At 63.3% G+C, this 56,751-nt stretch carries 56 protein-coding genes and 1 tRNA gene (1 of these 57 only partly in view); 23 read left to right on the forward strand and 34 right to left on the reverse strand.

The window, feature by feature from the left end:
* The 3 genes from AC5WEY_RS19150 to AC5WEY_RS19160 all read left to right on the forward strand — a co-directional run.
* Window positions 1–248: the 3' portion of a nitroreductase family deazaflavin-dependent oxidoreductase gene (locus AC5WEY_RS19150; RefSeq protein ID WP_495647092.1), read on the forward strand. Its footprint begins 1,441 nt before the window's first position; the window shows 248 of its 1,689 coding nt (coding positions 1,442–1,689); the start codon falls outside the window, past its left edge; it ends in the stop codon at window positions 246–248.
* A 41-nt stretch (window positions 249–289) separates the two neighbouring features.
* Window positions 290–1,243, forward strand: coding sequence for an ABC transporter substrate-binding protein (locus AC5WEY_RS19155; protein WP_495647093.1), 954 nt, complete (start codon window positions 290–292; stop codon window positions 1,241–1,243).
* 95 nt (window positions 1,244–1,338) lie between these two features.
* A complete protein-coding gene (locus AC5WEY_RS19160) occupies window positions 1,339–1,827 on the forward strand; it encodes an SRPBCC domain-containing protein (RefSeq protein WP_495647094.1) in 489 nt (162 codons plus the stop codon).
* A 1-nt stretch (window position 1,828) separates the two neighbouring features.
* Here the strand turns inward: AC5WEY_RS19160 and AC5WEY_RS19165 are convergent, their stop codons facing one another.
* On the reverse strand, window positions 1,829–2,110 hold the full coding sequence (locus AC5WEY_RS19165) for a DUF7218 family protein (protein WP_495647095.1): 282 nt from the start codon (window positions 2,108–2,110) through the stop codon (window positions 1,829–1,831).
* A gap of 144 nt (window positions 2,111–2,254) precedes the next feature.
* Here AC5WEY_RS19165 and AC5WEY_RS19170 point away from each other — a divergent pair, with 144 nt between their 5' ends.
* Together AC5WEY_RS19170 and AC5WEY_RS19175 are read left to right on the forward strand one after the other, a co-directional pair.
* The gene (locus tag AC5WEY_RS19170; RefSeq protein ID WP_495647096.1) at window positions 2,255–3,334 is read left to right on the forward strand and encodes a hypothetical protein; all 1,080 of its coding nucleotides are present in this window, start codon (window positions 2,255–2,257) and stop codon (window positions 3,332–3,334) included.
* A 49-nt stretch (window positions 3,335–3,383) separates the two neighbouring features.
* Window positions 3,384–4,091, forward strand: a complete 708-nt coding sequence (locus AC5WEY_RS19175) for an enoyl-CoA hydratase-related protein (protein ID WP_495647097.1) — start codon at window positions 3,384–3,386, stop codon at window positions 4,089–4,091.
* Between the two features lie 8 nt (window positions 4,092–4,099).
* On the opposite strand, the gene AC5WEY_RS19180 is transcribed toward AC5WEY_RS19175, so the two are convergent.
* From AC5WEY_RS19180 to AC5WEY_RS19195, 4 genes are all read right to left on the reverse strand, one after another.
* Window positions 4,100–5,128: an LLM class flavin-dependent oxidoreductase gene (locus AC5WEY_RS19180; RefSeq protein ID WP_495647098.1), complete on the reverse strand. Its 1,029-nt coding sequence runs from the start codon at window positions 5,126–5,128 to the stop codon at window positions 4,100–4,102.
* An 84-nt stretch (window positions 5,129–5,212) separates the two neighbouring features.
* Window positions 5,213–5,383: a hypothetical protein gene (locus tag AC5WEY_RS19185; protein WP_156399720.1), complete on the reverse strand. Its 171-nt coding sequence runs from the start codon at window positions 5,381–5,383 to the stop codon at window positions 5,213–5,215.
* Window positions 5,384–5,773: 390 nt separating this feature from the next.
* Window positions 5,774–6,955 (reverse strand): alpha/beta fold hydrolase, encoded by a 1,182-nt coding sequence (locus AC5WEY_RS19190; protein WP_495647099.1) that lies wholly within the window; start codon window positions 6,953–6,955, stop codon window positions 5,774–5,776.
* 81 nt (window positions 6,956–7,036) lie between these two features.
* Window positions 7,037–7,369: a putative quinol monooxygenase gene (locus tag AC5WEY_RS19195; RefSeq protein WP_495647100.1), complete on the reverse strand. Its 333-nt coding sequence runs from the start codon at window positions 7,367–7,369 to the stop codon at window positions 7,037–7,039.
* A 288-nt stretch (window positions 7,370–7,657) separates the two neighbouring features.
* On the opposite strand from AC5WEY_RS19195, the gene AC5WEY_RS19200 reads away from it, so the two are divergent.
* The 4 genes from AC5WEY_RS19200 to AC5WEY_RS19215 all read left to right on the forward strand — a co-directional run bounded on the left by AC5WEY_RS19200 (window position 7,658) and on the right by AC5WEY_RS19215 (window position 12,484).
* Entirely contained in the window at window positions 7,658–8,698 is a 1,041-nt protein-coding gene (locus AC5WEY_RS19200; RefSeq protein ID WP_057479941.1) for an ABC transporter substrate-binding protein, read from the forward strand.
* A 140-nt stretch (window positions 8,699–8,838) separates the two neighbouring features.
* Window positions 8,839–9,999: an ABC transporter ATP-binding protein gene (locus AC5WEY_RS19205; RefSeq protein ID WP_495647101.1), complete on the forward strand. Its 1,161-nt coding sequence runs from the start codon at window positions 8,839–8,841 to the stop codon at window positions 9,997–9,999.
* Complete coding sequence (locus AC5WEY_RS19210) at window positions 9,996–11,723, forward strand: ABC transporter permease (RefSeq protein WP_495647102.1); 1,728 nt, start codon at window positions 9,996–9,998, stop codon at window positions 11,721–11,723. Before AC5WEY_RS19205 ends, AC5WEY_RS19210 begins: the two co-directional genes overlap by 4 nt.
* Window positions 11,720–12,484 (forward strand): SDR family NAD(P)-dependent oxidoreductase, encoded by a 765-nt coding sequence (locus AC5WEY_RS19215; RefSeq protein WP_495647103.1) that lies wholly within the window; start codon window positions 11,720–11,722, stop codon window positions 12,482–12,484. Before AC5WEY_RS19210 ends, AC5WEY_RS19215 begins: the two co-directional genes overlap by 4 nt.
* A gap of 29 nt (window positions 12,485–12,513) precedes the next feature.
* Here the strand turns inward: AC5WEY_RS19215 and AC5WEY_RS19220 are convergent, their stop codons facing one another.
* The 14 genes from AC5WEY_RS19220 to AC5WEY_RS19285 all read right to left on the reverse strand — a co-directional run bounded on the left by AC5WEY_RS19220 (window position 12,514) and on the right by AC5WEY_RS19285 (window position 25,792).
* Complete coding sequence (locus tag AC5WEY_RS19220; protein WP_495647104.1) at window positions 12,514–13,530, reverse strand: MBL fold metallo-hydrolase; 1,017 nt, start codon at window positions 13,528–13,530, stop codon at window positions 12,514–12,516.
* Window positions 13,527–13,862, reverse strand: a complete 336-nt coding sequence (locus AC5WEY_RS19225; RefSeq protein WP_057479808.1) for an EthD domain-containing protein — start codon at window positions 13,860–13,862, stop codon at window positions 13,527–13,529. The genes AC5WEY_RS19220 and AC5WEY_RS19225 overlap by 4 nt, the downstream gene beginning before the upstream one ends.
* An 83-nt stretch (window positions 13,863–13,945) precedes the next feature.
* Complete coding sequence (locus AC5WEY_RS19230) at window positions 13,946–14,569, reverse strand: TetR/AcrR family transcriptional regulator (RefSeq protein ID WP_057479807.1); 624 nt, start codon at window positions 14,567–14,569, stop codon at window positions 13,946–13,948.
* Window positions 14,570–14,611: 42 nt separating this feature from the next.
* Window positions 14,612–16,129, reverse strand: a complete 1,518-nt coding sequence (locus AC5WEY_RS19235) for a class I adenylate-forming enzyme family protein (RefSeq protein ID WP_495647105.1) — start codon at window positions 16,127–16,129, stop codon at window positions 14,612–14,614.
* On the reverse strand, window positions 16,126–17,202 hold the full coding sequence (locus AC5WEY_RS19240; RefSeq protein WP_495647173.1) for an NAD(P)-dependent alcohol dehydrogenase: 1,077 nt from the start codon (window positions 17,200–17,202) through the stop codon (window positions 16,126–16,128). Before AC5WEY_RS19240 ends, AC5WEY_RS19235 begins: the two co-directional genes overlap by 4 nt.
* Window positions 17,202–17,960: an SDR family NAD(P)-dependent oxidoreductase gene (locus AC5WEY_RS19245; protein ID WP_495647106.1), complete on the reverse strand. Its 759-nt coding sequence runs from the start codon at window positions 17,958–17,960 to the stop codon at window positions 17,202–17,204. The genes AC5WEY_RS19240 and AC5WEY_RS19245 overlap by 1 nt, the downstream gene beginning before the upstream one ends.
* Window positions 17,961–18,003: 43 nt before the next feature.
* Window positions 18,004–18,762, reverse strand: a complete 759-nt coding sequence (locus AC5WEY_RS19250; protein WP_057479803.1) for an SDR family NAD(P)-dependent oxidoreductase — start codon at window positions 18,760–18,762, stop codon at window positions 18,004–18,006.
* The gene (locus tag AC5WEY_RS19255; protein WP_495647107.1) at window positions 18,759–19,961 is read right to left on the reverse strand and encodes an acyl-CoA dehydrogenase family protein; all 1,203 of its coding nucleotides are present in this window, start codon (window positions 19,959–19,961) and stop codon (window positions 18,759–18,761) included. Before AC5WEY_RS19255 ends, AC5WEY_RS19250 begins: the two co-directional genes overlap by 4 nt.
* Before the next feature lie 31 nt (window positions 19,962–19,992).
* Window positions 19,993–20,952 (reverse strand): phosphotransferase family protein, encoded by a 960-nt coding sequence (locus AC5WEY_RS19260; RefSeq protein ID WP_495647108.1) that lies wholly within the window; start codon window positions 20,950–20,952, stop codon window positions 19,993–19,995.
* On the reverse strand, window positions 20,949–22,157 hold the full coding sequence (locus AC5WEY_RS19265) for an acyl-CoA dehydrogenase family protein (RefSeq protein WP_495647109.1): 1,209 nt from the start codon (window positions 22,155–22,157) through the stop codon (window positions 20,949–20,951). The genes AC5WEY_RS19260 and AC5WEY_RS19265 overlap by 4 nt, the downstream gene beginning before the upstream one ends.
* 25 nt (window positions 22,158–22,182) lie before the next feature.
* On the reverse strand, window positions 22,183–23,334 hold the full coding sequence (locus tag AC5WEY_RS19270) for a thiolase family protein (protein WP_495647110.1): 1,152 nt from the start codon (window positions 23,332–23,334) through the stop codon (window positions 22,183–22,185).
* Window positions 23,331–23,720, reverse strand: coding sequence for a Zn-ribbon domain-containing OB-fold protein (locus tag AC5WEY_RS19275; protein WP_495647111.1), 390 nt, complete (start codon window positions 23,718–23,720; stop codon window positions 23,331–23,333). Before AC5WEY_RS19275 ends, AC5WEY_RS19270 begins: the two co-directional genes overlap by 4 nt.
* Window positions 23,721–23,767: 47 nt before the next feature.
* On the reverse strand, window positions 23,768–24,556 hold the full coding sequence (locus tag AC5WEY_RS19280; protein WP_057479798.1) for an enoyl-CoA hydratase/isomerase family protein: 789 nt from the start codon (window positions 24,554–24,556) through the stop codon (window positions 23,768–23,770).
* Window positions 24,557–24,658: 102 nt separating this feature from the next.
* Complete coding sequence (locus AC5WEY_RS19285) at window positions 24,659–25,792, reverse strand: acyl-CoA dehydrogenase family protein (protein ID WP_495647112.1); 1,134 nt, start codon at window positions 25,790–25,792, stop codon at window positions 24,659–24,661.
* A gap of 91 nt (window positions 25,793–25,883) precedes the next feature.
* On the opposite strand from AC5WEY_RS19285, the gene AC5WEY_RS19290 reads away from it, so the two are divergent.
* From AC5WEY_RS19290 to AC5WEY_RS19315, 6 genes are read left to right on the forward strand one after another with little or no spacing between them, the layout of a single operon-like run.
* Window positions 25,884–26,255 carry a nuclear transport factor 2 family protein gene (locus AC5WEY_RS19290; protein WP_495647113.1) on the forward strand — a complete coding sequence of 124 codons (372 nt, stop codon included), beginning with the start codon at window positions 25,884–25,886 and terminating at the stop codon, window positions 26,253–26,255.
* Window positions 26,252–26,632, forward strand: a complete 381-nt coding sequence (locus tag AC5WEY_RS19295) for a hypothetical protein (RefSeq protein WP_495647114.1) — start codon at window positions 26,252–26,254, stop codon at window positions 26,630–26,632. The genes AC5WEY_RS19290 and AC5WEY_RS19295 overlap by 4 nt, the downstream gene beginning before the upstream one ends.
* A gap of 37 nt (window positions 26,633–26,669) precedes the next feature.
* The gene (locus AC5WEY_RS19300) at window positions 26,670–27,881 is read left to right on the forward strand and encodes an acetyl-CoA C-acetyltransferase (RefSeq protein ID WP_495647115.1); all 1,212 of its coding nucleotides are present in this window, start codon (window positions 26,670–26,672) and stop codon (window positions 27,879–27,881) included.
* A 35-nt stretch (window positions 27,882–27,916) separates the two neighbouring features.
* Window positions 27,917–30,109: a 3-hydroxyacyl-CoA dehydrogenase NAD-binding domain-containing protein gene (locus AC5WEY_RS19305; protein WP_495647116.1), complete on the forward strand. Its 2,193-nt coding sequence runs from the start codon at window positions 27,917–27,919 to the stop codon at window positions 30,107–30,109.
* 37 nt (window positions 30,110–30,146) lie between these two features.
* Complete coding sequence (locus tag AC5WEY_RS19310; RefSeq protein WP_495647174.1) at window positions 30,147–31,169, forward strand: ABC transporter substrate-binding protein; 1,023 nt, start codon at window positions 30,147–30,149, stop codon at window positions 31,167–31,169.
* Between the two features lie 30 nt (window positions 31,170–31,199).
* Window positions 31,200–32,219 (forward strand): zinc-binding dehydrogenase, encoded by a 1,020-nt coding sequence (locus AC5WEY_RS19315; protein ID WP_495647117.1) that lies wholly within the window; start codon window positions 31,200–31,202, stop codon window positions 32,217–32,219.
* Between the two features lie 34 nt (window positions 32,220–32,253).
* Here AC5WEY_RS19315 and AC5WEY_RS19320 read toward each other — a convergent pair whose 3' ends face one another.
* Window positions 32,254–33,618, reverse strand: a complete 1,365-nt coding sequence (locus tag AC5WEY_RS19320) for a DUF1254 domain-containing protein (protein ID WP_495647118.1) — start codon at window positions 33,616–33,618, stop codon at window positions 32,254–32,256.
* 168 nt (window positions 33,619–33,786) lie between these two features.
* Between AC5WEY_RS19320 and AC5WEY_RS19325 the strand changes: the two genes are divergently transcribed.
* A complete protein-coding gene (locus tag AC5WEY_RS19325) occupies window positions 33,787–34,830 on the forward strand; it encodes an ABC transporter substrate-binding protein (protein ID WP_495647119.1) in 1,044 nt (347 codons plus the stop codon).
* A 72-nt stretch (window positions 34,831–34,902) separates the two neighbouring features.
* Here the strand turns inward: AC5WEY_RS19325 and AC5WEY_RS19330 are convergent, their stop codons facing one another.
* Together AC5WEY_RS19330 and AC5WEY_RS19335 are read right to left on the reverse strand one after the other, a co-directional pair.
* Window positions 34,903–35,274 carry a DUF202 domain-containing protein gene (locus AC5WEY_RS19330; RefSeq protein ID WP_495647120.1) on the reverse strand — a complete coding sequence of 124 codons (372 nt, stop codon included), beginning with the start codon at window positions 35,272–35,274 and terminating at the stop codon, window positions 34,903–34,905.
* Window positions 35,271–35,600, reverse strand: coding sequence for a YidH family protein (locus AC5WEY_RS19335; protein ID WP_495647121.1), 330 nt, complete (start codon window positions 35,598–35,600; stop codon window positions 35,271–35,273). The genes AC5WEY_RS19330 and AC5WEY_RS19335 overlap by 4 nt, the downstream gene beginning before the upstream one ends.
* Before the next feature lie 158 nt (window positions 35,601–35,758).
* On the opposite strand from AC5WEY_RS19335, the gene AC5WEY_RS19340 reads away from it, so the two are divergent.
* Complete coding sequence (locus AC5WEY_RS19340) at window positions 35,759–37,069, forward strand: DUF1214 domain-containing protein (RefSeq protein ID WP_495647122.1); 1,311 nt, start codon at window positions 35,759–35,761, stop codon at window positions 37,067–37,069.
* A 106-nt stretch (window positions 37,070–37,175) separates the two neighbouring features.
* On the opposite strand, the gene AC5WEY_RS19345 is transcribed toward AC5WEY_RS19340, so the two are convergent.
* Window positions 37,176–37,973 (reverse strand): SDR family NAD(P)-dependent oxidoreductase, encoded by a 798-nt coding sequence (locus tag AC5WEY_RS19345; protein ID WP_495647123.1) that lies wholly within the window; start codon window positions 37,971–37,973, stop codon window positions 37,176–37,178.
* A 274-nt stretch (window positions 37,974–38,247) separates the two neighbouring features.
* Between AC5WEY_RS19345 and AC5WEY_RS19350 the strand changes: the two genes are divergently transcribed.
* The 3 genes from AC5WEY_RS19350 (at window position 38,248) to AC5WEY_RS19360 (ending at window position 40,757) form a co-directional block, all read left to right on the forward strand.
* A complete protein-coding gene (locus AC5WEY_RS19350; protein ID WP_495647124.1) occupies window positions 38,248–39,474 on the forward strand; it encodes a PucR family transcriptional regulator in 1,227 nt (408 codons plus the stop codon).
* A 218-nt stretch (window positions 39,475–39,692) separates the two neighbouring features.
* On the forward strand, window positions 39,693–40,580 hold the full coding sequence (locus AC5WEY_RS19355; protein WP_495647125.1) for an alpha/beta fold hydrolase: 888 nt from the start codon (window positions 39,693–39,695) through the stop codon (window positions 40,578–40,580).
* Window positions 40,581–40,619: 39 nt separating this feature from the next.
* On the forward strand, window positions 40,620–40,757 hold the full coding sequence (locus AC5WEY_RS19360) for a hypothetical protein (RefSeq protein WP_495647126.1): 138 nt from the start codon (window positions 40,620–40,622) through the stop codon (window positions 40,755–40,757).
* 135 nt (window positions 40,758–40,892) lie between these two features.
* Here AC5WEY_RS19360 and AC5WEY_RS19365 read toward each other — a convergent pair whose 3' ends face one another.
* From AC5WEY_RS19365 to AC5WEY_RS19380, 4 genes are all read right to left on the reverse strand, one after another.
* The gene (locus tag AC5WEY_RS19365; RefSeq protein ID WP_495647127.1) at window positions 40,893–42,752 is read right to left on the reverse strand and encodes a sugar phosphate isomerase/epimerase and 4-hydroxyphenylpyruvate domain-containing protein; all 1,860 of its coding nucleotides are present in this window, start codon (window positions 42,750–42,752) and stop codon (window positions 40,893–40,895) included.
* Window positions 42,753–42,862: 110 nt separating this feature from the next.
* Window positions 42,863–43,852 carry a zinc-dependent alcohol dehydrogenase gene (locus tag AC5WEY_RS19370; RefSeq protein ID WP_495647128.1) on the reverse strand — a complete coding sequence of 330 codons (990 nt, stop codon included), beginning with the start codon at window positions 43,850–43,852 and terminating at the stop codon, window positions 42,863–42,865.
* Window positions 43,849–44,835, reverse strand: a complete 987-nt coding sequence (locus AC5WEY_RS19375; protein WP_495647129.1) for a Gfo/Idh/MocA family protein — start codon at window positions 44,833–44,835, stop codon at window positions 43,849–43,851. Before AC5WEY_RS19375 ends, AC5WEY_RS19370 begins: the two co-directional genes overlap by 4 nt.
* 10 nt (window positions 44,836–44,845) lie before the next feature.
* Window positions 44,846–46,243 carry an MFS transporter gene (locus AC5WEY_RS19380; RefSeq protein ID WP_495647130.1) on the reverse strand — a complete coding sequence of 466 codons (1,398 nt, stop codon included), beginning with the start codon at window positions 46,241–46,243 and terminating at the stop codon, window positions 44,846–44,848.
* Between the two features lie 190 nt (window positions 46,244–46,433).
* Between AC5WEY_RS19380 and AC5WEY_RS19385 the strand changes: the two genes are divergently transcribed.
* Entirely contained in the window at window positions 46,434–47,315 is an 882-nt protein-coding gene (locus AC5WEY_RS19385; RefSeq protein WP_495647131.1) for a LysR family transcriptional regulator, read from the forward strand.
* Between the two features lie 82 nt (window positions 47,316–47,397).
* Here AC5WEY_RS19385 and AC5WEY_RS19390 read toward each other — a convergent pair whose 3' ends face one another.
* From AC5WEY_RS19390 to AC5WEY_RS19400, 3 genes are all read right to left on the reverse strand, one after another.
* Window positions 47,398–48,900: a carboxyl transferase domain-containing protein gene (locus AC5WEY_RS19390; protein ID WP_495647132.1), complete on the reverse strand. Its 1,503-nt coding sequence runs from the start codon at window positions 48,898–48,900 to the stop codon at window positions 47,398–47,400.
* On the reverse strand, window positions 48,897–50,096 hold the full coding sequence (locus AC5WEY_RS19395; RefSeq protein WP_495647133.1) for a CaiB/BaiF CoA transferase family protein: 1,200 nt from the start codon (window positions 50,094–50,096) through the stop codon (window positions 48,897–48,899). Before AC5WEY_RS19395 ends, AC5WEY_RS19390 begins: the two co-directional genes overlap by 4 nt.
* A gap of 208 nt (window positions 50,097–50,304) precedes the next feature.
* Entirely contained in the window at window positions 50,305–51,675 is a 1,371-nt protein-coding gene (locus AC5WEY_RS19400; RefSeq protein WP_495647134.1) for an SLC13 family permease, read from the reverse strand.
* 193 nt (window positions 51,676–51,868) lie between these two features.
* On the opposite strand from AC5WEY_RS19400, the gene AC5WEY_RS19405 reads away from it, so the two are divergent.
* Entirely contained in the window at window positions 51,869–52,567 is a 699-nt protein-coding gene (locus AC5WEY_RS19405) for a FadR/GntR family transcriptional regulator (RefSeq protein WP_495647135.1), read from the forward strand.
* Window positions 52,568–53,017: 450 nt separating this feature from the next.
* On the opposite strand, the gene AC5WEY_RS19410 is transcribed toward AC5WEY_RS19405, so the two are convergent.
* Together AC5WEY_RS19410 and AC5WEY_RS19415 are read right to left on the reverse strand one after the other, a co-directional pair.
* A tRNA-Lys gene (locus AC5WEY_RS19410) sits at window positions 53,018–53,091 on the reverse strand.
* 92 nt (window positions 53,092–53,183) lie between these two features.
* On the reverse strand, window positions 53,184–53,405 hold the full coding sequence (locus AC5WEY_RS19415) for a DUF3618 domain-containing protein (protein ID WP_057478111.1): 222 nt from the start codon (window positions 53,403–53,405) through the stop codon (window positions 53,184–53,186).
* Window positions 53,406–53,482: 77 nt separating this feature from the next.
* Between AC5WEY_RS19415 and bcp the strand changes: the two genes are divergently transcribed.
* Entirely contained in the window at window positions 53,483–53,956 is a 474-nt protein-coding gene (bcp, locus tag AC5WEY_RS19420) for a thioredoxin-dependent thiol peroxidase (RefSeq protein ID WP_495647136.1), read from the forward strand.
* Here the strand turns inward: bcp and AC5WEY_RS19425 are convergent.
* Together AC5WEY_RS19425 and AC5WEY_RS19430 are read right to left on the reverse strand one after the other, a co-directional pair.
* Window positions 53,945–55,309, reverse strand: coding sequence for a dipeptidase (locus AC5WEY_RS19425; protein WP_495647137.1), 1,365 nt, complete (start codon window positions 55,307–55,309; stop codon window positions 53,945–53,947). The genes bcp and AC5WEY_RS19425 overlap by 12 nt on opposite strands.
* Window positions 55,310–55,383: 74 nt before the next feature.
* Window positions 55,384–56,715 carry a hypothetical protein gene (locus AC5WEY_RS19430; RefSeq protein WP_495647138.1) on the reverse strand — a complete coding sequence of 444 codons (1,332 nt, stop codon included), beginning with the start codon at window positions 56,713–56,715 and terminating at the stop codon, window positions 55,384–55,386.
* Window positions 56,716–56,751: the final 36 nt, after the last annotated feature.

Here is a 56,751-nt window from a genome sequence, read left to right on the forward strand (position 1 = left end):
GTGCGTGGTTGATCTCCCAACACGGAACCAGATCCGGCTGGGGGGCCAACATCACCGACGAGGCGAGAATCCGAATTCGCGTGGGCAGCCGATGGCGCACCGGCACAGCAACATTCGTACCCGACGACGACGTGGCCCTGCGTGCGCGATCCTTCTCGCACAACCCGGTACTCGGACGCGTCATCGGAGCAGGCTTCCGTGCGTTGCAGACCGATCCCATTTCGGTGCGAGTCGAGTACGACGTGTGACCAGTTCTTCACAAAGTACTTAGGTTTGGTTTACTTAAGTTGTGAAGACTCTCCCCCGCCTTTCCGTCGCCCTCGGCGCGGTCCTCGTTGCTTCCCTGGTCGCTTCCTGTGGTTCGGGCACCGAACCGGCGACAACAGACTCGGCAGCTCGTTCGGTCACCACGCAGTTCGGCACCGTCTACGTTCCGGAACGGATCGAGTCGGTCGTCGTGATCGACGGCCGACGCGACCTCGATATCGCCCTGGCTTTCGACCTACCCATCGTCGGGATGCCGGTGGAGACCGAGGCTCCGCCTGAAATTCCAGGTCCCCTGACCGAGCCCACGAGGATGCTTCTGGCAGACGGAGTGCCCGAGCTCTACCCGCGAAACACGGTCGATCTCGAAGCCGTTGCACGCGTCGAGCCAGATCTGATCATCGGCCGCGACGAAGTGGTCGAGGAGATCTACGACCAGTTGAGTGCGATCGCTCCGGTGTTGCCGGTCGGCTCCACCGGCACCGGAGTCAGCTGGCAGCAGGACGTGACAACGATCGGCAACGCGCTCGGTCTTCAGGACGACGCCCGAACGATTATCGACGAATACAGTACTCGCGTAGAGGAACTCACGACGCAGTATGCCGACGCGATCGCTGATACCGTCGTCCTGCCGATCAGCACATCGGAGGAAGGCGGCATCTCGATAGGACGCGACCGGGTGACGTCCATCGCGCTCGAGGATGTGGGAGCCCGCTTTGCGTCCGCGTGGAACAACGCCAGTCCGGAGATCGAATACGGACCCGAGAACGTCACCGCTGCATCCGACGCCGTGGCGATGATCGCCGCAATCACCTCCGAAGAGGATCTACGTGCGATGAACGCCAACCCTCTGTGGACCGGATTGCCGGCAGTGCAGAGCGGCCGGATCGTGCGTACGGACAAATTCACCAACGACGGCGGTCCCCTCACCGCACTGTGGACCCTCGGCTTGGTCGAGAAGCTCTACGACCCGAGCTGATCAGCTGCTCGGTCGGTTCCACCGATCACCGCGCTCGCACGCGTCGATGATGTCGACGCTCGACGGCAGTGGCACCGGGGTCGCATAATCACTCGATGGCACCGACACCTACGGGAACGCTGAGATCCACCGACACCGGCTTCGCTCTCGAATTGAACAGAACGATCGCTGCACCGCGCGAAGATGTGTGGGCATGGCTCACGGAATCGTCCCGCACTGCGCTGTGGTTCGGGCCATGGGAACGGCTTTCGCACGACACCATCAGGGTCACCATGAGTTTCGAGGAAGGTTCGCCCGCGTCGGACATGTCTGTCGAAGCGTGCGAACCGCCGCGACGGCTGGCCGTACGGACGATCGGCGAGATGCAGTGGCCACTCGACGTCAGCCTCGAGGACAAGGATGGTTCGACGGTCCTCGTTCTCGTACACAGCTGCGAAACGATGGACGGTGTGGGCGACATCGGGCCCGGCTGGGAGTACTACCTGGACATGTTCGTCGCGGCCGGACACGGCGACCCGCTGCCGACCTTCGACGACTACTACCCGTCACAACGGGAGTACTACTCGTCGTTGCGCCCCCAGTGAGTCAGTGGTTGCGCAGGGCGTCGATAAGCTCCTGCTTCTTCAATTTCGAGTACCCCTCGACGCCCAATTCTTTGGCCCGCTCGGTCAATTCGTCCACAGTCCAATCCTCGTAGGACCCGGACTTTCCACCTTTCGCACCGACCTTGTCTCGGCCTTCCTTCGCAGCCGCGTTGGAGATACGAGCAGCCTTCTCTTTCGAGTTTCCTTCTTCGCGAAGCTTCTCGTACAGGCCCTGATCCTTCAGTTGCGGCTGGTCCTCGGTGTCATTTTTCTTCGCCGGCATCGGACACTTCCTCTCGCTGGACTACATCGAAGGAGCGCTACCCGGTCTGCACGACGACAAACCTCGTTCCGGCACACGCAGGCTCGGTGTACGTCGAGCATCATCGGGTAACCGAATTGGATGCATTCTGATGGATCACACGAAGTGACCGACAACCAGGACAGCAGAGAAGCACAGGCCCCGCTCTCGGTGGGCGTCGTCAGTGATGACGGCTTCGCGTCGACCGTCGCGTCGGCCATCATCGCGAACTTGCCTGACCACGCGATGATCGACGGGCAGCGCCGGGAACTACGAGTGTCCGGAGCATCGGTGCCGCTTCCACCCACCGCGACCGGTGCTGCCCCGCTCGGACAGTGGCTGGCGGCGGTGAAAGCCAGCGACGATTACGACATCGTGCTGTGTGTGTCGGAGGTTCCTCGCCGGCTGGGGTCACGGCCGGTAATCGCCGAGCTTCGCGACGGCACGACAGCTGCGCTGTACGTGCCCTCCTTCGGAACCCTGGCGGTGCGCCGTCGGGCCGTCTCGGCTGCACTGGCGGTGTTGCACGAGTTGATCGAAGCCGACGATCCATATCGACGACCACGAAGATATTCGCGGACTCGCTGGGCCGAGAGCGACTCCGGGGAGGGTGACGAAGTGCTGGTGACGTCCAGCTTCTTCGGGCGAATCAGGTTGGTGTCGGGCATGATTCGATGCAATCGGCCGTGGCGGTTGGTTCCCACACTGTCGGGCGCTCTCGCAGCCGCGAGCGCGGCATCCGCTTTCGGCGTGTTCTACGCAAGCATCTGGCAGATGGCTGCGTCGATGAGTGTGTCCCGGCTGTCGATGATCGGGATAACCGCGGTCATGGCGATGACGGTGTGGGTCATCTTTCCCAATGGACTGTGGGAGAGACGATCGTTCCGTAGCTCCACGATCGACCGCTGGATGTACAACGCGGCCACCGTCGGAACAGTACTGACCGGCGCTCTCTGTATGTACGCCCTGTTGTTTGCGGTCGTACTGCTCTCCGCGGCCGTGGTGATCTCACCTGCGTTCCTGGCCGAGCAGATCGGTCGCACCGCAACACTGGGCGATTACTTTTCACTGGCGTGGCTCGCCGCTTCCCTGGGTACCGTTGCAGGCGCAGTCGGCTCCTCGGTCGCAGATCGCGAGGACATCCTCGATGCCACCTATGGTCACCGCGAGTTGATCAGAAGGCAGTCGGCGACGTCCTCGTCCTGACTGATCCGCGTTGTGAGTGGGAACAATGAAATGTGGGTAGGTTCGGGAAATGCCATACCTCGAACGTGTTGCCGATGTCTTCGTTCTCAATCTCGGACGCCGCGGGGTCGACGACTCGGAGAACCGCATCAGTCCTGACTGGGTGGCCGAGATCAACACCCTGCTCGACGAGGTCCAGGCCAGTTCAGGTCCTGCTGCGCTCGTCACGACGGCGACGGGCAAGTACTTCTCCACCGGAGTCGACCTGTCGTGGGGTGCCGAGAACCTCGACCAGATCAACCGGTTCATCGGCACCGTGCAAGAGATGTTGGTGCGCTTCCTGACGCTTCCGATGCAGACGGTCGCGGCCATGCAGGGACACACATTCGGTGGTGCCGCATTCTTCGTAATGGCACACGACTACCGGATCATGCGGTCGGATCGAGGCTTTCTCTGCTTCCCCGGTGTCAACATCGGCGCGACTTACAGTCCGGGGACCGTCGATATGGTGCGGGCGCGGCTGGCACCGCACAGCTTCCACGAGGCGCTCACCACCGGACGCCGGTACGGCGGAGGCGACGCCATGGCATTGGGACTGGTCGATGGCGTAACGGACGCGGATTCGCTGATGGACGCTGCCGTCGCCCGCGCCGGCGAACTGGCCGGGACGCGAGGAGACGTGCTGGGCGAGATCAAGCGAACCATGTATGCCGGCGAGATTCGTTCACTGTTGACCCCGGTTGCAGGCGTCGACGAAATGGAATGGGCCTCGAACTGAGCTGAGACCTATCTTCCGGTCACCAGAGGCGCAACGTCGGTACCGAGCAATTCGATGCCGCGAAGCAAATCGCTGTGCGCCAGACGTGGGTTCGTCATCTGCAGCGACAGTCGATCCACACCGCCCAGTTGCTCACCCACTCGCAGAATCTTGTCCGCCACCGTCTGTGGATCGCCCATGAAGAACGCACCATTCGGGCCGGAGGTGGCGTCGAACTGCTGCCTGCTCGGGCGTGCGAATCCGCGCTCTCGGGAGATCTTGGTGAACATCTCGTTCCAGCCGGGGTAGATCGTGTCCGCTGCAGCCTGCGTGGTCTCGGCGACGAAGCCGAACACGTGCAGACCCACCTTCAATTGCTCCGGCGGGTGGCCTGCCTGGGCTCCGGCTCGCCGGTACAGGTCGACGAGCGGCGCGAATTGGCGCGGTTCTCCCCCGATGATGGCAATCATCAGCGGAAGCCCCAGAAGCCCTGCACGAGCAAAGGATTCGGGTGTTCCGCCCACACCCACCCAAATAGGCAACGGATCTTGCAGTGGACGCGGATAGATTCCCTGCCGGTTGAGCGCCGGACGGTGACGTCCGGACCACGTCACCTCCTCGTTGTCGCGGATCTGCAACAGAAGGTCCAACTTCTCGGCGAAAAGCGAGTCGTAATCGGCGAGATCGAGGCCGAACAGAGGGAACGACTCGGTGAAAGATCCGCGGCCCACCACCAGATCGATCCGGCCCTTCGAGATGAGGTCGAGGGTGGCGAACTCCTGGAAGACCCGGACCGGATCGTCGGCACTGAGCACCTTGACCGCGCTACCGAGCCGAATGTTCTCGGTTCGGGCAGCAGCGGCCGCAAGGATGATCGACGGTGCCGAATCGTAGTACTCACTGCGATGATGTTCGCCGATGCCGAACGAGTAGAGACCGACCCGATCTGCGAGTGTGATCTCCTCGAGCAGATGACTCATCCGCTCTTCTGGAGCGATCACCCGGCCGTCAGTCGGGTCGGTCACGGAAGAAACGAAACTGTCGACGCCCAGATGCACGATGGGACCTTTCGATCGGTGATGGACGTATTCGTCAGCGTAGGTGAAACTTCAATTATTCCGCGCGAGACGAGTAGTCGACGCCTACTCTCCCCAGCGTTTCAATTCTTCCCCCGCGAAGTACATCTGCTGACTTGCGCCGAAGCGCACCAGGAGCTGCTTCTTCTCCTCGTAGAACCAGACCACGGTTCCGTAGACACCAGTCATGGGCCCACTGCGCGGCGTGACTCCGTCGCCGATCTCGAATCCGTCCATGCCTGCACCGTACCGATCAGGTGTCGAGGCATACGTTGGCGAGGATTGCGGTGTCGCACCGCAGCCCTCGCTCGTCGTCCGTGCCTATTGCCGTCCGCGCCTATTGCCGTCCGCGCTTGCGTGCGCGCCGTTCGTCCAGCTTTCGCTTGCCGTAGCCCCAGGTGATGCGGCCCAGACCCTCGAAGAGTCGGCTGGAGAGACTCCTGCGGCCGCTCATACCGTGGCCTCGCGTGTGGTGACAGTCATGTCGATTCGGTCCCTTCCTCGAAGCAGCCGGTGTTGTCGGTACGCCGTGTACCTGGACTGCGCCGAATAAGTCGAATCGGAAACGAGTAAGCACACACCGATGACGAGTGATCTACGTCACGCACTTCGCGACGGAAGGCCGAGTTACGCCACCGCGACGAGTCGCTCGATCCACCCGATCACCTCGGGGTAGGCAACGGCGTTTGCGGCTGGGTGGTCGAATTCCGGAACGAGCCGAGTTCCGAAGTCGAACTCCCGAACTGTGACTTCCGTGAGACCAGCGGCGCGCCAGCGCTGCGCCAGGAGCCGGCTCTGCTCGATGTCGACGGAACGGTCGTTGATTCCCTGCACGATCATCACAGGCAAGTCGGGCGAGGTGAAACCGATGGTGTTCGCCGATGTCAGCGGCCCCAGCACGGGGCCCTTCATGAGTGAGCCCAGCGATGCGCCGTCGGCAGTCAAATCCTCGGACCGCAGTGATCCGTACGCGAGCGCATCGGTATTGCAGAAATTCGATGCCGCATCCAGAGCCGCCCGTCCGCGTTCGTTGAAGAGGGCTCGTATCTCGCCGGCGCGGTCGGGGTGCGCTCCGATAAGACCGTCGATCGTGTACAGCATTGTTGCGGCCCACTCGGTTCCATCCTGGCCTTCGACGCGCAGCACAGGATCGGTCGGTGCGGCACCGACGAAGGCACCGACCACGGACAGGTCGGGCGCGTACCTGGAGGCGAGCTCCGCGGCGGCGGCCGACGCAACTCCCCCCGCCGAGTATCCGTAGAGCACGACGGGCGCGTCGGTCTCACGTGCAGCAGCCCGGGCCGAGTCCAACAGAGCACGGGCGCTGGCAACCCGACCCAGGAACTCGTACTCGCCGGGGGTTCCGAGCCCCTGGTAGTCCGTCGTGACAACCTGATAGCCCTGGGCCAGCAAAGGCAGCAGTGCCGGAACCGTGGTTGCCTGTCCCAACTCGGACGAGCCCGAGCATCGGTCGGCAATGCCGTAACTGCCCGGCGCATAGGCGATCACGGGCCGTGGACCGGGCCCGGTCCACGCGCGGGCCGGCGTGATCAGAAGGCCCGACACCGCCACCGCACGATCACGGGGATCGGCCGAGCGATACAGGATGCGCTCGGTGTGCGAGCCCAGCACGTCGAGCTGTGGCACGGGTTCCCGTCGCAGGATGGACCCGGGCGCGAAGGCCTCGAGGTCGGCGACGGGAGCAGTGTAGAAATCTGCGCTGCCGGGCGCGGCCGAGGCGGGTGTGACCGACAGCGCGCAGGACGCGAGAAGAACGAACACGGCGAAGGCGACAGAGGGGAATCTCATCTCGCGAGCCAGTATGCGGCTCCGCGTGACGATTCGCATGCCGCCACGGCCGATACGGTAGCTGTTCGGCGAGGATCGCCCCTACGTCTCCTTTTTGATCCACGTCGGAACGAGTCTGCGTACCTCAGGTGCGGCAGCCAGTAGTGGAGCCACTTCGCGTTCGTAGGCCAGATAAGCGGGATGTCGGAGAAACTCGAGCGCGTCCTCGGCGCTTCGATAGTGCTGGAACGCGGTGATGCCATCGGGATCGTCGGAATCGAGGCCGTAGTAATAGGCGAGATGGCCGGGATTGTCGAGCACGGTCGGCGCCAGGCGCTTTTCCCACAGAGCTCGAACGGAGTCGCGTTGATTCGGCAGAGTCTTGTGGGCGACGACCACGGTGACGCCGGGTACTGCCCCCGATTCAGCTGGCACGACATTGTCCTTTCGACAGAAGCATCCGATGTCCGGCGATCATGCACCATGGTTCGGACATTCGACTGCAGCGCGAAGTACGCACGTCACCCCCGCCCCCACCTGGTGATTGACATCACACGCACCGACGGCTATCTTTCAAACTGACATCAGTTCAGTTTGATGGAACGTTGCAGCCACCTCGAGCACCTGGGTCGAGTCTGCGATCGGATGTCCAACGACTCCACGTCTCACGACGACTCGCCGAGTCCGCGGGAAGTTATCGACGTGCCCGAAAGGAACGCAGGCATGAACAAGTTCAGGACAACGATGGTGGCCATGGCGGCGACGGCTGCGCTCGTGGGCCTCACTGCATGCGGGGGATCGTCTTCCTCCGCATCCGCTCCGGTCGAAGGCGATTGGGACGCGGTGATCGCTGCCGCGAAGGAGGAGGGCAGCGTCATGCTCTACTCGAGCCAGAAGCCGGCCAACCTCGATGCGCTGACGGCGGCTTTCGAGGCAAAGTATCCGGAGATCTCGATGGAGTACGTGCGCGGCACCGACTCCGAGATCAACCCCAGGGTCGAGACCGAGAATCGGACGGGAACCGGTATCGCCGACGTGCACATGACGACCGACGCATCGTGGATTCAGAATGCCGCCGAATCCGGGAAGTTCTCGACCGAACTCGTCGGCCCCGATCTCGATGCGGCAGCGTTCGATCCGGCGACGAGCGTGATGAACGACCGATTCTTCTTGACCAGTGCTGCGGTATTCGGACTGGGCTGGAACACTGCGGCCGTCCCGGACGGGGTCAGCGCGCCCGAAGACCTGATCGACCCGAAGTTCCAGGGAAAGATCGGCATCGTGAACCCCACAGGATTCGCGTCGTACGTGGACCTGTACAAGTACTACGCCAAGAACTTCGGGGCGGACTACTGGAACCAGATCGCCGAACTTTCGCCTCGGGTCTACCCCAGTGCGCTCGCAGTGGCGCAAGCTCTCACGTCCGGTGAAGTAACGGTCAGTCCGATGGTGCAGCCCCTCGTCACCGAGGTTGCAGCAGGCGCGCCGGTCGACTGGGCTCTGCCCGACAGTCCGTGGGGAACACCCTGGTACTCAGAGGTTCTCAGTGCCTCGCAGCACCCCAATGCAGCACAGGTGCTCGCGAACTTCATGGTGACGACCGAGGGCCAGCAGGCATTGAACGGCGGATATGCAGCCGTTCTTCCCGATATCGAGGGTGCGGTCGCGCGAGCTCAGGACATCGCATCTCCTGATATCGACGAACTGACGCCGGAGAAGGTCGAGCAATACTCGCAGGAATGGCAGACCCTGTTCCAGGGCTGACTCTCCGCACATCGCACGAGAACGTGGACCGTCGCTACCGCGCGCGGAATACGAAATGACATGTGACAGAAACGAACACCACGGTCGCCCCACTGCGGCCGCCGGTGCACGCACACCGATGCTCCGAAAGTGAGTATGCAATGACCTCTCGATTCGCGGTCTCCGGACTGACGAAGACCTACGGTGCCAACGTCGTCGTCGACAGTCTCGACCTCGAGATCGAGCAGGGCGAATTTCTGGTCCTGCTCGGGCCGAGCGGCTGCGGCAAGACCACGACCTTGCGATGCCTCGCCGGGCTGGAGACCCCGCAGGGTGGTTCGATCTCGTTCGCGGGTCGGACGGTGTTCGACGCGTCGTCCAAACTCCATGTCCCGGCACACAAGCGGAATATCGGCATGGTGTTCCAGTCGTATGCACTGTGGCCCCACATGACGGTCGCCGAGAACATCCGGTACCCGTTGACGGTGCGCAAATTGAAGAAGGCAATTGCGGACGGTGCGGTCGAGACGGCCGCGAACATGGTCGATTGCGGCGCTCTGCTAGACCGGTACCCATCGCAGCTCAGCGGTGGCCAGCAGCAACGCGTCGCGGTCGCACGCGGGCTGGTGGCCCAACCGGATCTCGTGTTGTTCGACGAGCCTTTGAGCAATCTCGATGCGCGGCTGCGAGATCAAGTTCGATCTCAGATTCACCAGCTGCACCAACAGCTCGGTTTCACCGCGGTGTTCGTCACTCACGACCAGTCCGAGGCGTTCGCTCTCGGTGACCGTCTCGCGATCATGAAAGCCGGAAAGATCGAGCAGTACGACGAGCCCGAGCATGTCTTCGAGAATCCGGCATCGGAGTACGTCGCGGCGTTCATCGGGATGGGTAATCGACTCGAACTCCGGCGTAGCCACGACGGCTGGGTCACCAGCGGGTCGGACGTCATCGACCTACAGACGGCAACGGTCCGAGAGCGCGCCGACGAAGGCACTCGCGCTGTGGCGAGGTTTCGTCCCGACGATGTGCTCCTGCACGACAGGGCAGACCAGGTGCCGCCCGGAAACATCGCGTTGCACGCAGAACTCGTGACGTACGAGTACGGCGGTCGGTACTTCGACGTCGCCGTCAAGACCGGCGACGAGCAGTTGACTCTGCGGGCCACGGCTGCCGAACACAGTGCGGCACTGAGGGGTAGCAGCCCCGGACAACCCGTCGTCGTCAGCTTCGCGCCGTCCTGTCTGCGGGTGTACGCGCTTGCCGACACGTCGTCGAACTCGGACTCCGAGCTCGTCGGTTCCGCTGGAAAGAGCTCATGATGGCAACCGCAGTGGACATCGAACGTCCCGGGGCCGTCGAGTCGCCGGAAAAGCGATCGCTGACGATCTCGCCGAACTGGCGGGCGCGGATCGGGTACGCCGCCGTCCTGGCCATCCTGGCCTATCTGGTCGTACTCCCGATGGTGCGACTGCAGATGCTCGCGTTCGAGGACGGTGCTGCCGGATATCGAAGTCAGTACGGCCGCTTCGACATCGGCGTCACCCTTCGAACCACGGTGGCGCTGGCGCTGGGCTCGTTGGTCATCGCGATGGTGCTGGGCACACTACTCGCCTTTGCTGCCAGCAGGCTTCCCGCCAAGCTCGGTTGGCTTCGTGTCATTCCCATCCTGCCGATCGTGATGCCGGCGGTGGCGAGCGTGGTCGGGTGGGCATTCCTGCTCTCCCCCGGCCCCGGTTACCTCAATGTGCTGCTGCGACTGTTGCCGTGGTGGAGCGGATCGGACAGTGGTCCGATCGATGTGTACACCGTGCCGTGGATCATCGTTCTCACCGGTTTCGGTCTGACGTCGTTCGTCTACCTTTTCGTCAGTTCCGGCATGCAGAACATCAGCTCCGAACACCTCGAAGCAGCTCAGGTCAGCGGATCGTCCACGGTCGGAATCTTTTTCAAGATCGTTCTCCCGTTGCTACGACCGTCCCTCATCTACGGCGGCGGCATCGCTTTGCTCCTCGGGCTCGGCCAGTTCACCGGCCCCCTGCTGTTGGGTGCGAACACCGGCGTCAAGGTGCTGACCACCGAGATGTACCGCCGGGTGTCGGAGTCCCCGTCGGATTTCGCCGCGGCGGCGGCCGCGGGCTCTCCGCTGGTGATCTTCGGACTGGTGCTGGTGCTGGCTCAGAAAGCACTGCTGGGCAACCAAACTCGCTTCGTCACGCACGGCGGTAAGGCATTTGCGCCCTCCACGGGTAAAGCCACGTGGGCCACGGTCACCATCGTCGTGTTCGCACTCTTCGCCTTGGTCATCCCGCTGGTGGGTCTCATCATCGTCTCGTTGACGCCGTACTGGTCCGGATCGTTGTCGCTGAGTCTGTTGACGTTGGACAACTTCCGAGCGCTGATGGATACGACAGCGGTGGTCGAATCCGTTCTGACCAGTGTGCTGACCTCACTGGGAGCGGTCGTGATCTGCATTCCGCTCGGGTACCTGATGGCCAACCTTCTCGTCCGCGGTCGCCGGTTCAGAATTCTCGCGCTGATCGCAGACCTCATGACCGCGCTGCCACTGGGCATACCGGCCGTGATCTTCGGCGTCGGATTCCTGCTCACGTACACCGAGCCGCCCCTGATCCTGTACGGAACCAGAACGGTGATCATCCTGGTGTACATCGTGCTGATGCTGCCGTTCTCGACGAGAATGCAGATGACGGCCATGCTCTCGCTCGGTAACACCTACACCGAGGCGTCGGCCACCAGTGGTGCGTCGCCGTTCGTGACGAATCTCCGAATAATGTTGCCGCTGATGCGTCCGACCATCCTCAGTGCCGTCGCGCTCATGTTCATTCTGCTGACCCACGAGTTCGCCGCGTCACTTCTGGTGCGAGCATCCACCACCCAGGTGATGGGCACGTTGCTGTTCGACATGTGGCAGAACGGCTCCTACCCACTCGTCGCCGCGATGGCCTTGCTCATGACTGCCGTCACCACGATCGGTGTCGCCGCGGCGATGCTCGTCGGCGGACGCAACGTACTGAGCAAGCTGTGACGGGCGCGCAGTCTCGGCTCCAGGACAAGGTCGTTCTGGTCACCGGGGCAACCGGAGGGATCGGTACAGCGATCGTCGAGCGGCTGGCCTCGGAAGGCGCTGTGCTCGTGGTGACCGATGTCGACGGCGACGAGTGTGCAGCACTCGTGGCCCAACAGACCGACAGTGAACGCCATCTGCCGATCGGTTTGGACATCACCCGAGAGGACCAGTGGCGCAGCGCCGTCGAGGCCGTGGCCACGCAGTACGGCCGACTGGACGCGGTGGTGAACAACGGTGCCATCGGTAGCCTCGAAACCGTGGTCGACGAGGATCTCGACCGGTACAACCGAGTCGTCGAGGTCAGTCAGACGGGGACGTGGCTCGGAATGAAGCATGCGGGCGCGTACGTCGAGCAATCGGGCGGAGGCTCCGTCGTCAACATCTGCTCCATCCTCGGCAGCGTCGGCGGCCTCGGCAACAGCTTCGCCTACGCTGCCGCCAAAGGCGCTGTGCGCACGATGACCAAGAACGCCGCGCTGCACTGGGCCACCAAGGGTGTCCGCGTCAATTCCATCCACCCCGGCTTCATCGGTACCACCCAACTGCTCGAACGCTACGAGGGCTCCGAACGGCACAGCGCCATGATCGCGCACACCCCGATGGGTCGACTGGGAACCGGTGCGGAAGTGGCTGCTGCAGTTGCCTTTCTGGCCGGCGACGACTCCACGTTCGTCACCGGTACCGAGCTCTACGTCGATGGCGGCTGGACCTGCGACTGACCGCTCCGGGAGGCTGTCGGCCAGGCGCTTCAGTAGGTGGTGAAGAAGTTCACCCCGCTGGACGTCTGCGCCGACAGCCTGCCGCGCTGGACCAGGACATCGAGATGGGCGAGCGTCTCGCAGGTCGCCACCATCTGGTTGAAGCTGTCCAGAGTTGCGAAGGATCGATCGTGTCGGGTCCAGGTGAGGGCGGAAGCTACGTCCAACCCCGTTGCGCGACCGGCGGACTCGACAGCGTGCTCGGTAGCCGCCAGGCGGCGGTCGTGGTGCTCGAGCAGCTGCCGGCAGCGCTCGTGCACGCCCGCACCCGGATGTCCGTGCGACGGCAACATCGTCCGGTCCGGTTCGTCGAGCATCACGGTCAGCGACGCCAAGTACTTGGCCAGTGGCAGATCCCACTCGCCGAGCTCGAACCCGATCGACGGCGTGATCGTGGGCAGAACGTGGTCGCCGGTGTAGGACAGATTCCGTTCCGCATCCTGAAACACCATGTGGCCCTTGGTATGACCGGGGGTATGTATGGCGTCCACCGCATGGCCGGGAATGTCCAGGGGGCCGGCCTGCAACCAGGTGTCCGGTGGCTCCCAGTCCGAAGCATCGAAGGGTTCGGCTGCCCCGCTCTCCGCCGCGATACGGGCGATGTCGGGCGCGCCTGCGCGTTCGAGCTCGCGGATCGAACTGACCGGAACGTTGCTACGTAATCGACCTATTGCCTCGATGCCCGGTGCCTCTGCGGCACCGAGATGCACCCGGGTCCCGTACAAACGCCGCAACTCGACAGCGAACGTGTAGTGATCACGATGTACGTGGGTGACGTACACGTCGTGGATCTCCGAGGGCCGACGTCCGATGCGGCGCAGCGCGTCGACGAGCTCGTCGTGGGTGGATGTCCGGTGCCAACCACCGTCGATCAGCACCAGACCCGTATCGGTCTCCAGCACATAGACATTGATGGCACGCAGGCCGTCCTGTGGCATCTGCAGTGGAACGCGATGAACGCCGTCTGCCACCCCAAAACAGCCCGGGTCGGCCCAGGACGACGTCATCCCGCGTCGCTCGCGAGGGGCACCATCGTCTTCTCGTCGCCGTACCACATCATCCGTCGGCCACCCATGGTGCCGACATGCGCGACGGCGGCTTTCCACTCGTCACTGGCCAGGGCGGCCTCGAGTGCGTCGCGCGATTCGAAGCTGAGCACCGACAATCCGTCCCATCCTTGCGATTTGCTGCCGAATGCGTCGAGCAGTTCGGTGTGCTGCCAACGGAGCAAGCCCGGCAAGGGGTATGTGACGTCGGCGTGCTCGCCGCGCCACCACGTGATGAACTGCTCGTGAGTCCACTCTTCCGGCCGCGCTGCAACAAGAACCAGGTTGTACATTTCTCTCCTAAGTGAATTCTGTTCAGTTTGCTTGACCGACAGACAACGGCTGGGTCGGCCGTCGTCCCGCTACGTGCGGACGACTACTTACGTACGACGCGAATGGCCGCGTCCGTGACCAGCGCAGTGATCTCGTCGATGCTCAGTCGACCGTCGGGCCGATACCACCGCCACACGCTGACCACCAGAGCGAGTACCAGGCGCGCGGACATGGTCGGATTCGACTCCGCGAACTGGCCCGCCTCGATCCCCCGCCCGACCAGTCCGGTCCAGTCCTGCTCGATTCGCTGCACGAGTGCACGGCACTCGACTCGCTCGGCCTCCTCCTTGGCCGACTGCCGTTCGGTCGCCAGGAGGTCCATGTGATTGTGCAGAATACGACGGGCCAAGGCATCCTGCGGTGATGCAGCCAAGGACGCGGCAATCGCGGCGCGAAGTGCATCCTCGGCGTGCGTCACGCCGTCGGTGGCCGCCACGAAGCGGGCGGCGGAGTCCGCGAGTTCGACGCGCATGATGGTCAACAAGCAGTGCGCTTTGGACTCGAAGTAGTGGTAGAGCGCGGTCTGACCGATACCGACCTCGTCGGCGATCGACGCCCACTTGGTGTGCTCGTATCCCACCTTGCCGAAGTGGTCGATGGCCGCCGACAGGATCCGCGTCCTCTTGGACCGCGGGCTCTCGCGCCGAACGTCGGTTCCTACGGTCATGATTGCCCCTACTGATAGAACGTATTCAGCCTCGGTGAGAGCTTACATTTTTCGATGTGAATTCGAGTCAGTTGTAGCGGCGAGCTGGCGAGCAAGTGCTGTCGCATCCGGTCGCGACAGCTTTCCGACGCGATTCTGCGGTAGATCGTCGACGGTGAACACATATTCCGGCCACTTCGACTTGGGAAAATCGTCGATCGCCAATTGCGCGGTGACGTCGTCGAGACCGAGCTGTTCACCGCCGGTCACCACGAGCGCTGCTGCACGCTCCCCCAGCAGGTCGTCGGGCACCGGTACGACACAGACCTGCACCACCGACTGCAGGGAGGCAATGGCCGACTCGACCTCGTTGATGTCGATGTTGCGTCCGCCGCGGATGATGATCTGCTTCTGCCGGCCCATCACGCGAATGGAACCGTCCGCCGCGACCTCCACCAGATCACCCGTCGGAAGAAAGCCGTCAGGCGTCAGTTCGGGTGGGACCGGAGTCCCGGCTCGTGCGTACCCGACGAACAGTGACGGCCCTGTGACCTGCGCCGAGCCGATGTCGTCCACGGGGAGCGGATGACCGTCCGCGTCCACTGCCCGCACCGTGGTGCCGGGAAACGGTCGCCCATCGCGCCCGAGGCGGATCGACACCGGGTCGTCGAGAGCAGGTGTGGTGTGGCCCAAGCACTCGGACATTCCGAACACTCTGAGGAATGTGGTGTGCAACCATTGTTCGGCCTTGGCGAGGGCGCGCTCGCTCATCGGCCCGCCGCCGACCGTCATAGCGCGCATGGTGTCCAACGCGGCCTCGGAGTTCGGGGCGACCGACAGCTGCAGTGCCATGGTCGGAACCAGCATCGTCCAGGCAATCCGGTGTTCTCGCGCTGCCCGCAGGGCCGCCTCCGGGGACCACTTTCCGATAGCCACCATCGGGCCACCCAGCAACGCCGGCAAGTACATTCCGAAGCAGAATGCAGCAACCGACGACAGCGGAACGAAGGCACCGATCGCCTCGCCGGGGCGCAGTCCGACGGCATCGATGGTGGATGTGGACGCATACCTGATGGCGTCTTCGGATTGCACCACGCACTTCGGTCGTCCGGTCGAGCCCGAGGTCATCGCAATCGCGTCTCCGCCGTTCCACCGGGCGACAGACGCAAATGCACGATCGGTCGCCCGCACGCGATACGAGCCGAAGGCGGGCTTGTCCAGAGGAAAGAGCGTGTCGGTCACACCCCAATGACGAAGAGCCTCGGGCGTTCCGACGACGGCGTCCGGTCGGATGTCCTCGAGCGCCAAGGCGAACTCCGACTCCGTTGCGTGCGGGCTGACCACCGCGACCACACCGCCGGCGAGACCGACACCGAGGGCAGCAGCGACGGTGCCCCAGGTGTTGTCGGCCTGAATCACCACGGTCGGGGGGCTGGGGTCGATACCACCGAAGACGTCGGCAAGGGATTTCGCCGCCTCGACGACGGTCCGGAGCGTGTGGCTGCCGTCCTCGTCGACGACGGCGACTGCATCGGGATTCTGTTCGGCGCGGATGACCATCTCGCGGGCAAGCCGTTTCACTGGTGTGACTCTTTCCTGGTGCGTGATGCACTCATGTCGAGGACTGCACGGCCGGTGACGGATCCGTTCCGCAATCGGTCGTAGGCAGAGATCGCCTCGGAGAAGGGGAAGGTGGTGACTTCGGCGCGTAACAGGCCGTTCTGCGCCAGTGCAACAACGGCTTCGAGGTCGGCTCGCGTGCCCCAGAACGGTGCATCCACCGTCCATCCTGCGGCCAGGCCGACATCCTTTCCGACTGTCAGTCGGCCGCCGGCACTCCCTACCACCACGAGAGAACCCCCGTTCCGAAGCAGAGCGGACGCAGGCGCGGTTGTGGTCGGCGCGCCGACGAAGTCGAGAACGAGGTCCGCACCGCCCAGTGTCGTGAGCCGTTGCGCCGCAGCGGAAACGGAGTCGTAGAACTCGTGCGCTCCCGAGGACTCGGCCACAGCGGTGGCTTCGGCCTTGGAGTCGATTGCGATGATGTGCGGCACGTCCATGGTGCGCAGAATCTGCAGGGCAAGGTGGCCGAGACCGCCGACTCCGACCACGACTACGACGCTGCGGCTGTCGATCACCGCGGAGTTGGTGCGAATGGCATGGTACGCAGTCAGTGCCGCGTCGGCCAGGGGCGCGGCATTGCACGCATCGAGTGTGCCGGTGGGAACCAGTGCCCGCTCGGACGGCACCAGCATCAGTTCTGCCAGGCCGCCCGGATATCCGAGCCCATTCCCGATAGGGGCCAGCCGACCGTCAGGACGTCGAACCAGCGCCCGACAGTAGTTCTCTCTGCCCCGCAGGCAGTTGGGGCACGTTCCGCAACTCCAGATTCCGTGTACGACCACGGCGCGGCCGATCCATGAATTGTCGGCCGACGGGCCGGCCGATACGACCGTGCCCGCTACTTCGTGCCCCAACGTCATCGGCAGCCGGTAGTCGAAAACCTCCGTGCCCGAATCCATCACGTGCAGATCGGACCGGCAGAGTCCGGCGGCGTCGACGCGAACCAGAAGCTCCTCGCCGGCCGGTATCGGGTTCGGTACCTCCCGAAACTCCGGTCCGCTGCCCCACTCGCACAGCTGCACGGCCAACATCAGCGCGCCGTCCATCCGCCGTCGACCACCAGGGTCTGGCCGGTCATGTACGAGCTGGCGTCCGAGGCCAGAAACAGCACGGCACCGTCGATCTCACCGTCGACGCCGCCGCGTCCCAGCATGGTGTTTCGCCGCACCCACCCCGCGGACTTGTCGTTGGTGAACAGGCCATCGGTCATCTCCGTATCGAACCATCCGGGCACGACGGCGTTGACGCGAATGCCTCGGCGACCCCACTGACCGGCGAGTTCGCGAGTGAGGCCGAGAGTGCCTGCCTTCGACGCCGCGTAACTGGCACCGCCGATCGGCGCAGTGGACACCAGCCCGATCACCGAGGAGATGTTGATGATCGACGCTGTTGCCTCACTCGGCATCTTGCCGACCGCATACGTGGCCAGATGGAACCCGGCGATCAGATTGACGTCGAGGATGGACTGGAAGCCGTCGACCGTCTCGTCCTCGGCGTTGGGGGGTCCGGGCTTTCCCGCGTTGTTGATCACGACGTCGAGCCGGCCGCGTTCATCGAAGCATCGATCGACAAGCGCTCGCCGGTCGCGGTCGTCGGTGACGTCACAACGGACGGGCACGATGGCCGGAATCTCGGCCGACAACGCTTCGAGCCGGTCGAGCCGCCGCGCTGCTGCGTACACCGTGGCACCGGCCGCGGCGAGGGCCCGGGCGAAACCGAGGCCGAGCCCCGACGAGGCACCGGTGACCACAGCGACGCGACCGGTCAGGGAGAACATGTCCTGAGTCATGTGTCCACTTCCAAACTGATTGTCGGACAATAGGAGTGATCGGTCAGTAGACGGAAGTGCGGCCGCCGTCGACCGGGATGATCGCGCCCGTCGTGTATCCGGCCTCGTCCGAGGCGAGATGAGTGATCAATCCGGCGAGTTCGTCGGGCCGCCCCAACCGGCCGGCCGGAAGCCGGTCGACGATCTTGCCGATGAACTCCTCGTCCCAGTTCTCGGCCATATCGGTAGCGAAACCGCCGGGCATCACACAGTTGACGCGAACCGTGGGCGCGTATTCCTGGGCGAACGCGCGTGTCAGCGCATTGAGACCGTTCTTGGCTGCTGCATACATCGCCTCGGGCGGGCTGGGTCGCTCGGCACCGATGCTCGAAATATTGATGATGGACCCACCTCCCGCGGCCGCCATCCGGTCACCAGCCACGGCCATCAGCCGGAACGGTCCCTTGAGATTGACCTCGATCGTCTTGTCCCACAGTCCCTCTGTCACCGACACCAGGTTCTCGGCCAGCGGCGCGATCCCGGCGTTGTTGACGACGATGTCCAGGCTCCCGAAACGAGAAATGATGTCGTCCACGGCCGGCTCGATACTGTCCCAGTGTCCGACGTGCAACGCATACGGATGTGCGCTGCCCGGGCCCGCGTCACCCAGGCTCGAGACCGCACTCTCGCAGGCCTCGAGCTTGCGGCTCGACACGATGACGGTCGCGCCCGCGTCCTTCAGACCGCGGGCAATGGCCAGACCCAACCCACGGCTGGCTCCTGTCACCAGCGCGACCTTGCCGTCCAATTTCGGTGTACTCATGCGTACCTCTTGACCTCGAGTCGGGCGATGGTCCGCAGATGGACCTCGTTGGGGCCGTCGGCAATCTGCAGAGCTCGGGTGATGGCGTAGAGCCGAGCGAGAATGGTGTCGTTGCTGACTCCGGCGGCACCGTACGTCTGCACAGCTCGGTCGACAACCTTGTGGGCCACCTCCATCGCAGCCACCTTGATGGCAGCGACTTCCGAACGGGCCGAGGCATTTCCGGCGGTATCCATCAACCATGCCGACTTCAGCACCAACAACCGAATCTGGTCGATCTCCATGCGGCTGCGCGCAATCCACTCACGCACCACACCTTGATCGGACAACGGTCCGCCGAACGCCTGTCGAACGAGCGAGCGCCGACACATCATCTCCAGTGCGCGCTCGGCCATGCCGATCGCCCGCATGGCGTAGTGCATGCGGCCGGGGCCGAGTCGCCCCTGTGCGATGGCGAATCCGTCGCCCTCCTCCCCCAGCATGTTGGCGGCGGGCACACGCACGTCGGTGAACTGAACCTCGCCGTGGCCCAGACGATCCTGGAAGCCGAACATGGGTAGGTCGCGCACCACCTCTAGGCCCGGGGCGTCGGCCGGAACCAGAATCATGCTCTGCCTGCGGTAGGTGGAACTGTCCGGATCCGACTTCCCCATGAAGATCATGAGCTTGCAGTCGGGATCGAGAACGCCCGAGGTGTACCACTTTCGGCCGTTGACGACGTACTCGTCCCCGTCACGAGTGATGGTCGAGGTGATGTTCGTTGCGTCCGAGCTCGCGACATCGGGTTCGGTCATGGCGAACGCAGAGCGAATGGTGCAGTCCAGCAGCGGCTTCAGCCACTGCTCCTTCTGCTCCTCGGTGCCGCACATAGCCAGAATTTCCATGTTGCCGGTGTCGGGTGCCGAGCAGTTGATCGCCTCGTTCCCGATGATGGAACGGCCGACGATCTCGGCGAGCGGCGCATACTCGAGATTGGTCAATCCCGCACCGAGGCCGTCATGGGTCATGAATAGGTTCCACAACCCGAGTTCGCGGGCGCGTGCCTGCAGATCCCGCATGATCTGCGGTTGCTCGTGCGGATTGTCGTTCGCGGCGATCTGAGCGTCGTAGACACTCTCGGCCGGGTAGACGTGGTCGTTCATGAATGTCTCGAGCGTGGCCGACAATTCGGCCGTCCGCTGTGAGTAGGAAAAGTCCACTTCGTTGTGCTCCTGTCGAGTGAAGGGGGCGTCAGCGCGCGAGCAATGCGGTACCGGTGTCGATCAACCTGCGGATCGTCGCGGGCAGCTTTTCCTGATCCGGGTCGATGTGGCGACCTTCGCGGTGCCGACGCAGATTGTGACCCATGATCGCCGCCATCTTCAGTCGTCCGAGGGCGTCGAACCACGTCATGTCCGGCAGCGCCGGACCGCTCGCGGTGTAGTAGGAGATCAGTTCTTCGCTACTGGGCAGACCGGGCACGTCTCGGCCGACCCCGGGAAAGTTGGTGCCGTCGGCGAAGACCAGGAACCACCCCAGTTCGACGCGTGGATCACCTGCGCTCCAAATTTCCCAGTCGATCAGAGCCGCCGGCTCCAGACCGTCGGAGATGATGTTTCCCAGCCGGTAGTCCCCATGGACGAGTGTCGGTGTGATCGCTTCCGGAATGTCTCGACGGAGAAGTCGAACCAACTCGTCGGCACCCTCGACCAGTTCCACCGGAACCGCAGCGAGCGTCTTGGACCAGCGATCCAATTCGTCGGCCGGCGAAAGGATGTCGCCCGTATCAGGAATGCTCGCGAGCGGAACGGCGTGCAACGCCGGCAGCACCTCCGCCGCTCGCCGCATTCGTGCGGCCGCGATACTCGGTTCCACCTCGGGGTCGTCGAGCACCGGTTCGAGCGACTGACCGACGACGAGCTCCATGGCGAACCAGGCCGGTTCCTCCTCGTCGACCGCGACGATTGCCGGTACCGGCACATCGGTGTCGGCCAGCGCACGCAGAATCGAGGCCTGCCGAAGCATGTCGTGCCGCCCGACCGACCGCTGCCCATCCGGGACAGCCTTCACGACGAAGTCGCCGCCGGACGTCGTCACTCGGTAGGTCAATCCGGAATGGCCACCGAGTAGCGGCTCGAATGTGTCGACGGCGACGCCGAGCTCGGCGTCCAGCGCGGCCGTCACGCGAGTGCGCAAGGAGGATTCGGTCATGGTCGCGGCTCTCTCGGGAGACCGAGCACACGCTCGGCGATGATGTTGTGCTGAATCTCGTCGGTACCGCCGGCGATTCGATAGCCCGGGGCTCCGAGTAGATGCTCGGACCACGCGAACGTGCCCCACCGTCCCGAGTCGGATGTCAGGTCACGACCGAGCAGCAAGCGCGCGACTTCGGAGGTCCTGGCCATCGTGTCGGTGGCCAGAAGTTTTCCCAGAGACGCTTCCGGCCCTGGATCGTTGCCGGCGATGACAGCACCGGCCACTCGCATGTTGCCGATTCGCTGGACGAAACTACGCGTCACCAGATCGGCCACGGCGTCACGCTCGATCTCGGTCAGCTCGCGGCCGAGGTTCTGGGCAAGTGCCACAGCGCCGTCCGCGTTAGCCAGTCCGAGGTTGCCGCCGTCGAGGCGTTCGGCCGCAAGCACTGTCAGGGCAACCTGCCAGCCCTTACCGACCGGGCCCAACCGATGATCGTCGCTCAGGTGCACGCTGTCGAGGTATACCTCGTTGAAGGAGCTGCCACCCGTCATCTGGCGAATAGGACGTACGTCGACTCCCGACGCGTCCATCGGGATCAGGAACATCGTCAGACCCGCGTGCTTGGCCACGGTGGAGTCGGTGCGGCACAGGGCGACTCCGTAGTCGGCGACCCGCGCCCCCGACGTCCACACCTTGTGCCCGTCGATCGTCCACGAGCCGTCCTCGGCCTGGGTTGCGCGTGTCCGAACCGCGGCCAGGTCGGAACCGGCCTCGGTCTCGGAGAACAACTGACATGCGATGACGTCGGCCCGAAGCATGGCGCGAACGAACCTCGTCCGCTGCTCTTCGGTTCCCCATTGCGCGATGGTGGGCGCAACCAACTGCTGCGTGACGGAGAACATCTCGGTCCGCTTGGGCACATCGAACGTGTCCTCGACGCGCCGGAAGGCAAGTACGTACGACAGCGGAAGATCGCGGCCACCGTACTCGGTCGGGGAATTCAGTGCGCCCCATCCCGCATCGAACTTCGCCTGCTCGTACGCGGCGATCTCGTCGGTGTGCGCCTGCTCTTCCTCCGCGGTCCAATTCTCGAAGACGGCGACCGTATCCGGGCCCTGACCCCACACGGAGTCGGTGCGGGGTGCGGCAACGGATTTCAGCCACGCGGTGGCCTGCTCGCCGAACTCGAGGATGTCCGGAATCGTTTGTTGTGTCACTGCATTACCTCTGGTTCGTCTCGGGTCAGACCGTCAGCACGGTGCAGGCACTGATGCCCGGCGCGCCGTACACGTGGGTGAAGCCGACACGCGGATCGCCCGGCACTTGGCGCTCGCCGGCTTCGCCACGTAGCTGGGTCACGATCTCGTGTACCTGCCGGAGACCGGAGGCACCGATGGGTTCTCCGTTCGCGATGCAGCCACCGTCGGTGTTGATCGGCAAGCGCCCACCGATCTCGGTGTCACCCGCCGCGATCATGGCTTCTTGCTCACCGGGCTCGCAGAAGCCGCATTCGGCCATGTGCATGATTTCGGCACCGCTCTCGGTGTCCTGCAGCTGCGCCACGTCGACCTCGTGCGGAGCGATGCCGGCCTGCTCAAAGGCCGCCTGCGCAGCGTCTGCGCTCACACTGGTGGGTTCGCCGTCGCCCTGAACAGAGGGGCTGAAGACCTCGAAGGATCCGAACCGGCGGGTCCGATGGGTGATGGCTGCGATCTTCACCGGCCGACCGGTGGCTCGTGCAACGTAGTCCTCGCCGGCGACGACGATCGCGGCTGCTCCCTCACCGGGCGAGCAGAACATGTACCGCGTGAGCGGATCGTTGACCATGTCGGCTTCTGCGATCGTCGTGGCATCCATGGCCTCACGGCGCCAGGCGTTGGGATTGAGAACTCCGTTGCGATAGGCCTTTTCCGCTACCAGAGCCAGCGTCCGACTCGAGATGTCGTGCCGACGCATGTATCGAGAGATCTTGGCTCCGAAGAACTGGGTGGTGACCATCAGACCGGCCTCGCCGTATCCGTCGGGTAGACCCCACTCCGCCGGCCGTGGGTCGAATGCTCCACGCGGATGTTTGTCGAAACCCACTGCGAGAGCGACGTCCGCGGAGCCCGACCGCACGGCATTGACGGCCGAGAACAACGCGCTTCCGCCTGTTGCACAACCGTTCTTGACGTTCGTGAACGGGATACCGGTGAAGCCGAGTTCGGCGACGAGGGTATCGGCGAGACCCGAACCGTCACTGCCTCCGAATGCGACCTGCACGTCGGGCCAGGACAGATCGGCATCGCGCAATGCGTTGTCGATCGCGGTGACGGCCATCTGACGGCCCGACACTCCAGGTTGCCGTCCGAACTTGGACAGCCCTGCACCGATGATCGAAACATTCTGTGTCACTGGCTGATTCCTGTCGATTCCGGTTGCATGCCGAGGGTGTCGACCGCGAATCGAGGCACCGGTGCGGTGGATGTCAGACGCACCGGTGCCCCATCCAGTTCGTCGAAGCTCTCACAATCGAGGATTGCTTCGACCTTGATGCCCTCGGGCAATTCCACGTAGCCGACTGCGAAGGGAACGAACCCGCCGACCGGTGGCACGTATGGAGGAGACTTGGGCGCGAAACGCTGAACCGTGTAGGCCCACACGGTGCCCAGCGTGCTCAACGTGATGTTCTCCGCCGTGGGTGTGGCACACCTGCTGCACATCGCACTCGCGGGGAAAGCCACGGTACTGCACACAGTGCACTTGCTGCCCTCGAGCGCGGCGGCCGTTGCCTGCTCCATGATGCTGCCTTTCGGACTGTTCGATCAGGACGCGGAAGTGGTGCGGGTCAGCGCCCGACCCACTTGGGCTCACGCTTCTCGAGGAATGCGGTGACGCCCTCCTTGCCGTCCTCGGACTGGAGAGCATTGCCGACTGCGAGATGCTCCATGACCATGAGCGACTGGATATCCGCATCCAGGCCGCGGTCGATGCACATCTTGGTCAGCTTCATCATGAACGGGCTCTTGTCAGTGAGGTTCCCGATGAACTCGTCGACGGTCTTGTCGAGGTCCTCGGCCGGCGCGGACGCATTGATAAGGTCGAAGTCGACGGCCTCGGTGCCCGAGAGCAGCTTGCCGGTGAGCATGAGTTCCTTGGTCTTCCGGATGCCGATCATGCGGGGCAGGCGGTAGATGGGGCCGGCACCACCGAACAATGCACGGCGGATGTGAAAGTCGCCAATTCTTGCGTCGTCGGCCGCGATAGCGAAGTCGCACGAGATCATCAGTTCGAATCCACCGGCGGTGACGTAACCCTCGAGCACCGCGACGGAGGGAGTGTTCATGGAGTACAGACGATCGCACACCTTCGCCGACAGGACGGCGACGTCCATGGCGGTGGTGGTGCCGATGAAGTCCGACAGCAATTCGTCGAGGTCGAAGCCCGAGCAGAAGGTGTTGTTGACTCCGCGGAGCACGAGAACCTTGAGGTTCGGATCGTTGTCCACCTCGACGATGATCTCGTCCAGACGATGCAGCAGCTCCACCGTGACGGCGTTCTTCTTGTGCGGCCGGTTGAGCCAGACGCGAGCGACCTCGCCGTCCTTCTCCAACAGAATGTGGTCGGTGTCGATCATGTGACAGCCTTTCGAGAGAGTAAATTGAACTGGATTCACTTCAGTATTGATCATCGGAGCGATGGCGTCAATAGCCGCTCACCTGCGATGGCAGCAATCGGTCTACACGGCAAGCAAATCGGCGATCCGCGCCCGATGCGCACGCGAATCACCCAGCAACGCTTCATTTCCGAGAACTCGGCGGAAGTAGCTGTGCGCAGAGTGCTCCCACGTGAACCCCACTCCCCCATGCAGTTGCACGGCCTCGTGGGCCGCGTGCACCGCGGCATCACTGCACACGGCACCCGCGACGGCGATCGCCAGCCTGGCCTCGTCGGGATCCTCGTCGTGCACAGCAGCGGCATAACGCGCCGCCGATCGGGCCCGCTCGAGTTCGATCAACATGTCGGCCAGGCGGTGCTTGATGGCTTGGAACGAGCCGATGGGGCGACCGAACTGTTGACGCGTCTTGACGTGCTCGAGCGTCATCTGCAGCAAGGCATCCGCAATACCGGTGTTCTCGCACGCGAGCGCCAGCGTGGCCACATCCTGTATCCGCGCAATCGCGTCTCCGGCCCTGTCCGCCGGTACCAGGAGCGTCGCGGGGGCGCGATCGAACGATATGTCCGCTTGTCGCCTGGTCGAGTCGACGACGCGTCGATCATGCAGTGCAGACGAACTTTTCGCCGGTACACCGAAGAGCGCAACACCGTCCGGACAGCGGGCACTGACGACGAGGACATCCGCCGCGCCGCCTCCCACGACATAGCGAACCTGACCACTCAGGACCCAGCCGTCGTCGGTCCGGTCGGCGTCGACATCGTCGGACTCGGCGGACAGCGCACTCACCGCCGCAATCGTGCCGGCGGCCAGAACATCGTCGAGCAGATCCGAGTTGCCCGCCTCCATCATGGCGCGAACGCCGACGGCCGCATGCTGATAGACGGGTTCGACAACCAGAGCGCGGCCACATTCCTCCAGAACGATGCCGAGCTCGACCATCCCGAAGCCGAGTCCACCCGACTCCTCCGGAACAGCCATGGCGGTCACCGACATGTCGTCGACCAACCGTTTCCACAGTTCGACCGAGTAGCCAGGGGCTGAGTCCGCAGAGGCCCGCACCTGCTCGATCGTGGAGTACTTGGCGAGGACTCCGCGGATGGCCTCGCGTATCTCGGCCTGTTCACTGCCGGGCGTCAGCGCCGACGGCTCCGAACGAGGCCAGGGGGCTTGTGCGTCGCGGTGAGATGATGACATGTCGCTCCACTCGAGTTGAATTCAGTTTCTTCTCGAACCATAACCGCTCGAACCCTCGACAAACAGGGTTTACCTGAACTAAGTTCACTTCATGTCATTGAAGATTGTGGAGTACTACGCCACCTTGGATGCTGGGCACCTGGACGACGCGGTGGCGATGCTGTCCGAGGATGTCGAATATTCGATGGTCCTGCCGAGCGGGGCGAGCCGAAAGACCGGACGAGCGGCCATGCTCGAATATCTGGCCGGTAGACCCCCCGTCGACCGCAAACACCGAGTTCTCCGATCGGCCGTCGACCAGGACCTCCAGTTCGCACACGGCGCAGTCACGGAAGGCGACCGGACGACGGGCTACTTCGTCGGAACCATGCATGTGGGCGCGGACGGCTTGATCGACCGCTATCAGGTCTCGTTCGACACCGAATTCGATCTACTCGGCACCGATTCAGGAGACCGTCGATGAACTCGAACAACCAACCGACCCCCACTCTGCTGCGCTGGTTCGAATACATGGATTCCGACGACCCCGATCGGGTCCTGACCATGATCTCAGCAGACTTCCGTATGTCCGTGCAGTTCTCCAAGGGACACGGCGAGGCAGCCGAATTCGTGGGCGACCGCGACGGGCTCGTCGCCTACCTACAGCAACGCGAAAAGAGCACCTTGATTCACCATCTCGATCGCGGCGCATCCGTCGACGGCACCGAGATGGTCCTGGGACGCACTACCCGCGATGGAGCCTTCGAGGCGTCGTTCAATGCGTCGGCCCAACTCGACGAGAGCGGGCGCGTCCGACGGTTGCTCATCGCCCGCACGCCGGAACTGGCGTTCGACCGATAGCCGAACGACTCACGCAACGACAGAAGAAAAGAGCGAGATGTCAGAGCACGCATTGATTTTCGAAGCCATTCGTACTCCGAGAGGCAAGGGGCGCAACGGATCTCTGCACGGCACCAAGCCGGTGGACCTCGTCGCGGGCTTGATCACCGAACTCCGCAGCCGATTCCCGGATATGGACCCATCCGACATCGACGACGTCATCCTCGGCGTCGTCTCACCGGTCGGAGAACAGGGCGCGGTCATCTCTCGCGCAGCCGCTTTGGTGGCGGGTCTACCGGAATCGGTCCCCGGTACCCAGATCAACCGTTTCTGTGCGTCCGGCCTCGAAGCGACCAACCTGGCAGCGCAGAAGGTCGCTTCCGGCTGGGACGATCTGGTGATCGCCGGCGGCGTCGAGTCCATGTCTCGGGTGCCGATGGGCAGCGACGGCGGTGCCTTGTTCACCGACCCGGCCACCGCCTACGACCTGTACATCGTTCCGCAGGGAATCGGTGCCGACCTGATCGCGACGGTCGAGGGGTTCTCTCGTGACGACGTCGACACCTACGCGGCGGAGTCCCAGCGACGCGCCGAGGCAGCCTGGAATGCAGGCTATTTCAAGAAGTCCGTCGTCCCGGTCGAGGACTTCAACGGCGTCACCTTGCTGGACCACGACGAGCACCGCCGACCGGGAACCACCACCGGCAGCCTGGGTAAATTGAAGCCGGCCTTCGCCGCGTTGGGAAAGGCCGCAGGTTTCGACGACGTGGCGCTGCAGAAGTACGTCGACGTCGAGCGCATCGATCACGTGCACACCGGCGGTAACTCTTCGGGCATCGTCGACGGTGCCGCGCTGGTTCTCATCGGCAGTGCAGCGGCCGGTGCCCGCGCGGGCCTGGTTCCGCGCGGTCGCATCGTGGCCACGGCGCAGGTCGGCAGCGAGCCGACGATCATGCTCACCGGGCCGACCCCGGCCACCGCGGCAGTGCTCGAGCGAGCGGGCTTGACCGTGGACGACATCGACGTGTTCGAGCTGAACGAGGCGTTCGCGTCCGTCGTGCTCAAGTGGATGAAAGACCTCGACATCCCGCACGAGAAGACCAATGTCAACGGCGGAGCTATCGCTATGGGCCATCCGCTCGGCGCCACCGGCGCGATTCTGGTGGGCACCGTACTGGACGAACTGGAACGAATCGGTGGCCGGTACGGCCTGATCACCCTCTGCATCGGTGGCGGAATGGGCGTTGCCACCGTCATCGAACGCCTCTGAACTACCCGTCGTCGACACACAGAAATCGAGAGAACATGAGCGAGAACATGATCGGGTGGGAACGCGGTGCCGACGGCGTCGTCGTACTCACGATGGACGACGCGGGCAAGAGCGCGAACACGATGAACGACACGTACATCGCGTCCATGGCCGCCACGGTCGAGCGGCTCGAAGCCGAGAAGGACGACATCATCGGTGTCGTGATCACCTCGGCCAAGAAGTCGTTCTTCGCGGGCGGCGACCTCGACGACATGACGGCGGACCCGGGCGATGTCGACCAGCGGGACGTTGCGCGCGCCTTGACCGAGCGGATCGACGGAATCAAGGGTGTGCTGCGACGGCTCGAGACCCTCGGTCGCCCGGTGGTGGCCGCGATCAACGGCGCGGCCCTCGGCGGCGGCTTCGAGATTGCGCTGCATACCCATCACCGCATCGCAGCGGACCTGCCGGGCACCCGAATCGGTCTCCCCGAGGCCACACTCGGACTGTTGCCCGGTGGCGGCGGGATAGTTAGAACGATCCGACTGATGGGAATCGATGCCGCCCTGGCGAAGGTGTTGACCAAGGGCCAGCAGCATTCGGTGTCCGACGCGATCAAGCTCGGTCTGATCGACGCTGGGGTCGACAGTGTCGGCGAGTTGGTTCCGGCAGCGAAGGCATGGATTACCGCGAACCCGTCGGCCGTGCAGCCCTGGGACGCCAAGGGTTTCGAGATCCCCGGCGGCGGGCCCACCGACCCTGCCGTCGCTCAGAATCTCCTTGCTGCAACGGCATTGCTCCGTAAGCAGCTCCAGGGTGCACCCGCTCCTGCACCGAGGGCTATCCTCGCCGCCGCAGCGGAGTGCGCCACCGTCGACGTGGACACCGCAGATCGTATCGAGACCCGCTACTTCGTCTCTCTGATGACCGATCGAGTCGCGCAGAACATGATTCGTGCGTTCTTCTTCGACATGCAGACCATCCGACGCGGCACGTCTCGCCCGGCCGGCCACGACGAATTCACCGCCCGGAGCGTGGCGGTGATCGGGGCCGGAATGATGGGTGCCGCGATCGCCTACGTGTGCGCCAAGGCCGGCATCGAGGTAGTACTGAAAGACCTCGACCAGGAGGCGGCCGACCGCGGAAAACTCTACGCCGAGAAGCTCGAAGCGAAAGCACTCGAGCGGGGGTCGACGACAGCCGAGAGGTCGGCGGCACTGCTCGACCGGATCCGGCCGACGGCGGACGCGACCGATTGCGCCGCAGTCGATCTCGTGATCGAAGCGGCATTCGAGTCCGTGGACGTCAAGAATCGCGTCTTCGGGGAACTCGACGGTATCGTTCCCGCCGATGTCGTCCTCGGCTCCAACACCTCCCAGCTTCCGATCTCCATCTTGGCCGACGGCGTGAGCAGTCCACAGAATTTCATCGGAATCCACTTCTTCTCCCCTGCCGACAAGATGCCCCTGGTCGAAATTATTCGTGGCCGGGAAACTTCCGACTCGACAGTGGCGAAGGTCGTCGACTTCGTCTTTCGGATCGGTAAGACTCCCATCGTCGTCAACGACAGCCGAGGGTTCTTCACCTCGCGAGTGATCGGCGCGTTCCTCGACGAAGCGATGGCCGCGGTCGGCGAGGGCGTCAACCCGGTCTTCGTCGAGCAGGCGGGCGCGCAGGCCGGCTACCCCGTCCCGCCGCTCCAACTGATGGACCAGGTGACCCTGTCGCTGTCGCAAAAGATCCGCAAAGAAAACGAGCGCGCGCTGGCCGCCGAAGGCAAGCCGCCTCGCCGACACGGCTCGGACGCAGTGATGGACAAGATGGTCGATGAGCTCGACCGCCCCGGACGCGCCGGCGGCGGCGGCTTCTACAGCTACGAAGAATCGGGCACGAGAACCGGGATCTGGCCGGGCGTGCGCACGTCGTTCGCTTCCGGTTCGACGCACATTCCTTTCCGGGACATGCAGGAACGGATGCTGTTCGCCGAGGCGATCGAGGCAGTCAAGTGCCTGGACGAAGGGGTGCTGACGAGCGTGGCCGACGCGAACATCGGGTCCTTGCTGGGCATCGGCTTCCCCTCGTGGACCGGGGGCGTCATTCAGTACATCGACCAATACGACGGCGGGCTGTCCGGTTTCGTCGACCGAGCACGCGAATTGGCATCGAAGTACGGCGCTCACTTCGAGCCGCCACAGTCGTTGGTGAACAAAGCACTGCGCGGAGAGCGCGTCCGTACCCTCGCATCCTGAACGAAAAGAGAATGCTGTGAACGCACTACGTCGATCGATGATGTCCGTCGGGATTGCCGCGGTGACTCTCGTTGCCGCGGCGTGCGGACAATCCTCGCAGGAAGCAGGGTCCGCACCGGTACAGGGTTCGTGGGACGACGTCGTGGCCGCAGCCAACGATGAAGGGAGCGTGCACCTGTACTCCACCCAGCATCCCGAAAACCTCGCGACACTCGAGACCGCGTTCGAATCGAAGTATCCCGACATCGATCTCGAATTCACGCGCGGCAGTGACGTCGAGCTCAACCCGCGCGTGGAGACCGAAGCCCGCACCGGCCGTGGAACAGCCGACGTACACATGTCGACCGATCCCGCGTGGATCACCACTGCGTCCGAATCGGGCACCTACTCGACCCCGATCGTCGGGCCGGCCTTCGACGACCCGGCCTACGCTCGATCGACCAGCGTGCTGGGTGAGACGTTCTTCCTCACCAGCGCAGCGATATTCGCACTCGGATGGAACATCGATGCTGTTCCTGCCGGGCTTTCGTCCCCGCAGGATCTGCTGGATCCGGCGTTGAAAGGTCGGATAGGCATCGTGAATCCTGCTGGGTTCGCCGCCGTCGTCGACGAGTATCGATTCTTCGACGAGAACTGGACCGGTGGCGGCTTCCTGGACAAGATCGCCGCGCAGGAACCTCGGGTCTACCCGGGCGCGCTGGCTGTGGCTCAGGCACTGAGCTCCGGCGAGATCGCCGCATCGCCGATGGTTCCCCCGCTGATCCGGGAGAAGGATGCCGGCGCACCCGTCGAGTGGACACTTCCCGATCCGGCGTGGGGTGCTCCGTACTACTCCCATGTGTTGTCCTCGGCCCCGCATCCCAACGCCGCGCAGGTGCTGGCCGACTTCATGGTGTCCGCCGACGGACAACGCGCCCTGTCGAAGGGGTACGGCAGTGCTCTGCCCGACGTCGAGAACTCGGTGGGTTCGGCTCAGGACATTCCGCTGCCGGATACGGATTCGCTGACGCCCGAGAAGGTCTCGCAGTTTCAGCAGGAATGGGAAAGCAAGTTCACCTGATTCCCGGACTCGAAGGGACGTCACCCGACCATGCTCAGCCGAACGCTGTGCCTCGCCGCCCGCCCGAGCGGGAGGTTGGCGACGATGCATCTGGAACTGCAGGAAATTCCGCTCGCTCCGCTGCTCGATGGCGATGTGCTGGTAAGAAATACGTGGCTTTCGGTCGATCCGTCGATTCGACTGCGACTGGGTGAATCGGCACCGTCCGGGTACCTACCACCGCTCTCTGTCGGAGAGGCGTTGGTGGGGTTGGCACTCGGCACCGTCGTCGAGTCACGGCACGAGAACTTTCGGCCGGGAGATCTGGTGTCGCATATGAACGGCTACCGCGACTTTGCGACGGTCTCTGCTACCGCCGGTGGATTGGGCGGGGCTGGCACCCTGACCAAGATCGATGCCGGTGACTGGCCACATCAGTGGTTTCTCGGGCCCCTGGGGAGTTCCGGCCTCACAGCGTATGTCGGCCTCTTCGAGGTCATGAACATTCGACCGTCCGATACAGTCTGGATTTCGGCCGCCGCAGGAGCAGTCGGCAGTACCGCTACCCAACTCGCTGTCCACCACGGGTGCACGGTGATCGCGTCCGCAGGCAGCAGACTCAAGGCCGATCACCTGGTCGACGCTCTCGGAGCTTCCCGATCGTTCGATTACCACGACGGCGACATGGACAGCCTGCTCGCACAGACAGCGCCGCTCGGGATCGACGCATTCTTCGACAACGTCGGCGGATCCCACTTCACCGCTGCCCTGAACGCACTTCGACCCGAGGGACGCGTCGCGATGTGCGGGGCCATCTCCACCTACGAGACTTCGAACACGCTGCCGTCGAACCTCTTTCAGATCACGGCCAAGAGTTTGTCGATACGGGGATTTCGAGCCGGATCGTTCGGTCACCTCTACGACAGAATGCGATCCATCGTCGGACGCCGACTGGCCGACGGGACCATGATCTACGAGGAATCCGTCTACGACGGCCTCGAGCTTGCCTCCACCGCGTTGGTCGATCTGCTCAACGGACGAACCAGCGGAAAGACGCTGTGTCGACTGTGAAGCCCTGCCGATCGTGAACCCCTGACGCGCCGGTTCAGAGCGGTCCGGCATTCGACCGCACGATGCGCGGCGGCGTCCATCGCTCGCTCAGCGCATCCTCGGTCGGTTGATAGATTCTCAGGACCAGAAAGAACGGGTGCTGGGGTGCCGGTAGCCAGGCATGCTGAGGACTGTTCGGCATGGGCTGCGATGCGCTCACAGTGATTGCCGACGGTCCTGCGGCTCCGTCGCCGCCATTGACCGCTGATCCCACCGAGTGCATCTTTTCGGGCGCGTCGTACAACCAGCCGGTATCTGCGTCGTACAGCGTGATACTCCAAAAAGCCTGTGCTGGAGGCGGAGTGACGAATTCGATGGTGTACTCGTCTCCGCCTTCGCACGACAGTCGTTGTCCATCGTGGTCGACATAGCTGTTGTACGAGCAATTTTCCTCGACGACGTTCGCGCCGAGACCGACGTAGTTCATGACCGCACGTGCAAGAAAGTTGTGTCCGTGGGCACCCTTGCCGAGCACCCTGGTCCAGCCCGACTCGGTGCGACGTCCCAGCAGCGATCGAGATCGAGACAACATTGCCATTGCTGATTCGAACCCCGCTTCCACACCGTTCCGCGTGGCCTCGTCGAGGTCGTCCATGGAGAAGTCCCCCGAACCGACCCCGATGTGTCGGAACTGGTGCGCGTGGGCCACGTCGCCGAACGGCACCCCGTTGTGAGCGAGCGACGCGTCGAGCGCGGTCAGGAACGCGCGAGAGGAGGTCTCGACCTCCCGCGGACCCACCACCGGCCAGTTCCGTGCAGACGGAGCGAGCGCATCGACCGTGACCGCATCCTGCAGAGCGTGCACCTGCAGCAGGTCCACCGGACCGAACGTCTGAATTCGCATCAACAGCCACATCATCGGTGTGGCGACTCTGAACACCTCCGCTCCCTCGGGGACCTCACCGGTCCAATCCGTACAGGCCAGGAGCAACTCACGCGGCTGTTCAGGATGCGTCCGCCTGCTGACATTGCTTGCGTTGCTGTAGGCGTCGAGGAAATTCAACGTGTAGTACCGACCACCGAAATCGGGCAGGCCGATGACGATCGGTCCATTCGATAGGTCCAGCCATGCATTGGAATACAGGGTGTCCACGTTGGGTACCCGAAATGGTTGGAATCCCGCACCGGCAATGCTTCGCTCGTGAGTCAACGTGTCGAGTGCCCACTGGACGTCGCTATCGGCCGGGGCACACGCGTCGCACATGCCGGCGTACTGATACACCGATGGCAGACCGTAGATCACCGCCTGCACGGCCACCGAGTGCGCCCATCCTCGGCGGTCCTCTACGTCCGATGGATGTATGTCTGCCGCATCGGTGGCGCTGAGCTGGTCGGCCGACTTCACGTCGTAGGTACGCATCGGTGAAAAGTCCTTCCTCGCAGACGCTGTCGCTACCGGCAGCGTCCGTTGCAATTCGTAGGCCTCCGCACGTTGGGGCCGTAGAACCACTCGACGGATCTTCGAAAGTGATTGACATCACCAACCATACCTGCTGAACTGAGGTCAGTTCAAACAGGAGGACGAGACATGCGATATTCGGTCCGGACGAAACACATCATCGTGATGCTCGTCGCCACGTCGACCGTCGCGCTCAGCGCGTGCGGGTCGTCGGGCGGCGACACTGCATCGGTGGAAGGAAGTTGGGAAGACGTGGTGTCAGCGGCCGAACAGGAAGGCTCGGTGACGCTCTATTCCAGCCAGAACACCACCATTCTCGACAGCGTCAAGGCTGCGTGGAATACGAAGTATCCCAACATCGCTCTCGAATATGTGCGTGGTACCGACGCGGATATCAATCCACGCATAGAGGTCGAGAACAAGACGAAGAACGGGATTGCCGACGTCCACGTCGTGACCGATACCGCGTGGATCACCTCCGCTGCAGAGTCGGGTAACTACTCCCAGGAGCTACGCGGCCCGAGTTTCGACAATCCTGATTACGACCGGGACTCCAGCATCAAGAACGACCGCCTGTTCCTGAACGTCGCGGCTACCTTCGGAATGGGCTGGAACACCGACGCAGTCGCAAACGGCCTGAGCGATCCTCGCGATGTTCTCGACCCCGAATACAAAGGGCGCGTAGGCGTAGTAAGCCCTGTCGGCATCGCTTCGTACGTCGATCTGTACAGCTTCTATCGCCAGAATTTCGGCGACGATTTTCAGGAACGCCTTGCCCGACAAGAACCGAGAATCTATCCCAGCGCCCTCGTACTCGCCCAGGCATTGACGTCGGGCGAAGTTGTCGTAGCGCCGATGGTGCAGCCACTGGTTCAAGAAGTAGCGGCAGGTGCGCCGGTGAACTGGGCTCTTCCTGAACCATCGTGGGGAACCCCGTACTACGGGCACGTCACGGCGGTCGCACCCCATCCGAATGCGGCCCAGCTCCTGGCCGACTTCTTGGTCAGTACGGAGGGACAGACAGCGCAAGCCATCGGAGTCGCAACAGCGCTGCCCAACATTGCCGGCGCGACCGCGGACGCACACGACGTCCAGGCTCCCGACCCCGAACAGTTGACCAAGCAGTACGTCGACCAACAGTCTGCGGAGTGGGAACAGCAGTTCTTGAAGTAGCGTCCTCGGATACGCAGAACGGAGGGCAGGCCGTGACGGGATCGCACCGTCACGGCCTGCTCGTTTTCCACATCAGGTAGACGCGGCGGACCAGATGACAAAGATCAATGCGATCACCCCGAGGGTTGGAATAAGTACAGCGATGGCATGAGCACGCAACGGAAATGTCAGCGGCACAGCCCCTCTGCCTCCGGCCTTACGTTCGGCACGAATCCGAGCGATCCATCCCGAAACCAGCAGTGCCGCTGCGGCGAAGCTGACCAGGACAGCCGCAGCGATCAACGCGGGCGCACGAGTGTGCGCGCCCAGACGAATACCGATCACCGCGCAGACGGCGATCGCCGACTCGGTCCGTGCCCACGCCAGCTCGGTTCGCTCGACTTGCAGACCTCCGTCTCCCAGCCGGCCGCCCGGCCTGCTCTGTACGCGTCGTCGGTCGATCACAGGACGGACCACAACACCAGTACTCCGACCGTGGCGAGAACCACCGCCACAGGCAAGGCGATACGAGGAGAAGGAAGTGCCTCGGACTTGCGCATACTCTTCTCGGTCCGCGCCCAGCTCCACCATGCGTGCAACGGAACTCCGATCGACGACGCGATCAGCATCACCGAGGCGACCACACTCTGCACGGACCCGCCGCCGATATCGAACACCTGCAGGGCGACCCCAGCCGCCATCAACGCCAGCGACGTACGGATCCACGCCAGATAGGTTCTCTCGTTCGCCAGGCTGAAGCGTGGATCAGGCTCGGCTCCAACGGAATACACCGAACGAGGAAATCTGCCACGCCTGTCGCTAGTCACATCGACCTCTCGAACTCCACTGCACACGCAGCATTGCCGCGTCCGAACCTTCGCGTATCACGTCCGTCGATACGATCCCCAGGTTACAGTCAAGATGAACTCAATTCATTTCAAGGGGTCCTATGACGAACCAGACCGAGCCCGAACGTACCGATCTGCGCGACGATGCGACTGCACTCCAGGTCTGGGGATTCCCGGTCATCTTTGCTCAACGTCTTCGGCTGAGGTTCACCGATCCATCGAATCCACACGGGGAGCGACCATCCACATCGGCAGGCGCTCCGCTCAATGTCCTAGGACACCAACGAGAATTATCGAATCCCACTCTGACCGCCGGCGTCGCCCCGAACGTCGACACCCTCTACTCGCTGGCATTCGTCGACCTGGACTCGGGAGACTTCGAACTCTCGCTACCGGACTTCGCCGACCGCTACTACAGCGTACAAATCGGTGAAGCGGACTCGTCCACGAACACGGTCCTGGGCACAAGAACTCACGGGTCTCGTGTCCCCCCGATCACCTTGTTCCGACAGACACTGGCGACGGCAGAGGTTCCCGACGGCTGGATTGCCTGTCGGTCACGATTCGTCATGATCGCTATCCGAATCCTCGTCGATCCATCGCGGAACGGAGACATGAACAGCGTCAGGGAGTTCCAGAACAACATAGTTCTGACCGGCCCGCCGTTACCGCCGACGACGCCTGCAGATCTCGCTCTCAGCGGCGTGGACCGTTCCGACGAAGTGCGGCGTCCTGTCGACTTTCTCGTTGCCCTCGACCATGCGATCGGCGACCTTGCCGATTCGGACGTACCGAGCTGGGTCGGGCGCGCATACCGCCGTCTCGTCGATGCACTCGACGACGCGGTCGACAGTGTTGCCGCCGAGACAGCCATCACCGACGGGCTACTTGCAGGCCTCGAAGACATCGTTGCGCAGGTGAAATCGATGGGCCGCAACGTCAACGGCTGGGCGATCAACGACGCCGGCGCGGACTTCGGCGAGAACTATCTCCTGCGGGCCGCCGTCGCCTACTCGCAGATCTACATCAATCCTGCAGCCGAGGCGCTCTACCCTGTTTGTGAACAGGACGAGGCAGGCCAGCCGCTCGACGGCTCGAACGACTACGCCGTCACTTTTCAGGCCGGTGCACTTCCCCCCGCCGAGTTCTTCTGGTCCATGACCGTCTACCACGCGCGCGGACTTCTCTACGCGAACGAACTCGGCCGTCATGCCATCACCGACCGCACACCGGATGTGCAGTACGACACGGACGGTTCACTGACCGTAACAGTGCAATATCGTTGCCCGACAACAGGAAACACGGCCAACTGGCTGCCTTGCCCGCCCGGTCCGTTCCGGCTGATGCTCAGACTCTACGGCCCGAAACCGAGCTGCCGGTGGTCTCCCCCGCCGGTAGTGCGACTGAGGTGATCGCAGCGCCGTTCACTCGATTCCGTCGATGCGAGCTGTCACCATTGCCGCTATCCCCGCGGGTCGACACGTCAGGGTCCGCGGCTTCACGGCCGGTGTGCGGTTGTCACAGTGACCTGACTGCCAATCCGCCATCGACAGGGAGGCAGACGCCGTTGATGTAGGCGGCGTCGTCGGAAGCGAGAAATACTGCAGCATTGGCGACGTCCCACGGCGAACCCATTCTGCCCGTGGGGCTGGCAGCGTCACGGGCAGCCATTTCCCGGGCAGTTCGGTCCTCGTCGCCGGTCACGAGTTGTCGAGATACGAGCGGTGTGTTGATCAAACCGGGCAAGATCGCGTTGGCTCGAATCCCACGAGAGGCGTATTCGAGAGCAACGGAAACGGTGAGTTGGTCGACGGCTCCTTTGGAGGCCATGTAGCTGGGGTAGTTGTACCCGGTATAGCGGATAGCGGCCAGCGACGAGACGTTGATGATCGACCCTGATCCGGCCTCCAGCATCAGGGGAATGGTGTGTTTGCAGGCGAGGAACACACCGGTCAGGTTCACCCGCATCGCCGCATCCCACGTTGCGAGGTCGAGGTCGGTGATATCACCGACTTCTGCAGCCCCGACGTTGTTGTGCAGGATCGTCGGTGGCCCGAAACTGTCGGTCGACGCAGCGATCGCGGTGCGCACCTGTTCTTCGTCGGTGACATCGGCAGTGAATGCCAGGGCCGTTCCGCCTTCCCCGACGATTTCCTTGGCCGTGAGCTCGGCTTCGGCCGCGTTACGGTCGATCGCGGCCACCACGGCACCTTCGCGCGCAAACGCCAGCGCGGCTGCGCGGCCGTTGCTCAGTGTCGCTCCACTCGAGCCGGCACCGAAGACGATGGCCACCTTCCCCGCAAGTCTGTTACTCATGTGCTTCTCGCTCCTCGATCACCGGTAGTTCCAGCGTCGTCGCTGACAATGTCCACCGGATTCGTATGTTTGCGTGGGTGACGGGCTTCGCGCCGAACTCGGTGCGAGCCCATCCGACGATGTTGGGTATGCCTGGTTTCGGCCGACCGATGAAGGGAAGCCGCCTTGTAGATTCGAGTATCGAGACGAAGTGAGCCGCGCAACACGGCACAGCGTCGCGATGTTGAGTTCACTAATTCACGTTATGTAGAAACAGCCTGGCAGGATGCGTCGTATGTCGAGTTCCTTCATTGCCGGTGCCGAGGTCCTGTCGATGGTCGACGAACTCGGCGAGGCGTTGGGTCGTTCGGTCGTGATCGACGATCCCGCCGTACGACTGATCTGTTCGAGCCGCCATTTCGGCGACGAGGACAAAGTTCGGGTCCGAGCAATGTTGGACCGAGATGCCGGCGATGAGATCGGACGGTTCGTCCTCGGCCAAGGCGCCGCACGATGGCACGGACCGCACATCCTCGAAGGCAGCGTAGAACTCGGCCTCGAGTCTCGGCTGTGCGTGCCGTTGTACGGGTCGGGGATGTTGATCGGCCTCCTGATGGTCATCGATGCAGACCGGTCGCTGACCACCGCGGAGGTCGACCACATCGACAAGGTCAGTCGCGACATCGCCATTCAGATGTACGCAGACTCCCTCGCCTCGGACCCCCGACAACTGGAGAGACGAAATGCGTTGCGAGACCTTGTGTCCGGTGACGCGCAGGCGCGACAGAGCGCACTCACATTCTTCGACGAGAGCAGAGACCTACCGGCACTGGACAGTATCGCTGTGACCGTGGTCGCGGCCGACCGATCGGAAGACTCGGAGACGCCCCTCGACATCGCACTGCGGATCTCGATCGACACCGTCACGAGGATGCGGTCCAAGAACGCGCGCGTCTACATCGCCGACGACCGTGCACTGCTGCTCCAGGTGACGAGTCGGCCGATGAACAGGGACGACCTCGAACGGCAGGCGCAGCAGATCAAGACCGAACTCCACCGCCTGCTGGGCGACGCATCGGATCGAGCGTGGATCGGAATCGGAACCACCACGGGCGGCTTGTCGAACACATCGGTAGCAAAGCACCGCGCTGACGTTGCAATCAAAGCCGCTACGCGCCTCGCCACCATCACGGGTCCGATTGTGTTCTGGGATGATCTCGGGGTCGATGCGGTTCTCCTCGACCTGCCCGAGACGTCATTGGTATGGACCGCCGTCCCGCAGCCACTTCGAGCCCTCATAGAAGCCGACGCCAGCGGCAAGCTCGTGCACACCCTGAGGAGTTTTCTGGACCACGGTGGTTCGATCTCACGGACAGCGACGGCGCTGCACATGCACAGAACGTCGCTGTACTACCGGCTCGAGCAAATTCGGGTCGCCTCCGGAATGGACCTCGACTCCGGGTCCGACAGATTGTTGATGCACGTCGGTCTGCACCTGCTCGACATCATCGAGCGCCCCTGAGCCCGCCTGCTTCGCGGATTGGGATGTCAGCCCAGTGCGCCCGATACTGAGCCAGACCCCCGGCCCAAGAGCGCTTTTCTACAAAACGAGAAAAAATCCGCCCCACCCTTCGGCGTTCAGTCGTGGTGACCGCGGTCACGTGCGCGTCAGAATCAGACCCGGGCCGCTTCGCATCGCACTGCCGGATGGACCGCGATCACCGCAACGAAGGAAGAACGATGAACTCATTCAAGACAAGCGACGGCTGCGTTCTCGATCTGCACGACTCGGGGCCGGTCGAGTCCGGACTCACGCTCGTGCTGTTGCACGGATGGTCACAATCACGTGCCATGTTCGATCGGGTGATCCCCCTGTTGTCCCCCGCCGCACGCGTGATCAGCTTCGACCAACGCGGCCACGGCGAATCAGGCAAGCCCGCCACGGGCGCACGGATCGCCCGTCTTGCCGCCGATCTCCACGAAGTCCTCGAACATCTCGGTGTATCCACCGCGACCTTCCTCGGACATTCGTTGGGCGCATCCGTCCTGTGGAGCTACCTCGACTCTCATGGATCTTCACGATTCGACAAGCTCATCGTCGTCGATCAGCCCAGTGCCTGCGCCGTACTACCGTGGATGACGCCCGAGGACGCCCAGGACGCGGGAGCGATACTCGACGTCGACGGGGCAGCGCAGTTCGCCGCCGCAGTCGCGGGCCCGGATGGGGACCTCGCTCGCCACGACTTCCTGGTGTCGATGCTCACCCCGCACATTGATGCCGACGACTTGGAATGGTTGTACAGAGAGAACCTGAAACTACCGGCGGCGTGGGGTGCCCGGCTGCTGTTCGACCACATCATGCAGGACTGGCGCGACCTCCTTCCCACCATCGACGTACCGACGCTGGTCACCGCAGGCGAGGTCAGTCACGTCGCCCCCGCATCTCAAATCTGGACCAGCAATCACATCGCCGGGGCCGAATTCCGGATGTTCACCGACGAAGAAGGCGGAGCGCACTTCCCCTTCTTCGAATGCCCCGCACCATTCGCAGAGGAGATCCTGCGTTTCCTGGGGGCGGGCCCCTCGTCGGATTCTCCGATCACGAGCGCCGGCAAGGCCACTGTCTAGCGAGCAGACGCACGTCAAAGCTGTTGACAGACAGCGCACATGAACGCCGGGGTCGGCGACGAGGACCACGGATTCGTCAACCCGGAGAACAGTATTCGCGACTACCTCGAGGTCGAAAAATTTCTCGGCCAGCACCTCGACGGACGGGACCAACGAATCCACCACGATTCGAAGTAATGGGCTGCCTCGAACTGGGTGAACCCCGCATCGGGACGGGATACGCCGTGTACGACCAGTCCCGGCGTGCAGGTCACAGATTCAGTCGAGAGGTCTGCAGAAATCTGGATTCGCGGGACAACCGTCCACACTCAGTCAGTTGCCGGGTGCCTGCGACACACGTCCTCCTCGTCTCGCGGCAACGTGGGCAGCCATCCGAATCGAACCGTCGATTGTCGGGCGACCTCGGTAGTCTCCCCGGCGTTCGATGAATTCGAAGTAGAGTTGAGTACCGACCAACGTGGTGTACGCGTGTAGGTATTCGCCGGCTGCATTGCGGTCGTACAGGATATTGTGCTGACGCAGGGTTGCCAGGAAGCCCTCGGACAGGTCGAAGCGCGCTCGGAGATCGAGGTAGTAATTACCAGGAATCGACAAGATCGGGGCTCCCGCCGGCAGTTGCGCCAGCATCTCGACCAGATTGTCGGTGCAGAACGCCACATGCTGCGGTTTGTCGACACCCGGAGACCATCGGCCTCGCCGGAGTACCGAGCTGTCGAGGGACACTCCGAAGCCTGCTGGTTGCTCGGTCCTGAGTAGGTGGCTACGCACCAGTCCATACGGGCCCGGGTACTCGGCGACATCGCTGGTGCTCATCCCTAGCATCGACCGATAGAACAACACACATTCGTCGAACCGATCGAAGGGCGCAGTGACCGACACGTGGTCGATGTGTGTGATGGACGCCGAAAAGTCCGAGGTTGCGACGTCCGTCGCGCTGATGAAATCCCTCCGCCAACTCGTGTGTCGGTCGTCGCGGTCGACGAAGAAGATGGAGGTGCCGTCCGGCGCCGCAACTGCAGGAATATTTGCCTCGTCTGGGCCGACCACCCGTGGCTGAGGTGCTGCTCGAAGGACGTGTGAGAGTTCGGTGAGGGCTGCGGATTCCATTGTCGCGAAGGCGATTGCGGCTATCTGCGCGGTGTCGTCCTCGTCGTGAGCGTCGATTGTCACGTTCAACAGGATGGTGGCCTCTGCTTGCGTCCATACCGTGACGTTTTTCGTTCGATGTGTGGCAGTTCGGACAAGCTGCAGTGCGGTGAGCGTGTGCTCGGTCACGGCCAGTTCGGTCGGCGTGACGGCAATTTCGACGAAGGCCATCTCGGTTGGCGGTGTGGGCTCCGGCTCGCTCATGCTTGTGTCGAGCGCGGCCAGCGAGCGAGCGGCATCCACTGCTGTGCGGACCGGCGAGGCCTGCCGGAAGACGTCGTTGAACACTTCCAGTGACAGTGGCCCGGTGTAGCCGGCGTCGATCACTGCAGTGGTGAAGGACGTGAGGTCGAATGCGCCCTGGCCGGGGAACAGGCGGTAGTGCCGGCTCCACTGCAGTATGTCCATGTCTTTATAAGGCGCGTCGGCCAACTGCAGGAAGAAGATCTTCTCTCCGGCGATATTCTCGATCCCTGCCGATGATGGCGTCCGAGAGAGCACGTGAAAGCTGTCGAGGCAGAGACCGACAGCAGGGTGGTCGGCTGCCCTGACCGCATCCCACGACTGTTGCCACAGACTTATTCTCGTTCCCCACGCGAGCGCCTCGTATGCAATTCGCATTCCTCGACGGAGCGCGAGGTCACCTGCAGCTCGAAGGTGTGCTGCGAGTGCGTCGATATTCGTCACAGCGTCGTCGGACGCGTTGGAGCACACCAGCACCAGTTCGACACCCAATTCGGCCATTACGTCGAATTTTCGATCGAGACGGGTCAAATTGCGGTCGAACTGCTCGTCGTCCGTGCTGTCGAGATCGCGGAAAGGCTGGTAGAGACAAATCTCGAGACCGAGTTCCTCGCATCGACGTTTGATTTCTTTCGGGCGAGCTGGGCAACCGAGTATGTCCGGTTCGAACAATTCGATGCCGTCGAATCCCGCGTGGGCGGCCGCGACGAGTTTGTCCTCGAGCGTTCCGGACAGACACACGGTGGCGATGCTTGACCTGCGTCGTACCTGATCGACGGTCATTTCTGCACAGGTTTCATTAGGAATCCGACTCTGGGTGAGTGTGTCGATGGTGCATCCGGCGTCGGGTGTTGCTGCCGGGGGCGATCCGATGGTGTGAGGGGTGCAATGTCTCAGCGCGTCCAGTCGCCGAACGAGATCCACATCTTCCCGTCGAGCGTCCGGGCGCGATCGAGATCTTCGACGGCCTGATGGGGTCCGACGGGCTCGCGCAATCCGATGGCAGGATCGAAGCGACCGATTTGCAACTCACTCAAGGATTGGGAGAAGTCAGCGGGGTGGTTATAGATGACCGATCCTTGTACCGTGAGCTCCTTCTGGACGATAGGACGGGTCGACACAGGTACCGGGCCGTGGGTTTGGCCGATCAGGGCTACCCTTCCGAATTTTTCGGTGCGCAGGAGTGCCGTCTCCAATCCTCGTGCAGTGCCGGAGGTTTCGAATACTACGTCGAAGACTGCGTCGGGAGCGGTGAGGGCGTCGTAGGCTCCTATGTCCACCGCTTGCTGCAGCCGTGCATCGTGTGGGTCGGTGACCGCGGGCTTGATGCCACGGTCGACCATGATGTTGACGGCGGAAGCACCTTGCGAGCCAGCACCAACAACCAGGACTCTGTCCTTGTCACGCAATGACATTCGATCGATCGCGACGCGGGCGACTGTCGCGGCCTCGAATGTCGCAAACACCTCGGGAGACGTGTCCGGTGGCAGCTTCCACGCGAATGGTTCCGGCACACTGACGAATTCGGAGAACAGGCCCGGTACGTCTCGACCCACCACAGTGCGGCGGACGCAACCTTTGGACATTCCTCGCCGGCACCACTCACATGTGAAGCACACGTAGTTCGGCTCCACTACTACGAGGTCACCTGACCGTAGAGACTCGACACCGTGTCCGACCTCGGTCACGATGCCTCCACCCTCGTGTCCGATGATTCGTAGCGCTCCTGTGCGCCCGACCTCTCGATCCAGCTTCGCGAGGTCCGAGCCGCAGACACCGCCGGCCAGCATGCGCACCAGGACGTGCCCGTCCGACAGTTGCGGGAGGGGTGCGTCCTCGACGACGGAGAGCATTCCCGTCTCGGTGACCGCGATGGCTTTCATGATCTGAGCTCCTTGCTCGAATTCGACATGACACGGTCGGTGACGTCTCTGACGGCAACGAGGTCGCTGATAGTGGCGACGCCGGGAAAGCCGGTGTCGAAGCCGTCCAGCAGTGTGGTGACCCACAACCGGTAGTAAGAGTCGGAATCGACATCGATCTCGAAGGGGACGACACCGGCGGGTGTCGTCAGATGCCCGCGACCGGTGCTGTCGACGGAAACGAAACCGTCGTCGCCGCGAAGGACGTAAGCGACGTGCCGGCCCGGAATCCGGGGGTATGTATAGCTGCAGTCGACACAGGCAATCGCTCCGGATGCGGTCGTCATCGTGACAGACGCATAATCGTCCACTCCGATTGTTGGGTCTGTCGTCGTCAGTTGCCCGCTGACCTCGGAAGGTGCTGTACCACCTGCTGCCTTCCACAACACCATGTCGATGAAGTGGACACCCAGGTTGAGCAGAACACCGCCTCCGGCCGTGGCAGGGTCCAACAGCCACGAATTTCCGCTGTCTCGATAGCGCTTGGCCGGGCCTGCGAGAAATTCCAGGTGCGCGTGCCTGAGTTCACCCACGGCGTCGAAAAGACCGGGAAGTGGACCGGAACGTTGAACGAACGGGACCAGCACCGGAATCCCCCTTTCGCGCGCACTCGTACGTATCCCCACGACGTCGTCCGAGGTCATCCCCCCGGGCTTTTCGAGGACGATGGGCACGCCTTTTTCGAGTGCCAGAGTGGCGGATTCGGCCATGTCACAATGGCGACCCAGCACAAGAACGAGATCGGGGTCCGTCGCGTCCAGCATGTCTCGGGGCTCCGTGAACACAGGTCCCACCTTGTCGTGGTCGACGTATTTGGCCAGATGATCTTTCGGACCGCTCAGCGACACCGACCGGACACGCACGTCGTCGGAGAGAGCCCCGAGATAGAACTTCGTGTGTCCGTGGTTCGCACCGACGATCGCCACAGTGAATTCTCTGCTCACGGATGACAATTCACTTTCTACTGCCGGCAACGGACTGTCCGGGGGTATCGTCTCCGGATTTCTGCAGTTCGCGTCGGTTGTCGTCGTCGAGCCCCCGATGGCGGGTCTCGGGTGCTGTCATCGCGGCGATGACAGCTACCGAGGTCAGTGCCATCAGCATCAGAACGACACCACCCCAGTTGCTGGGCTCTCCGCCACTGAGCACCTGAGCCGTGGCGGGAGCGAACCCGAATGCGATCAATCCCACTTGCTTTCCGAAGGCACTACCCAACACTCTGGTGCGAGTGGGGAACCATTCGGGGAACATCGATTCCTGAATGGAGTTGGGTGCGGAGTAGACGACGCCCAGGAACACGATCATGACGGCGAGGATGAGACCGACCTGGCCTGTATCGATCACCACCATGTACAGCCAGAAGAACAGAGCCGATCCAATCGCACCACCGACGAAAATCGGCTTTCGTCCCGTTCGATCGGCCAGCCAACCCCAGAACGGAATGACGAACACAGCGATGATGTTGGCGATCGCAACGCCCCACAGCATGGTCTGACGGGACACTCCGACCTCAGGACTCGTGGCGTAGGAAAGTCCGTACACCGTGGCGAGCGATGAAGGTACTGCGAAGAAGGCTGCTCCGGCGACGCGCAATACATTTCGCTTGTCGCTGCGCATGAGCTCCTGTATCGGTGCGAACCCGCGAGACAGCTTGGGGTCACGGTTGGCAACCGATTCGAGGAAGACCGGCGTTTCGGAAACGTGGCGACGCAGACCGTAATTCACCGCGAAAAGAAGAACACTGGCGAAAAACGGCAGTCTCCAGCCCCAGGAATACAGGGCATCGGCCGGCAATGCCGCGACGGGAATGAAGACGAGGCTAGCGAGCGCTTGACCACCCTGCACACCGGACGCGGTCCAGCTGGCCCCGAATGCGCGCGTGCCCTTACCTGCGTGCTCGAGAGCGAGGGCTGCTGCCGCCGGTGCCTCGGCCGCAGTGCTGAAGCCTTGGAAGAGTCTGCAGACTACGAGAAGGATCGGTGCGAGGATTCCAACCTGGTCGTACGTGGGCAGGCAACCTACAGCCAGTGTTGCAATCCCCATCATCCACACGGTGATCTGCAGCAATGCTCGACGGCCGATACGGTCTGCCATCGAGCCGAGCACGAGCGCGCCGATCGGACGAGCTACATAAGACACCCCATAGCTCGCCAGAGACAGCATCGTCCCTGCGGCGAGACCCGCGTCGGGGAAAAAGACCCGAGGGAAGACCAGTGCCGCCGCCGTCGCGAACAGCATGAAGTCGTAATACTCGGTCAGGCTCGCGGCCATCGCGGACATCGACGCCAGACGAGGCGATCTCTTGTGCGTGCCGGCCGCGTCGGGCACGGCTGAGTCGGGCGTGTGATTCATCGGGGCTCCAGTTCGACAACGGTTCGGGAACGTCACGAGTACGCATTCGGTCCTTTGCGGACCGGGATTCTGTGACTGGGGTCATACGCTAGTTTCGATCGAGTATGTTCACAACGGAAGATTTCCGATCCCTATAATCAGCTCAGCACATAACGCCAGCGTAGGAGTCGATATCGACAATTACATACCCGTGCACCAATTACAGCTTTTCGTCGAGCTGTACAACCACCGCACCGTGACTCGGGCGGCCGAGATCATGGGAATCAGTCAACCGACGGCGAGCCTATGGCTGTCGGAGTTACGAAAGGACCTGGCCGATCCACTGTTCGTTCGCTCGAAAGGTCAGATGCAACCGACGGCGCACGCCGACGATCTGATCCCCGCGGCCCGCGCGGCTCTCGACGCATTGCTTCTGGTCCGGCGCATCGGCCAAGAATTTGTGCCCGAGTCGAGCACCCGACGATTCCGACTGGAATCCTCGGACGGCACGCACGTCACGATTCTTCCGCGACTGCTCCGAATACTGCAGCGCCGCGCACCGGGAATTCGAGTAGACATGGCTACGGTCACCGAGTCCCCGGTCGACGGACTCCGAAACGGCCGCTCCGACCTCGTACTGATGACCATGAAGGCGAAGCTCGGCGAAGAGTTCAGGTCGGTCCCGATCGCACACGAAGGGTGGGTATCGCTGGTCCGCGCCGGGCACGAGATCGTCGAATCATCGGAGCCGCTGGCGACATTCATGTCCGGCAGACACATCGTCGTCTCGCGCAACGGGTGGGCGGAATCGCTCGAGCAGAACATGCCGAACGGGCGCCGAGTCGTCCTGGACCTGCCCGGAGTCCTGGCGCTGCCCGGCATACTCGTCGAGACCGATCTGATCGTCACGGTCCCCCAGGGAGTCGGCTCGATGCTCGCGCATGATCCTCGCCTGAGTGCGATCGAATGCCCTGTCGAACTTCCCGCCCTCGGAGTTGCGATGTACTGGGCCCACCGACACGATGCAGACCTCGGGCACAGGTGGCTACGTGGAGCGCTGTTGAACGCCGCTCGCGGGCTCTCCATCGATTAGTTCGACGACGGCCAGGGCGGTGTCGACGAGCATCTTCGGTTTGCACCACATCGGTGCCTCGAATGCCGATTGCCGGCGGCTGTCAGACGGCGGTGGCTGCGAATCCGATTCGATTGAAACGCTTTTCGCGGGCGATCATCCGCATCGACGGGTCCTGGGCGACCAGGTCGGCCAATTCTCGATGCAGTACCGCACCCAGTCGATCGCAGAACTGCTGCGATTCGTCTGCTGCGTCGGGCAATTCGGGAATGATGATGTCGACGACGCCGGCCCGGTAGAGATCGAGCGAACGCACGCCCTGCTTGGTGGCCATCTCGGCCGCATGAGCAGTGTCCCGATGAACGATGGCCGACGCGCCCTCGGGCGGCAGTGGCGACAGCCACGCATGCTGGGCTGCCAGGACACGGTCCGCCGGCACCAGCGCGAGTGCACCTCCGCCGGTTCCCTGACCCAAAAGCAATGACAACGTGGGCGTTTCGAGGTCGACCATGTCTGCGATGCACCGAGCGATCTCTCCCGCCAGGCCACCCTCCTCGGCCTCCTTCGACAGCGCGGCACCAGCAGTATCGATGACGGTGACGAGCGGAAGCTTTAGATCCTGTGCCAGGCGCATGCCGCGTCGAGCCTCGCGGAGCGCAGCGGGACCGAGCGGAGTCTTCGTCGTCTGACCTCGTCGGTCCTGTCCGAGAAGAACGCAGGGCATGTCGCCGAACCGGACGAGTGCGAGAATCAGGCCCGGATCGATCTCACCCTGACCGGTTCCGTTGAGCGGCAGTACATCTGCCGCGGTGCTGAACAGCAGCTCGCGTACACCGGGGCGATCGGATCTGCGCGAGGCCAGGATCGACGTCCATGCAGGCACGTCCTCGATCTTCCAGTCGAGCGCCTCGACGGTGCGCGGACGGTAGGACGGGATGTCGGTCATGATCCGCAATGCCCGGTCTACGATCTCGCTGAGCTGCTCGGGCGGCCGGATGGCGTCGATGAGACCGTGCGCCTGCAGATTCTCCGACGTCTGCACGCCGGCCGGGAACTTCGCGTCGTACAGCGCCTCGTACACGCGGGGCCCGAGGAACCCGACGAGGGCACCGGGCTCGGCGACAGTGACGTGCCCGAGCGAACCCCAGGATGCGAAGACTCCGCCGGTGGTGGGGTGTCTCAGATAGACGATGTACGGCAGGTTCGCCGCCTTGTGCGCGGTGATCGCGGCGGTGATCTTGACCATCTGCAGGAACGCGACGGTGCCTTCCTGCATGCGGGTTCCACCCGAAGTCGGCAACGCGAGCAGCGGCAGCCGCTCGTCGGTCGACCGGTGTACGGCGTTCACCAGGCGCTCGCCCGCCGCGACACCGATCGAGCCGGCCAGGAACGCGAACTCCCCGAGCAGGATGGCCACCTTGCGGCCGCGGATGGTCGCGGAGCCGGTGAGCACGGACTCGTCCAGACCGGTCTTTTCACGGGCCGCCGCGAGTTCGCTCGCGTACTCGTCGTCGATGACGTAGTCCGCCGTCGGAGTGTCCCAGGAGTCGAAGCTGCCTGGGTCTATCACCAGATCGAGCATTTCGAGTGCGGTCATTCTGGTCATCGTGTCGACTCCTTCAGCCACGTGCGGACCAGCTCGTCGTCGGCACCCAGTATCGGCGGTGCCAGATGCTTGGTTTCGGTGACCTCGGTGCCGTCGGATTCGAAGAATCTCAGCGGCGGCCCGGGCAGGGTCACCGTCCCCAACGTCTCGTGCTCGACGTCGACGAGAAGTCCCTGAGATTTGGTCTGCTCCCACTCGTAGACCTCTTGAATGTTGCGCACTTTGCCTGCGGGAACGCCTATTTCGTCCAACAGTGTCAGCAGCGCCTCGGTCTCGTAGGTGCGGAAGATCTTGGAGACCAGTTCGATGACCTCGTCGCGGCTGTCGACGCGCTGCGGGTTGGTGGCCATGCCCTCGAGGTCGGGGTCGATGCCGAAGCCCTCGCAGAAGCGGTGCCACAGGCCCTCGCTTCCCACCGAGATCTGTACTGCACCATCGGAGGTCGGGAAAAGGCCGTAGGGGCAGATCGACGGGTGGTGGTTTCCCTGCGCCGTACCGACCTCGCCTGCGACAGTCCACTTGGTGCCCTGGAATGCGTGCACTCCGACGACGCTGGCAAGCAGGGAGGTGCGGACGACCTTGCCGCGTCCGGTGCGGTCTCTCTCGCGCAGGGCGGCGAGAACACCGAAGGCTCCGTACATTCCCGCCAACAGGTCCGCGATGGGAACGCCGACTCGCTGGACGTCGTCGGGGCCGGAGCCGGTGAAGGACATCAGTCCGGCCTCGCCCTGAGCGATCTGGTCGTAGCCGGAGCGGCCGCCCTCGGGTCCGTCGTGACCGAAGCCGCTGATGGACAACACCACCGTCCGCGGGTTGATCTCGGCGATACGTTCGGGCGAGAAGCCGAGTCGGTCGAGGACTCCGGTACGGAAGTTCTCGAGCAGGACGTCGGCCCGCTCGATCATGTGCTCCAACGCTTCTCGGCCGTCATCGGTCTTGAGGTCGAGTGCGATGGACCGCTTGTTGCGGTTGGCCGAGAGGAAGTATGTCGATTCGCGTTCGGCGTCGCGCGGAGTGACGAAGGGGGGACCCCAGACTCGGGTGTCGTCGCCGCCCTTGGGGGTCTCGACCTTGATGATGTCTGCGCCGAGGTCGCCGAGCATCATCGCCGCGTGCGGGCCGGCCAGGGCGCGGGTCAGATCGACCACCACGGTGCCTTCGAGCGGTCCGGTTCTGCCTGTCGTGTTGAGGGGCATCGATTGATCCTTTGCATCGAAGCGAGGTGGAAGCGAACCTGATGGGATTGGATTACTGGGCCAGTGGCCTATCCAATTCCATTGGACCAGCGATCCCGAAAGAAGTCAAGTAACGATCTGTGAGCCTTTGCCCAGCTCAGACGCATGATGGCGGCACGTCGAGTACACGTGCCGCCATCATCGAGAAGGGAACCGAACTGCCGTACCGCTACATCCAGCCGGGTACGACCAACAATCCCCACGCGATCAGCGGGCCGATGATCACGACCAGGGCGCTGTACTTGAGGATCTGCTTGTAGAAGACGTCGCGGTCGATGTCCTGGGCGTTGGCGAGCACCAGGGCTCCATTGGTGGAGAACGGACTCACATCGACGATGGTCGACGAGATCGACAGAGCCACAATGACTCCGACAGCCCCTACTTCACCGGCGAGCAGGAACGGGACGGCCAGCGGGATGGTGACACCCAGGATCGCGGTGGACGACGCGAAGGCCGAGACGATGGCACCGATGTAGCAGAGCAACAACGCCACGAGTAGCGGGATACCGATGCTGGCGACCGAATCGCCGACGTACTCGACCGTTCCGGCTTCCTGCAGCACCCCGACGAACGTGAGCACGCCACCGATGAGCAGAACCGTCGACCAGCTGATCTGGTTGATCGCGCCTTTCTGAGCCTTGGGCGACGCCAGCGCAAGAATCACGGCGACAGTCATCGAGATGAAGCCGACGTCGAGATCGAGGACGAGCGAGAAGATGGCAAGCGACGCCAAGCCGACGAGCGTGAGAATCTGATCGAAGGTGATCGCCTTGACCGCGGTGGCCAGCGGCGGTGCGTTCTCGACGGTGACCGTCTGACCGGACGGCTTGGGAGTCGACGACCCGAAACCGCGCATGACCGTCCTCGACCCCGAACCGCCGACGCCTCCGGTGTCACCGTCGGGACGCGTGCCGTCCTCGTCGTGCACGCTGCGTCCGATCAGCGAACCGCCACCGAGGAACATGAAGAGCGCTGCCCCGATCGCCGCGTTGAAGAACATGCTTCCGAGGAAGAGCGTCAGAGGGCTGTCGACCAGGCCGGCTTCGGCTGCGATGTTGTTGACCGTGACGCCGTAGATGCTGATGGGCGAGAATCCGCCCGCCTGAGCGCCGTGGATGACCATCATGCCCATGAGCAGGGCGTTGATCTTGTAGCGCGCGGCGAAACCGAGGGCGATGGGTGCGACGATGGCCACCGCGGCGGGTCCGAGCGCCCCGATCGAGGTCAGGACGCCGGTGATGCCGAACATCACCCAGGGGATGAGCGCTACCCGGCCTCCGACGAGTCGAACGGCTCCACGAACCAGGAGGTCGACGGTGCCGTTGTTCTGCGCGATGGCGAACAGGTACGTGATTCCGACGAGCGTGAGGAACAGGCTGCTCGGGAAGCCGGCAATGATGTCGTCGGTACCCATGCCCACGGCAAGTGTTCCGACGAAGAACGCCGCCACGAACCCCAACGCACCCATGTTCACGGGGAACACGGTTGCGGCGAGGAACATGACGACGAGCGCAAGGATGGGGATCAACTCGGTCGACATCGAAGGTCTCCGGTCCGTCTGTGGTCTCACCCGAGCGGTTGCCCAGGATATCCAGTGGCAAATTGGACTAGCCACTGAGTCAATAAGGACTCAACCAGTGAACTGCATCACTGTCAACCCTGAATGTGTCAGTCATTACGCGCTTCGCGGCGGCTAGGGTGGAGGTCCAGAGGAACAGAGAGCGAGTGACACAGTGGCTGAGCAAATTCGCCCCGTGACCCGACCGCGGCTGTACGAGGTCATCGTCGAACAGCTGTGCAAGCACATCGCCGATCGCGACATGAACCCCGGAGATCGACTTCCGCCCGAGCGTGAACTCGCAGGGCACTTGGGCGTCAGCAGAGCATCGTTGAGCCAGGCCCTGGTTGCTCTAGAGGTTCAGGGCATATTGGCCGTTCGCCACGGCGACGGTGCCGTTCTCGTGCGACGACCCGTGGGAGACATGGCGATTCGAGCTCTGCGCGAGCACGCTGATCGACTGCCCGAGGTGATAGAAGCCCGCGAAGCACTCGAAGTCAAGCTCGCCGAGCTCGCTGCCGCTCGTCGTAGCGACAGTGAAATGGCCGCGATCGACCACGCCCTGTCCGTCATGGCGTCGGAGATCACCGACGGCGATCGCGGTGACTCTGGGGACGAATTGTTCCATCACGCGATCACCGAAGCGGCACATTCACCGTTGCTCGCCCGACTGATGGGCGAAATCGCCGGCCTGATTCGCGAGACCCGCATCGAATCACTTTCGCAGTCCGACCGCCCGCAAGCCTCCCTCGAAGGCCATCGGCGCATCGCCGAGGCTGTGCGCCAACAAGATCCGGCCGAGGCCGGACGCGCGATGGCCGACCACATTCGACTCGTATCGGACGTAGCGCTACTGCGCTCGGTGGAGGGCTGATCCTCATCTGCCGAACTGGGTGTTTCGGATGCCTTCGGATTCAAATCCAACCCGCGACTTCGAGTTCGACAGGGTGGATCGCGCCTTGGTCATGGTCCTGAGGTCAACGGAATCGATCAGTTAGTGCGCAAACCACCGTCGGACACACGCCTCCAAGCAAGACACCACCGAGACCATTCTGACCTGGCTCTCGACACTCACAACCGATCCCACGCACCGACAGCAACCTTCACCCAAGACAAGCGGCTGCGCTGGATCGGTGAACTTCTCACCGGTAGAAGTGAATCTCTCCCCTACCGGGTGGCCGGCATTCTGCTCCTGCTCGGCTCCCAGCCGAAGGTGTAAATCGCCGCACTAAGAACAGATCTCCTCGATTGCGGTCGCCTACACGTACCCGGACAACAAAAAGTGCCCCTGAACAGCGTTTATGCTGTTCAGGGGCACTAGATGTGCGCCATCAGGGATTCGAACCCCGGACCCGCTGATTAAGAGTCAGCTGCTCTAACCAACTGAGCTAATGGCGCCGATCCGCACCGCGCGTTCTCTGCGGTGCGGGAGAAACATTAACAGCAGATGCGGCCAGATGTGAAATCGGCTGGTCGAAGCACCTGTTGCGTCAGTTGAAGATCCTGCGAACCACGAGAACTGCCACCACTGCGCCGACTCCGAGCAGAGTGAACTTCACTGCCGGCTCGTTGATCTTGGCCACCACGGACTGCTTGGTGTTGGCGACGATGTTCTTGGGGCTGGCACGGACGCTCAGCTCGTCCAGCGTGCTGGCGAGCTGATTGCGAGCGGCCTCGATCTCGCGCTCGATTCGGTCGGTGTCCTTGGCCACGTGTCCTCCAGCTTGTTGCAAATAGTCTCGGTCGCAGTCGAGCCTAGAGCACGACGATATTTCGATACTCTCGTGCGGTGACCGAATACAGCAAGCTCGAACCGAGCGACACCGCTCCGGCGTTCACCCTCCCCGATGCCGACGGCAACGACGTCTCTCTCGCCGACTACGCAGGCAAGAAGGTGATCGTGTACTTCTACCCCGCCGCGAGCACGCCTGGCTGCACCAAGCAGGCCTGCGACTTCCGCGACAGCCTCGCCGAGCTCAACGGTGAAGGCCTCGAAGTCATCGGTATCTCCCCCGACAAGCCGGCCAAGCTCGCCAAGTTCCGCGACAAGGAGGAACTGACGTTCCCGCTGCTCTCCGACGAGGAGAAGACGACGCTGCAGGCGTGGGGCGCATTCGGGGAGAAGAAGAACTACGGCAAGGTCTACGAGGGCGTCATCCGCTCCACGTTCCTCGTCGACGAATCCGGCAAGATCGAGGTGGCGCAGTACAACGTCCGCGCCACCGGCCACGTCGCCAAACTCCGCCGCGATCTAGCGGTCTGAGACGGCCAGCCGCTGCAGGAACAGCGCCTCGGCGACGGCCATCTTCTCGATTTCCGTCGGGTCCACGCTCTCGTTGGGAGCGTGGATCCGACACCGAGGTTCCTCGACCCCCATGAGCACGATTTCGGCGTCCGGCAGCACCTGAGCCAATGCGTTGCACAGCGGAATCGACCCGCCCTGACCGGCTGTCCCCATCGGATGCCCGAATGCCTCCTCGAACGCCCCGGACAGCGCCGCGTAGCCCGGCCCGTCGGTCTCGGCCCGGAAGGGCGATCCCACGGCCTCACGCTCGACGGTAACGCGCGCATTCCACGGCGTGTGCGCCTCGAGGTGCGCCACCAGAGCATCCTGAGCCGCCGACGGATCCATTCCCGGCGGCACGCGCAGATTGAGCCGCGCGGACGCACGCGGTGAAATTGCTGCAGCAGACCCCACCACGGGCGGGCAGTCGATTCCCAGAATTGTCAGAGCCGGACGCGCCCACACTGCATCGGCCACAGTGCCCGAGCCCGCCAGTGCGACGCCGTCGAGCACCCCGGCATCGGAGCGGAACTGCTCGGTGTCGTACTCGACGCCGTCCCATGTCTGCGTGGCATCGAGACCGTCGACCACGGTATCGCCCCGCTCGTTGCGCAACGTCGACAGCATCTGCACCAACGCGGCGAGCGCATCGGGCGCTGGACCGCCGTACATGCCGGAATGAACCTCTCCCACAAGTGTTTCCACATGTACCACCACGTTGGCGATACCGCGTAGCGTGGTCGTCACCGTCGGCAGACCGACCCTCGCGTTCCCGGTGTCACCGATGACGACCACATCCGCGGTGAACAGTTCCGGTCGCTGCTCCACGAGCGCTTCGAGGCCACCCGTGCCCGTCTCTTCCGAACCCTCACAGACGATCCGAACGCCGACGCCGAGGGACTCCCCCAGCGCCCGTAGCGCCAGCAGATGCATGATCACGTTGCCCTTGCAGTCGGCCGAACCCCGCCCGTACCACCGACCGTCGCGTTCGGTCAGCTCGAAAGGCGCACTGTCCCAGAGATTTCGATCCCCTGGAGGCTGAACGTCGTAGTGCGAGTACAACAGAACAGTGGGCGCTCCCGCGGGTGCCGGACGCGAGCCGACAACGGCCAGGGAGCCGTCGACCGTCTCGATCAACTGGACGTCGGGGATACCCGCAACCAGAAAAGCTTGTTGCACCCAGCGCGCCGCACCGATGCACTCCTCGACCGGAAACTGACGGGGATCGTGCACCGACGTGAACCGAACCAGCTCTGCCAATTCCTCTTTCGCTCGAGGCATCGCTGCTTCGATGTGGGATCGAACGTCCGCGGGTGGTGCATCGGCAGGCATGAGTCCTCCAAACGAGAAAATGACAGACGGGCTCTCGCCAGTCTGTCATCACCCGTACCGCGGAGCGGCAGCTGTCAGCCCCCGGACAACTCCTGATGAATCCACGCATCGGTTTGCTGCCAGTGCCGGTCCCATGCTTCCTGTTCGAGCTGTGCGGGTGATTTTCCCGGCTCGGGCACAACGGCCGGAAGCGTGAACTGCGGAGGGTCGACCGTCGCCGGAGCAGGCTGGGGAGCGACCACGACCGGGCGCGGCGCATCCTGCGTGACCCACGCATCCGTTGTCGGTTGGGGCGCAACAACTACTTCCCGATCCGCACTCGGAGGAATCGTCTCGGCCGGCGGTGCCATCACCGGTGCCTGAGCAACCAGCGCAGCCGGGTCGGTCGTCACCGGTTCTACCGGGCGGGTTGCCCCGGCAAGATCTGCGTCGGTATCGCGTTGCTCGACGCTCTGCTCAGCGGTGGATGTCGAGTCACCTGGCAACGTCGCGGCAACCGCAACACCTGCGGACAAGACGCCGGCCAGCAGCACGGCCGCAAACACGAGCTTGCGTCCGGAACTTCCCGCTCGTGACGGTGTGGCGTCCACCGCTGGCGGCGTGTCGGGCGCAGAAACGACGGTCACGGGAAGGGTCTCGGCAACAGCGTCGGACGCTGGTTCGACCACCTCGACCAGGGCGGCGTCGCGCGGCTCCGACTCGTCGGATGACGGCCCTGCAGAGACAACGCCCGTCTTCACGGCTGCGTCGTCCGCCGGGGCGGATCCGTCCTCGAGGGCCAGCAGCGCAGCTCCGCGTGCCGCGATCTGATCGGCATCGCCCACCCGCACCACAGGGACGCCGAGCCCGAGAGCCAAGATGTCGACGAGGTCCCGATTGCTCGACGAGTCGCCGAACAGGGCCACGAACTCGGGCTTCTTACCGGAGTGATCCACTACGTCCCACGCCAGTGGAATGGTGCTACCGATGCGCTCGGGTGACATCGAATCGAGCTCGGCGGTCTTCGTGGGCGTGAACGACGCCTCTGCCGCGTCCGCGAGAGAGATGGAGACGCCTGCCTCGCCCATGTAATACAGGAGCACTGTCTTCGCGTCGGCGAGTTCCTTCGACTGGGCCAGCCAGCTCAGGAACGACTCGGACGCGGAACACAACGTCACGGATTCGTCGTCGAGAGCGCCGATGAAGTCGGAGCGTTCGGCCTCGGATCGATACACCACACCTACTGCGTCGACGTCGGTATCGAGACTCGCCGCCTCGGCGCGCATGATCTCGATCGCTTCGGTCAGTACGGTGGCCGCGTCGGGGTCGAGTGGCGTCGTCCGGTCGGCGAGTACCTCGCCTGAGGTCGGCTCGACAAGAATCGTCTGCATCGAGCCAGATTCGATCGCTATACCAATGGTTGCCATGGCAGTCTCCCTGTGCTCAGGGTGGAGGCACCCGAC

Source organism: Rhodococcoides sp. S146-33 (genome assembly GCF_059489205.1).

Coding starts and splice junctions, on each gene's coding strand:
- AC5WEY_RS19160 (WP_495647094.1), top strand. CDS start 1,339: ATGGCACCGACACCTACGGGAACGCTGAGATCCACCGACACCGGCTTC.
- AC5WEY_RS19165 (WP_495647095.1), bottom strand. CDS start 2,110: ATGCCGGCGAAGAAAAATGACACCGAGGACCAGCCGCAACTGAAGGAT.
- AC5WEY_RS19175 (WP_495647097.1), top strand. CDS start 3,384: ATGCCATACCTCGAACGTGTTGCCGATGTCTTCGTTCTCAATCTCGGA.
- AC5WEY_RS19185 (WP_156399720.1), bottom strand. CDS start 5,383: ATGGACGGATTCGAGATCGGCGACGGAGTCACGCCGCGCAGTGGGCCC.
- AC5WEY_RS19190 (WP_495647099.1), bottom strand. CDS start 6,955: ATGAGATTCCCCTCTGTCGCCTTCGCCGTGTTCGTTCTTCTCGCGTCC.
- AC5WEY_RS19200 (WP_057479941.1), top strand. CDS start 7,658: ATGAACAAGTTCAGGACAACGATGGTGGCCATGGCGGCGACGGCTGCG.
- AC5WEY_RS19205 (WP_495647101.1), top strand. CDS start 8,839: ATGACCTCTCGATTCGCGGTCTCCGGACTGACGAAGACCTACGGTGCC.
- AC5WEY_RS19210 (WP_495647102.1), top strand. CDS start 9,996: ATGATGGCAACCGCAGTGGACATCGAACGTCCCGGGGCCGTCGAGTCG.
- AC5WEY_RS19220 (WP_495647104.1), bottom strand. CDS start 13,530: ATGACGTCGTCCTGGGCCGACCCGGGCTGTTTTGGGGTGGCAGACGGC.
- AC5WEY_RS19225 (WP_057479808.1), bottom strand. CDS start 13,862: ATGTACAACCTGGTTCTTGTTGCAGCGCGGCCGGAAGAGTGGACTCAC.
- AC5WEY_RS19230 (WP_057479807.1), bottom strand. CDS start 14,569: ATGACCGTAGGAACCGACGTTCGGCGCGAGAGCCCGCGGTCCAAGAGG.
- AC5WEY_RS19240 (WP_495647173.1), bottom strand. CDS start 17,202: ATGTTGGCCGTGCAGCTGTGCGAGTGGGGCAGCGGACCGGAGTTTCGG.
- AC5WEY_RS19245 (WP_495647106.1), bottom strand. CDS start 17,960: ATGACTCAGGACATGTTCTCCCTGACCGGTCGCGTCGCTGTGGTCACC.
- AC5WEY_RS19250 (WP_057479803.1), bottom strand. CDS start 18,762: ATGAGTACACCGAAATTGGACGGCAAGGTCGCGCTGGTGACAGGAGCC.
- AC5WEY_RS19260 (WP_495647108.1), bottom strand. CDS start 20,952: ATGACCGAATCCTCCTTGCGCACTCGCGTGACGGCCGCGCTGGACGCC.
- AC5WEY_RS19275 (WP_495647111.1), bottom strand. CDS start 23,720: ATGGAGCAGGCAACGGCCGCCGCGCTCGAGGGCAGCAAGTGCACTGTG.
- AC5WEY_RS19280 (WP_057479798.1), bottom strand. CDS start 24,556: ATGATCGACACCGACCACATTCTGTTGGAGAAGGACGGCGAGGTCGCT.
- AC5WEY_RS19285 (WP_495647112.1), bottom strand. CDS start 25,792: ATGTCATCATCTCACCGCGACGCACAAGCCCCCTGGCCTCGTTCGGAG.
- AC5WEY_RS19290 (WP_495647113.1), top strand. CDS start 25,884: ATGTCATTGAAGATTGTGGAGTACTACGCCACCTTGGATGCTGGGCAC.
- AC5WEY_RS19295 (WP_495647114.1), top strand. CDS start 26,252: ATGAACTCGAACAACCAACCGACCCCCACTCTGCTGCGCTGGTTCGAA.
- AC5WEY_RS19300 (WP_495647115.1), top strand. CDS start 26,670: ATGTCAGAGCACGCATTGATTTTCGAAGCCATTCGTACTCCGAGAGGC.
- AC5WEY_RS19305 (WP_495647116.1), top strand. CDS start 27,917: ATGAGCGAGAACATGATCGGGTGGGAACGCGGTGCCGACGGCGTCGTC.
- AC5WEY_RS19310 (WP_495647174.1), top strand. CDS start 30,147: ATGATGTCCGTCGGGATTGCCGCGGTGACTCTCGTTGCCGCGGCGTGC.
- AC5WEY_RS19315 (WP_495647117.1), top strand. CDS start 31,200: ATGCTCAGCCGAACGCTGTGCCTCGCCGCCCGCCCGAGCGGGAGGTTG.
- AC5WEY_RS19320 (WP_495647118.1), bottom strand. CDS start 33,618: ATGCGTACCTACGACGTGAAGTCGGCCGACCAGCTCAGCGCCACCGAT.
- AC5WEY_RS19325 (WP_495647119.1), top strand. CDS start 33,787: ATGCGATATTCGGTCCGGACGAAACACATCATCGTGATGCTCGTCGCC.
- AC5WEY_RS19340 (WP_495647122.1), top strand. CDS start 35,759: ATGACGAACCAGACCGAGCCCGAACGTACCGATCTGCGCGACGATGCG.
- AC5WEY_RS19345 (WP_495647123.1), bottom strand. CDS start 37,973: ATGAGTAACAGACTTGCGGGGAAGGTGGCCATCGTCTTCGGTGCCGGC.
- AC5WEY_RS19350 (WP_495647124.1), top strand. CDS start 38,248: ATGTCGAGTTCCTTCATTGCCGGTGCCGAGGTCCTGTCGATGGTCGAC.
- AC5WEY_RS19355 (WP_495647125.1), top strand. CDS start 39,693: ATGAACTCATTCAAGACAAGCGACGGCTGCGTTCTCGATCTGCACGAC.
- AC5WEY_RS19360 (WP_495647126.1), top strand. CDS start 40,620: ATGAACGCCGGGGTCGGCGACGAGGACCACGGATTCGTCAACCCGGAG.
- AC5WEY_RS19365 (WP_495647127.1), bottom strand. CDS start 42,752: ATGACCGTCGATCAGGTACGACGCAGGTCAAGCATCGCCACCGTGTGT.
- AC5WEY_RS19370 (WP_495647128.1), bottom strand. CDS start 43,852: ATGAAAGCCATCGCGGTCACCGAGACGGGAATGCTCTCCGTCGTCGAG.
- AC5WEY_RS19380 (WP_495647130.1), bottom strand. CDS start 46,243: ATGAATCACACGCCCGACTCAGCCGTGCCCGACGCGGCCGGCACGCAC.
- AC5WEY_RS19390 (WP_495647132.1), bottom strand. CDS start 48,900: ATGACCAGAATGACCGCACTCGAAATGCTCGATCTGGTGATAGACCCA.
- AC5WEY_RS19395 (WP_495647133.1), bottom strand. CDS start 50,096: ATGCCCCTCAACACGACAGGCAGAACCGGACCGCTCGAAGGCACCGTG.
- AC5WEY_RS19400 (WP_495647134.1), bottom strand. CDS start 51,675: ATGTCGACCGAGTTGATCCCCATCCTTGCGCTCGTCGTCATGTTCCTC.
- AC5WEY_RS19425 (WP_495647137.1), bottom strand. CDS start 55,309: ATGCCTGCCGATGCACCACCCGCGGACGTTCGATCCCACATCGAAGCA.
- AC5WEY_RS19430 (WP_495647138.1), bottom strand. CDS start 56,715: ATGGCAACCATTGGTATAGCGATCGAATCTGGCTCGATGCAGACGATT.